The 55,932-nt window shown below is 72.5% G+C and carries 49 protein-coding genes, 1 other RNA gene, 1 pseudogene and 1 riboswitch (2 of these 52 running past the window's edge); of the genes and pseudogenes, 26 read left to right on the forward strand and 25 right to left on the reverse strand.

All coding sequences use genetic code 11. The features are described from left to right. A protein-coding gene (locus ACFVGW_RS17760; protein WP_385852621.1) for a cytochrome P450 crosses the window boundary here: on the reverse strand, nt 1–200 show its 5' portion. Its footprint begins 1,048 nt before the window's first position; 200 of the gene's 1,248 nt are visible here — the first part of the coding sequence; the start codon lies at nt 198–200; its stop codon lies beyond the left edge, outside the window. A 349-nt stretch (nt 201–549) separates the two neighbouring features. Here ACFVGW_RS17760 and ACFVGW_RS17765 point away from each other — a divergent pair, with 349 nt between their 5' ends. Beyond that, the gene (locus tag ACFVGW_RS17765) at nt 550–1,728 is read left to right on the forward strand and encodes a steroid 3-ketoacyl-CoA thiolase (RefSeq protein WP_385852622.1); all 1,179 of its coding nucleotides are present in this window, start codon (nt 550–552) and stop codon (nt 1,726–1,728) included. Nucleotides 1,729–1,897: 169 nt separating this feature from the next. On the opposite strand, the gene ACFVGW_RS17770 is transcribed toward ACFVGW_RS17765, so the two are convergent. The 7 genes from ACFVGW_RS17770 to ACFVGW_RS17800 all read right to left on the reverse strand — a co-directional run bounded on the left by ACFVGW_RS17770 (nt 1,898) and on the right by ACFVGW_RS17800 (nt 9,659). Then, on the reverse strand, nt 1,898–2,305 hold the full coding sequence (locus ACFVGW_RS17770; protein WP_352188225.1) for a transglycosylase SLT domain-containing protein: 408 nt from the start codon (nt 2,303–2,305) through the stop codon (nt 1,898–1,900). A 307-nt stretch (nt 2,306–2,612) separates the two neighbouring features. Then, the gene (locus ACFVGW_RS17775) at nt 2,613–3,455 is read right to left on the reverse strand and encodes an ECF transporter S component (protein ID WP_385852623.1); all 843 of its coding nucleotides are present in this window, start codon (nt 3,453–3,455) and stop codon (nt 2,613–2,615) included. Continuing rightward, a complete protein-coding gene (locus tag ACFVGW_RS17780; protein ID WP_385852624.1) occupies nt 3,452–5,218 on the reverse strand; it encodes an ABC transporter ATP-binding protein in 1,767 nt (588 codons plus the stop codon). The genes ACFVGW_RS17775 and ACFVGW_RS17780 overlap by 4 nt, the downstream gene beginning before the upstream one ends. Continuing rightward, nucleotides 5,215–6,399: an energy-coupling factor transporter transmembrane component T gene (locus ACFVGW_RS17785; RefSeq protein ID WP_385852625.1), complete on the reverse strand. Its 1,185-nt coding sequence runs from the start codon at nt 6,397–6,399 to the stop codon at nt 5,215–5,217. Before ACFVGW_RS17785 ends, ACFVGW_RS17780 begins: the two co-directional genes overlap by 4 nt. After that, on the reverse strand, nt 6,396–7,079 hold the full coding sequence (locus ACFVGW_RS17790) for an SCO2322 family protein (RefSeq protein WP_385852626.1): 684 nt from the start codon (nt 7,077–7,079) through the stop codon (nt 6,396–6,398). Before ACFVGW_RS17790 ends, ACFVGW_RS17785 begins: the two co-directional genes overlap by 4 nt. Next, entirely contained in the window at nt 7,076–8,326 is a 1,251-nt protein-coding gene (locus ACFVGW_RS17795; protein ID WP_385852627.1) for a prenyltransferase/squalene oxidase repeat-containing protein, read from the reverse strand. Before ACFVGW_RS17795 ends, ACFVGW_RS17790 begins: the two co-directional genes overlap by 4 nt. A gap of 98 nt (nt 8,327–8,424) precedes the next feature. Continuing rightward, nucleotides 8,425–8,502: riboswitch (cobalamin riboswitch) on the reverse strand. A gap of 116 nt (nt 8,503–8,618) precedes the next feature. After that, complete coding sequence (locus ACFVGW_RS17800; protein WP_385852628.1) at nt 8,619–9,659, reverse strand: MBL fold metallo-hydrolase; 1,041 nt, start codon at nt 9,657–9,659, stop codon at nt 8,619–8,621. Between the two features lie 210 nt (nt 9,660–9,869). Here ACFVGW_RS17800 and ACFVGW_RS17805 point away from each other — a divergent pair, with 210 nt between their 5' ends. The 6 genes and pseudogenes from ACFVGW_RS17805 to ACFVGW_RS17830 all read left to right on the forward strand — a co-directional run bounded on the left by ACFVGW_RS17805 (nt 9,870) and on the right by ACFVGW_RS17830 (nt 16,169). Then, nucleotides 9,870–10,304: a hypothetical protein gene (locus ACFVGW_RS17805; RefSeq protein ID WP_385852629.1), complete on the forward strand. Its 435-nt coding sequence runs from the start codon at nt 9,870–9,872 to the stop codon at nt 10,302–10,304. A 17-nt stretch (nt 10,305–10,321) separates the two neighbouring features. Further along, entirely contained in the window at nt 10,322–13,345 is a 3,024-nt protein-coding gene (locus tag ACFVGW_RS17810) for a tetratricopeptide repeat protein (RefSeq protein WP_385852630.1), read from the forward strand. A 130-nt stretch (nt 13,346–13,475) separates the two neighbouring features. After that, a pseudogene (locus ACFVGW_RS17815) lies at nt 13,476–13,778 on the forward strand (DUF664 domain-containing protein); the annotation flags it as partial. A gap of 64 nt (nt 13,779–13,842) precedes the next feature. Further along, complete coding sequence (locus ACFVGW_RS17820) at nt 13,843–15,312, forward strand: aldehyde dehydrogenase (protein ID WP_385852631.1); 1,470 nt, start codon at nt 13,843–13,845, stop codon at nt 15,310–15,312. Further along, on the forward strand, nt 15,312–15,545 hold the full coding sequence (locus ACFVGW_RS17825) for a ferredoxin (RefSeq protein WP_352188236.1): 234 nt from the start codon (nt 15,312–15,314) through the stop codon (nt 15,543–15,545). The genes ACFVGW_RS17820 and ACFVGW_RS17825 overlap by 1 nt, the downstream gene beginning before the upstream one ends. Before the next feature lie 84 nt (nt 15,546–15,629). After that, complete coding sequence (locus tag ACFVGW_RS17830) at nt 15,630–16,169, forward strand: hypothetical protein (RefSeq protein ID WP_383227317.1); 540 nt, start codon at nt 15,630–15,632, stop codon at nt 16,167–16,169. Nucleotides 16,170–16,186: 17 nt separating this feature from the next. Here ACFVGW_RS17830 and ACFVGW_RS17835 read toward each other — a convergent pair whose 3' ends face one another. Next, nucleotides 16,187–16,840 (reverse strand): TetR family transcriptional regulator, encoded by a 654-nt coding sequence (locus tag ACFVGW_RS17835; RefSeq protein ID WP_383292484.1) that lies wholly within the window; start codon nt 16,838–16,840, stop codon nt 16,187–16,189. A 218-nt stretch (nt 16,841–17,058) separates the two neighbouring features. Here ACFVGW_RS17835 and ACFVGW_RS17840 point away from each other — a divergent pair, with 218 nt between their 5' ends. The 3 genes from ACFVGW_RS17840 to ACFVGW_RS17850 all read left to right on the forward strand — a co-directional run bounded on the left by ACFVGW_RS17840 (nt 17,059) and on the right by ACFVGW_RS17850 (nt 20,337). Continuing rightward, a complete protein-coding gene (locus ACFVGW_RS17840; RefSeq protein ID WP_385852632.1) occupies nt 17,059–18,414 on the forward strand; it encodes a glycosyltransferase family 4 protein in 1,356 nt (451 codons plus the stop codon). 112 nt (nt 18,415–18,526) lie between these two features. After that, a complete protein-coding gene (locus ACFVGW_RS17845) occupies nt 18,527–19,261 on the forward strand; it encodes a class I SAM-dependent methyltransferase (protein WP_352188240.1) in 735 nt (244 codons plus the stop codon). After that, nucleotides 19,258–20,337, forward strand: a complete 1,080-nt coding sequence (locus ACFVGW_RS17850) for a prenyltransferase/squalene oxidase repeat-containing protein (protein ID WP_385852633.1) — start codon at nt 19,258–19,260, stop codon at nt 20,335–20,337. Before ACFVGW_RS17845 ends, ACFVGW_RS17850 begins: the two co-directional genes overlap by 4 nt. A gap of 192 nt (nt 20,338–20,529) precedes the next feature. On the opposite strand, the gene ACFVGW_RS17855 is transcribed toward ACFVGW_RS17850, so the two are convergent. Continuing rightward, nucleotides 20,530–20,817 (reverse strand): hypothetical protein, encoded by a 288-nt coding sequence (locus tag ACFVGW_RS17855; protein WP_352188242.1) that lies wholly within the window; start codon nt 20,815–20,817, stop codon nt 20,530–20,532. Nucleotides 20,818–20,928: 111 nt separating this feature from the next. Here ACFVGW_RS17855 and ACFVGW_RS17860 point away from each other — a divergent pair, with 111 nt between their 5' ends. Then, nucleotides 20,929–21,483 (forward strand): hypothetical protein, encoded by a 555-nt coding sequence (locus ACFVGW_RS17860; RefSeq protein WP_383227325.1) that lies wholly within the window; start codon nt 20,929–20,931, stop codon nt 21,481–21,483. An 11-nt stretch (nt 21,484–21,494) separates the two neighbouring features. On the opposite strand, the gene ACFVGW_RS17865 is transcribed toward ACFVGW_RS17860, so the two are convergent. The 3 genes from ACFVGW_RS17865 to ACFVGW_RS17875 form a co-directional block, all read right to left on the reverse strand. Then, nucleotides 21,495–22,505 carry an LLM class F420-dependent oxidoreductase gene (locus ACFVGW_RS17865; RefSeq protein ID WP_385852634.1) on the reverse strand — a complete coding sequence of 337 codons (1,011 nt, stop codon included), beginning with the start codon at nt 22,503–22,505 and terminating at the stop codon, nt 21,495–21,497. A 175-nt stretch (nt 22,506–22,680) separates the two neighbouring features. Next, nucleotides 22,681–23,526, reverse strand: a complete 846-nt coding sequence (locus tag ACFVGW_RS17870) for a DUF5336 domain-containing protein (protein WP_352188245.1) — start codon at nt 23,524–23,526, stop codon at nt 22,681–22,683. Between the two features lie 92 nt (nt 23,527–23,618). Then, nucleotides 23,619–24,497: an N-acetylmuramoyl-L-alanine amidase gene (locus ACFVGW_RS17875; protein WP_385852635.1), complete on the reverse strand. Its 879-nt coding sequence runs from the start codon at nt 24,495–24,497 to the stop codon at nt 23,619–23,621. 419 nt (nt 24,498–24,916) lie between these two features. On the opposite strand from ACFVGW_RS17875, the gene ACFVGW_RS17880 reads away from it, so the two are divergent. Beyond that, nucleotides 24,917–26,497: a hypothetical protein gene (locus ACFVGW_RS17880; RefSeq protein WP_385852636.1), complete on the forward strand. Its 1,581-nt coding sequence runs from the start codon at nt 24,917–24,919 to the stop codon at nt 26,495–26,497. Between the two features lie 54 nt (nt 26,498–26,551). Here ACFVGW_RS17880 and ACFVGW_RS17885 read toward each other — a convergent pair whose 3' ends face one another. Further along, on the reverse strand, nt 26,552–27,175 hold the full coding sequence (locus tag ACFVGW_RS17885; RefSeq protein WP_352188247.1) for a class I SAM-dependent methyltransferase: 624 nt from the start codon (nt 27,173–27,175) through the stop codon (nt 26,552–26,554). Between the two features lie 249 nt (nt 27,176–27,424). Between ACFVGW_RS17885 and ACFVGW_RS17890 the strand changes: the two genes are divergently transcribed. The 4 genes from ACFVGW_RS17890 to ACFVGW_RS17905 all read left to right on the forward strand — a co-directional run bounded on the left by ACFVGW_RS17890 (nt 27,425) and on the right by ACFVGW_RS17905 (nt 36,430). Then, nucleotides 27,425–29,587 carry an acyl-CoA dehydrogenase gene (locus ACFVGW_RS17890; protein WP_385852637.1) on the forward strand — a complete coding sequence of 721 codons (2,163 nt, stop codon included), beginning with the start codon at nt 27,425–27,427 and terminating at the stop codon, nt 29,585–29,587. Between the two features lie 12 nt (nt 29,588–29,599). Beyond that, nucleotides 29,600–30,793: a lipid-transfer protein gene (locus tag ACFVGW_RS17895; protein ID WP_385852638.1), complete on the forward strand. Its 1,194-nt coding sequence runs from the start codon at nt 29,600–29,602 to the stop codon at nt 30,791–30,793. A gap of 79 nt (nt 30,794–30,872) precedes the next feature. Beyond that, nucleotides 30,873–32,318, forward strand: a complete 1,446-nt coding sequence (locus tag ACFVGW_RS17900; RefSeq protein ID WP_385852639.1) for an MFS transporter — start codon at nt 30,873–30,875, stop codon at nt 32,316–32,318. A gap of 365 nt (nt 32,319–32,683) precedes the next feature. Continuing rightward, nucleotides 32,684–36,430 carry a LamG-like jellyroll fold domain-containing protein gene (locus ACFVGW_RS17905; protein ID WP_385852640.1) on the forward strand — a complete coding sequence of 1,249 codons (3,747 nt, stop codon included), beginning with the start codon at nt 32,684–32,686 and terminating at the stop codon, nt 36,428–36,430. Nucleotides 36,431–36,475: 45 nt separating this feature from the next. Here the strand turns inward: ACFVGW_RS17905 and ACFVGW_RS17910 are convergent, their stop codons facing one another. The 4 genes from ACFVGW_RS17910 to ACFVGW_RS17925 form a co-directional block, all read right to left on the reverse strand. Then, nucleotides 36,476–37,108 carry a response regulator gene (locus ACFVGW_RS17910; RefSeq protein ID WP_385852700.1) on the reverse strand — a complete coding sequence of 211 codons (633 nt, stop codon included), beginning with the start codon at nt 37,106–37,108 and terminating at the stop codon, nt 36,476–36,478. 79 nt (nt 37,109–37,187) lie between these two features. Then, nucleotides 37,188–38,330, reverse strand: coding sequence for a histidine kinase (locus ACFVGW_RS17915; protein WP_385852641.1), 1,143 nt, complete (start codon nt 38,328–38,330; stop codon nt 37,188–37,190). An 11-nt stretch (nt 38,331–38,341) separates the two neighbouring features. Beyond that, the gene (locus ACFVGW_RS17920) at nt 38,342–39,064 is read right to left on the reverse strand and encodes an ABC transporter permease (protein ID WP_385852642.1); all 723 of its coding nucleotides are present in this window, start codon (nt 39,062–39,064) and stop codon (nt 38,342–38,344) included. Then, nucleotides 39,061–39,963: an ATP-binding cassette domain-containing protein gene (locus ACFVGW_RS17925; protein ID WP_385852643.1), complete on the reverse strand. Its 903-nt coding sequence runs from the start codon at nt 39,961–39,963 to the stop codon at nt 39,061–39,063. Before ACFVGW_RS17925 ends, ACFVGW_RS17920 begins: the two co-directional genes overlap by 4 nt. Before the next feature lie 378 nt (nt 39,964–40,341). On the opposite strand from ACFVGW_RS17925, the gene ACFVGW_RS17930 reads away from it, so the two are divergent. The 3 genes from ACFVGW_RS17930 to ACFVGW_RS17940 are packed head-to-tail and all read left to right on the forward strand — an operon-like array spanning nt 40,342 to nt 43,243. Continuing rightward, the gene (locus ACFVGW_RS17930) at nt 40,342–41,196 is read left to right on the forward strand and encodes a MaoC/PaaZ C-terminal domain-containing protein (RefSeq protein ID WP_385852644.1); all 855 of its coding nucleotides are present in this window, start codon (nt 40,342–40,344) and stop codon (nt 41,194–41,196) included. A 14-nt stretch (nt 41,197–41,210) separates the two neighbouring features. Further along, entirely contained in the window at nt 41,211–42,287 is a 1,077-nt protein-coding gene (locus ACFVGW_RS17935; RefSeq protein WP_385852645.1) for a Zn-dependent alcohol dehydrogenase, read from the forward strand. 14 nt (nt 42,288–42,301) lie between these two features. Next, nucleotides 42,302–43,243 carry a 3-oxoacyl-ACP reductase gene (locus tag ACFVGW_RS17940; RefSeq protein WP_383294154.1) on the forward strand — a complete coding sequence of 314 codons (942 nt, stop codon included), beginning with the start codon at nt 42,302–42,304 and terminating at the stop codon, nt 43,241–43,243. Nucleotides 43,244–43,493: 250 nt separating this feature from the next. Here the strand turns inward: ACFVGW_RS17940 and ACFVGW_RS17945 are convergent, their stop codons facing one another. Continuing rightward, nucleotides 43,494–43,631, reverse strand: a complete 138-nt coding sequence (locus ACFVGW_RS17945) for a hypothetical protein (RefSeq protein ID WP_352188321.1) — start codon at nt 43,629–43,631, stop codon at nt 43,494–43,496. A gap of 35 nt (nt 43,632–43,666) precedes the next feature. Beyond that, entirely contained in the window at nt 43,667–44,782 is a 1,116-nt protein-coding gene (locus ACFVGW_RS17950; protein WP_385852646.1) for a hypothetical protein, read from the reverse strand. 335 nt (nt 44,783–45,117) lie between these two features. On the opposite strand from ACFVGW_RS17950, the gene ACFVGW_RS17955 reads away from it, so the two are divergent. The 5 genes from ACFVGW_RS17955 to ACFVGW_RS17975 all read left to right on the forward strand — a co-directional run bounded on the left by ACFVGW_RS17955 (nt 45,118) and on the right by ACFVGW_RS17975 (nt 50,311). Next, nucleotides 45,118–46,158: an ABC transporter substrate-binding protein gene (locus ACFVGW_RS17955; protein WP_385852647.1), complete on the forward strand. Its 1,041-nt coding sequence runs from the start codon at nt 45,118–45,120 to the stop codon at nt 46,156–46,158. 220 nt (nt 46,159–46,378) lie between these two features. After that, complete coding sequence (locus ACFVGW_RS17960; protein WP_352188255.1) at nt 46,379–47,197, forward strand: Nif3-like dinuclear metal center hexameric protein; 819 nt, start codon at nt 46,379–46,381, stop codon at nt 47,195–47,197. Beyond that, nucleotides 47,194–47,937 (forward strand): zinc ribbon domain-containing protein, encoded by a 744-nt coding sequence (locus ACFVGW_RS17965; protein ID WP_385852701.1) that lies wholly within the window; start codon nt 47,194–47,196, stop codon nt 47,935–47,937. The genes ACFVGW_RS17960 and ACFVGW_RS17965 overlap by 4 nt, the downstream gene beginning before the upstream one ends. Beyond that, on the forward strand, nt 47,937–49,382 hold the full coding sequence (locus ACFVGW_RS17970) for a bifunctional RNase H/acid phosphatase (protein WP_385852648.1): 1,446 nt from the start codon (nt 47,937–47,939) through the stop codon (nt 49,380–49,382). The genes ACFVGW_RS17965 and ACFVGW_RS17970 overlap by 1 nt, the downstream gene beginning before the upstream one ends. A 92-nt stretch (nt 49,383–49,474) precedes the next feature. Next, a complete protein-coding gene (locus ACFVGW_RS17975; protein WP_385852649.1) occupies nt 49,475–50,311 on the forward strand; it encodes a GNAT family N-acetyltransferase in 837 nt (278 codons plus the stop codon). Nucleotides 50,312–50,357: 46 nt separating this feature from the next. On the opposite strand, the gene ACFVGW_RS17980 is transcribed toward ACFVGW_RS17975, so the two are convergent. Both ACFVGW_RS17980 and yaaA read right to left on the reverse strand, forming a co-directional pair. Further along, nucleotides 50,358–50,990 (reverse strand): bifunctional 4-hydroxy-2-oxoglutarate aldolase/2-dehydro-3-deoxy-phosphogluconate aldolase, encoded by a 633-nt coding sequence (locus ACFVGW_RS17980; protein ID WP_383294168.1) that lies wholly within the window; start codon nt 50,988–50,990, stop codon nt 50,358–50,360. A 97-nt stretch (nt 50,991–51,087) separates the two neighbouring features. Continuing rightward, nucleotides 51,088–51,852, reverse strand: coding sequence for a peroxide stress protein YaaA (gene yaaA / locus ACFVGW_RS17985; protein WP_385852650.1), 765 nt, complete (start codon nt 51,850–51,852; stop codon nt 51,088–51,090). A gap of 97 nt (nt 51,853–51,949) precedes the next feature. Between yaaA and ACFVGW_RS17990 the strand changes: the two genes are divergently transcribed. Then, nucleotides 51,950–53,392, forward strand: a complete 1,443-nt coding sequence (locus tag ACFVGW_RS17990) for an RNB domain-containing ribonuclease (RefSeq protein ID WP_385852651.1) — start codon at nt 51,950–51,952, stop codon at nt 53,390–53,392. Here the strand turns inward: ACFVGW_RS17990 and ACFVGW_RS17995 are convergent. Next, entirely contained in the window at nt 53,343–54,350 is a 1,008-nt protein-coding gene (locus ACFVGW_RS17995; protein WP_385852652.1) for a hypothetical protein, read from the reverse strand. The two genes, ACFVGW_RS17990 and ACFVGW_RS17995, sit on opposite strands and share 50 nt — an antisense overlap. After that, entirely contained in the window at nt 54,347–55,114 is a 768-nt protein-coding gene (locus ACFVGW_RS18000; protein WP_385852653.1) for a MerR family transcriptional regulator, read from the reverse strand. The genes ACFVGW_RS17995 and ACFVGW_RS18000 overlap by 4 nt, the downstream gene beginning before the upstream one ends. A 77-nt stretch (nt 55,115–55,191) precedes the next feature. Here ACFVGW_RS18000 and rnpB point away from each other — a divergent pair. After that, an RNA gene (gene rnpB, locus ACFVGW_RS18005) (RNase P RNA component class A) lies at nt 55,192–55,592 on the forward strand. A 28-nt stretch (nt 55,593–55,620) separates the two neighbouring features. On the opposite strand, the gene ACFVGW_RS18010 is transcribed toward rnpB, so the two are convergent. Beyond that, on the reverse strand, nt 55,621–55,932 hold the 3' portion of the coding sequence (locus ACFVGW_RS18010) for a MazG-like family protein (RefSeq protein WP_383227381.1). 3 nt of this gene lie beyond the right edge of the window; only the last 312 of its 315 coding nucleotides appear in the window; the start codon falls outside the window, past its right edge; it ends in the stop codon at nt 55,621–55,623.

Consider the following 55,932-nt stretch of genomic DNA (forward strand, 5'->3'; position numbering starts at 1 on the left):
GTGGAGACGTACTTGACGTCGGCGTGCCGGGTGACGGCCCAGTAGCCCTCGTCGTCGAAGCCCGTGATGCCGCGCGGCTGGGGGCACCACCACACGGGTGCCGTCTGCCGCAGCGATGCGAACTCCGGGAAGGGGATGCGGCTCTGGAGCAGATCGGGATCGGTGGCGTCGAACCCTTCGGGGAGGTGAGGGCAGGGCATCGGCAACACACTCCATGTCTGGGACACGCCTGCCGGGCGGCGTGTCCGGCAGGCGCACGGCCGGCGGCATGTCCGGCGGCATGCCTGACGGGACGGCTGGATTCCGACGGTCCAATTCTGACGGTCCATCAGAAGCTGTCCGCAAGGTAGTAACGGGTTCTACAAGTCGCAAGGCATGCGACGGGAACTGTTGCCGGTGATCGGCGCACGCGGGTGCGTGCACAACCCTTGCGTACCGGCGGTAGCAGTCATAAGACTTCACTCAGAACTAGAACGCGTACTAGTTCCCCGTACCGCCCCCGTCGCGGAGTGCCGGGACACCCCGCCCGGGCGAGGAGAGGACGAGCTCATGGCCGCGGAACCCGTCATCGTCGAAGCAGTACGCACCCCCATCGGCAAGCGTGGAGGCGCGCTCGCCAATCTCCACCCCGCCTACCTCCTGGGCGAGACCTACCGTGAACTCCTCGGCCGCACCGGCATCCACGCCGACTGCGTCGAGCAGATCGTCGGCGGCACCGTCACCCACGCCGGCGAGCAGTCCATGAACCCCGCGCGCAACGCCTGGCTCACCATGGGCCTTCCCTACGAGACCGCCGCCACCACCGTCGACTGTCAGTGCGGCTCCTCGCAGCAGGCGAGCCACATGGTCGCCAACATGATCGCCTCAGGCGTCATCGACATCGGCATCAGCTGTGGTGTCGAGGCCATGTCGCGCGTCCCGCTCGGCTCGGGGTCCAAGCACGGACCCGGAAAGCCCTGGCCGGACGAGTGGAACGTCGACCTGCCCAACCAGTTCGAGGCCGCCGAGCGGATCGCCCGGCACCGCGGCCTGACCCGCGAGCGGGTCGACTCCCTCGGTCTGCTCTCCCAGGAACGGGCCGCGATCGCCTGGTCCGAGGAGCGGTTCAAGCGCGAGACCTTCGCCGTCCAGGTCCCGACCACCGAGGAGGAGCAGGCCGCGGGTCAGGGCATGTGGCGGCTGGTCGACCGGGACGAGGGGCTCCGCGACACCAGCATGGAGGCGCTCGCCCGGCTCAAGCCCGTCATGCCGACCGCCGTCCACACCGCCGGGAACTCCTCCCAGATCTCCGACGGGGCGTGCGCGCTGATGTGGGCGTCCAAGCGGATGGCCCGGGCGCTCAAGCTCAGGCCCCGCGCCCGGATCGTCGCCCAGGCCCTCGTCGGCTCCGACCCCCATTTCCACCTCGACGGGCCGATCGACGCGACGCGCGCCGTGCTCGGCAAGGCGGGGATGTCGCTGAAGGACATCGACGTCGTCGAGATCAACGAGGCCTTCGCCTCGGTCGTCCTGAGCTGGGCCCAGGAATTCGACCGGGACCTGGACGGGCTGGCCAAGGTCAACGTCAACGGCGGCGCCATCGCGCTCGGGCATCCGGTGGGTGCGACCGGGGCGCGTCTGATCACCACGGCCCTGCACGAGCTGGAGCGTACGGACAGGGAATTCGCGCTGATCACGATGTGCGCCGGCGGCGCGCTGGCGACCGGCACGATCATCCAGCGGCTGTAGGGCGTCTCGGCGGCTGCGGCTGCGGGCGCGTCGGGGGTTGCGGCCGGGTCGGGGGTTGCAACCGCGTCGGGGGGTTGCCGCGCCCGGAAACGCCGCAGGCCCCGCCCCTCCGTGAGGAGGGCGGGGCCTTGCGGGTGTGCGCGCGGCTGCGGGGGGCTGGGGGTGACTCTTAGTACCAGCCGTTGGCCTGCCAGAACGCCCAGGCGCCGTTCGGGCTGCCGTAGCGGTCGTTCATGTAGTCCAGGCCCCACTTGATCTGGGTGGCCGGGTTGGTCTTCCAGTCGGAACCGGCCGAGGACATCTTCGAGGCCGGCAGGGCCTGGACCAGGCCGTAGGCGCCGCTGGACGAGTTGGTGGCGGAGGGGTTCCAGCCGGACTCGTGCTCCACGATCTTACTGAACGACGCGAACTGCGAAGCCGGGACGATCTGCTTGGCGATCGCCTTGGCGTCGCTGGGAGCGGCCGAGGCCGAGGCCGTCGTGCCCAGGACCGCACCCGAGGCGCCCAGCAGCACCGCTGCGGACACGGCGAGGGTCTTCTTGCGGGAGTTGGCACGGGTGGCGATGGAGCGGAACAAAACGCGACCTAACGTCGGGGACATGGGGCGCGCCGGGCGTTTTCGGCAAGCCGGAACCAGAGCCCGGGGAACCCGGATCCTGCGGGGAATCGGCCTGTCCGAGGGGCTGCGCTGAACGCTGCCTGCCTGGCGACGTCCACCAGACAAGCAGTCCTGCGGAGGCGTCGCAATGCCCCCCGGTACGAAGCGGAGTCGGACCCGCGCCGAACGACCGGGGGTGGGTACCCGGGTGTTGTTGCAGGTCAAGGTGGTCTATGGGGGGATTTAGGGGGGTCTGGGCCCTCTCCTATTCCACGTCGTACGTGACCTAGGTCCTGTGGGGCGCCTCACCCCGGTGCGGCCTCTCAGCGCCCTCGAATGTGACCTGGGTCTCGAAGTTCGCGCGCCGCGTGGCCCGCCGCAGCGCCTTCAGGAGCGTCCCGCCGACGGTCATCGTGAGCACGACGGTGAGGGCCGCCCGGCCGAGGTCCCAGCCGAGGGAGGTGGCGAGGACGTACGCGAGGAAGCGGACCAGGTTCTCCTGCGCCGGTTCCCCGGGCTGGAACGAGATCCCGGTGCCCAGGCCGCCCACCGTGACCCAGCCGTAGAGATTGGTGACGGTGCCGTACGCGAACGCCGCCACGAACCCGTACGCCGACAGCATCAGCAGCTCACCCCGGCCGCGAAGCCGCTCAGGGCCCGGCAGCAGGCCCGCGCCCATCGTGAACCAGCCCATGGCCAGCATCTGCACCGGCATCCAGGGGCCGACACCGCCCGTGAGCAGGGCGGACGCGAACATCGTCACCGCGCCGAGGACGAAGCCGAACCCCGGCCCGAGGACCCGGCCGCTCAGCACCATGAGGAAGAACATCGGCTCCAGGCCCGCCGTCCCCGCCCCCAGCGGCCGCAGCGCAGCCCCCACGGCGGCGAGCACGCCCAGCATCGCCACCGCCTTCGCGTCCATCCCGCAGTCGGCGATCGTCGCCACCACGACCGCGATCAGCAGCGGCAGCAGCGCGGCGAAGAACCAGGGGGCGTCGGCGGCGTGATCGGTGACGGCGGCACCACCGTCCGCGAAGAGCGGCCAGGCGACGGCCATCGCTCCGACGAGGGAGACGAGGACGAGCGCCGCGACCGAGCGTGGTCCGAGCCGTACGGGTCCTCTGCTCACCACGCCTCCCTCACCTGCTCGACCGTGAGCCAGGGCTGCGGGGCGAGGATCTTGGCCACCTGCGGGGAGAAGGCGGGGGAGGAGACGACGACCTCGGCCGTCGGGCCGTCCGCGACGACCTCGCCGCCCGCCAGGATCACCACCCGGTGCGCCAGCTCGGCGGCCAGCTCCACGTCATGGGTGGCGAGCACGATGGCGTGGCCCGCGCCGGCGAGCTCGCGCAGACGGGCGACGAGGCGGGCCTTGGCCGCGTAGTCGAGACCGCGGGTCGGCTCGTCGAGGAGCAGGAGCGGGGGCCGGCCGGTGAGGACGACCGCGAGGGCGAGCGCCAGGCGCTGGCCCTCGGACAGGTCACGGGGGTGGGTGTCGTCCGCCACGCCGGGCAGCAGCTCGGACACCAGCGCCCGGCAGGTCCCGGGGGCGGCGCCGGTGTCGGCGTCGGCGGCCGAGCACTCGGCGCCGACGGTGTCCGCGTACAGCAGGTCGCGGGGCTCCTGCGGTACGAGACCGACGTGGCGGATCATCTCGCGGGGGTCGGTGTGGTGCGGGGCGCGGCCCGCGACGAGGGCGGTGCCGGAGGTGGGCGGGACGATGCCGACGAGCGCGTTGAGGAGCGTGGACTTGCCGGCGCCGTTGCGTCCCATGAGCGCGACGGTCTCGCCCGCGGTGACCTGGAGGTCCACGCGCCGCAGCGCCTCGACCCGGCCGCGGCGGACACCGAGGGAGCGGACGTCGACGAGGAGACGGTGGGCTTCGGGGGCGGGGCCGGAGGGCCGGGGGCGTCGCCGGAACAGGGAGATGCCCCGGCCCTTGCCCGGGGCCCGCCGGGCCGGGGTCTCCAGCGCGTTCGGCGCGTCCGGCTGGTCCGGCTGGTTCGGCCCGTCCGGCGCGCCCGGCGCGTCCGGGGTCGTCGGCGCGTGGGGCACGGGGGGTTCGGGGCGGAGGTCCGCGGTCGGGACCCGCGCCTCCAGACGGTCCCGGACCGGGCCCGCCGCACGGCGGGCGTCCCGGACCGTCAAGGGGAGCGGGCTCCAGCCCGCCAGGCGGCCGAGCGCCACCACCGGAGGGTGGACGGGGGAGACCGACATGATCTCGGCGGGCGGGCCCATGATGCCCTCCGGCAGCAGCAGCACCTGGTCCGCGTACTGCACCACCCGCTCCAGGCGGTGCTCCGCCATCAGGACCGTCGTGCCGAGGTCGTGGACCAGGCGCTGCAGAACTGCGAGGACGTCCTCCGCCGCGGCCGGGTCCAGCGCGGACGTCGGCTCGTCGAGGACGAGGACCTCGGGGTGCGGCGTCAGCACCGAACCGATCGCCACCCGCTGCTGCTGCCCGCCCGAGAGGGTCGCGATCGGACGGTCGCGCAGCTCCGCGAGTCCGAGCAGGTCCAGGGTCTCCTCGACCCGCCGCCGCATCACCGCCGGAGCCAGGCCCAGCGACTCCATCCCGTACGCCAGCTCGTCCTCGACCGTGTCCGTGACGAAGTGCGCGAGCGGGTCCTGGCCGACCGTGCCGACCACGTCCGCCAGCTCACGCGGCATGTGCGTACGGGTGTCCCGGCCCGCCACGGTCACGCGGCCCTTCAGCGTGCCACCGGTGAAGTGCGGTACGAGCCCCGAGACCGTGCCGAGCAGGGTCGACTTGCCCACGCCCGACGGGCCCACCAGCAGGACCAGTTCGCCCTCCGGGACCGTCAGGTCGAGGTCCCGCAGTGTGGGCTCGCCCGCGCCGTACGTCACCGAGACGTTCTCGAACCGGATCACGAAGTCTCCCTGGAGGCGGACGCGGAGGCGGAGGCAGAGGCAGAGTCAGAAGCAGAGGTGGAAGAGGAAGGGGAGGCGGACCGGACGGGAACAGGAACGGACGCGGGAACCGGCGCCACGAACGCGGGTACCAGGCCCACCAGGATCGAGAGCGCGGGCCACACCGGAAGCTCCGGCGCGACCAGGGGCACGACGCCCGGGTGCAGAGCCTCGTAGGCGTAGGTGTTCGCCCAGATCATCAGCGCCGCCACCGCGATGCCCGAGCCGGCGACCAGCCAGGCCCGCACCCCCCAGGTGTCCGGCCGGTACCGGGTACGGGCCGCCCGGCGCCCGCCCAGCCGGAGCCCGGCCAGCGCCGCGCACAACCCCGCGACGAGCAGCGGCAGCCCGTACCCCGCGCCCTCGGCGGCCAGCAGACCGTACGAGCCCGCGCACACCCCGAGCAGTCCGCCCAGCGTCAGCACGTTCGTCGTCCGCCGCACGGCCGGCTCGACCTGCGCCGTACGTCCGTAGCCGCGCGCGTCCATCGAGGCCGCCACGGCGATCGACCGCTCCAGCGCGCCCTCGAGGACCGGCAGCCCGATCTGGAGCACCGCCCGCACCCCGCCCGTCGGGCGCCCCCGCAGCCGCCGGGCCGTCCGCAGCCGCATCACGTCGGCCACCATGTTCGGCGCGAAGGTCATCGCCACGACGACGGCGACCCCCACCTCGTACAGCGCGCCCGGCAGCGACTTCAGCAGCCGCGCCGGATTGGCGAGCGCGTTCGCCGCGCCCACGCAGATCAGCAGCGTCGCCAGCTTGGCGCCGTCGTACACGGCGAAGACCACCTGCTCGGCCGTCACCCGGCCCCCGATCCGCACCCCCTGCGCCCAGTCGGGAACCGGCACCTCGGGCAGCGTGAACAGCTCGTACGTCCCCGGGATCGCCGAACCCAGCACGACCGAGAACACCACCCGCAGCGCCACCACGAAGAGACCCAGCTTCACGAACGCCCCGTACGAACGGGCCCACGGGGCGTCCGTGCGGCGGGCCGCGACGACATAGCCCGCGACCGCGACGATCAGGCCGAGGAGCAGGGGGTTGGTGGTACGGGAGGCGGCGACGGCGAGGCCGAGCGCCCAGAGCCACCAGGCGCCCGCGTGCAGGGCGTTGGAGCGGCTCGCCTCGGGGGCACGGATCATGCGCGTCGGCGGGCCTTCCAGACCGCGGCGCCCCCGAGCACGAGCACGGCGGCTCCGCCCACCACGATCCCGACGGCGGGTCCGCCCCCGTCGCCGCCCTTGTCCCCCGACGCCTGGGAGGCCGTCACGGTGGGGTCGCCCCCGGGCCCGGTCTCGTCGGCCGGGGACTCGGTCTCCGCGACCTGCTCGCCGCAGCCCTTCGCCGGATAGCCGGCGATCCCGCACAGCAGCGCCGCGCTGTCGTACCGCAGTGGCTTCGCCACCGCGGCCAGCGCGTCGGCGCTCGTCGCGTCCGCGCGGACCTGGGCGCAGCCGGTCTTCACCTGCGGCCGGGGCGGAGTCTCTCCCGGCGGGGCGTCCTGCGGGGTGCCGAAGTCCACGACGACCGCCACCCGCTTGGTGCCGGCCTTCTCCTCCGTACCGCCGCAGACGCCCGCGAAGTCGGGGGCCGCGGTGGGCTTGGCGGCGTCTGCGCTGTCCTTGCTGACCGCGAAGCGGAAGCCGATGGTGTCGCCGTCGGAGGGCCGGGCCGTCGCCGGGCCCTGTGTCGCGTACGCCCACGAGCTGCCGCCGTCGCTCTCCCACGACGACCAGTAGCGGTAGCCGGCGGCCTCGGCGGGAGCGGCGGCGGCCAGGATCAGAGCGGCGCCGGCCGCGGCGCCGAGCAGCCCGGCCCTCACTTCCTGCGCCCGCTCACCAGGAAGCCGATGCCGACACCGACGACCATGCCGATGCCGATGATCCACCACACGTCGAACGAGCCGGAGTCGTCGTCGCTCGCCCCGGGCGCGGCGGACGGCGAGGCCTTCGGCGCGGGCCCGGAGGCGGCCAGCTCCTTGAGGAGGTCGGTCGAGCCGAAGGCGCGCGGGTCGACGTGCATCGCCTTCGCGGCGAGGATCAGCTGCGCGTACGCGGCGGGGCCGCTCTCCTTCGCCCAGGCGGCGGAGTTCTCCTTGAGCCAGGTCAGTGCGCCGGACGCCTCCTTCGTGGCACCGGTCGCGGCGAGCGCGACGACGGCGTCGGCGGTGTTGCCGTGGTCGGGCTGCTCGGTCGGGTCGGTGGCGCCGGGCATCGGCGGGGTGTTCAGGTGCCCGGTCTTCGCCAGCGCGGCGGCCAGGTAGGAGGCGCCGTTGAGCGCGGCCCGGTCCATCGTGGGCGTGGCCAGGTCCGTGCAGACCGGACTCTGCTGGGGCTCCACGCCCCGCGCGGTGATGCCCTTGCCGAGGCCGGCGAGCGTCGCGGCGGCGGTCGCGTCGGCGTTCGCGAGGAGCTTGCCGTCCTTGTCGGGCTGGTACGCGAAGGCGCCCGCCCCCTCCTTGGCCGAGCAGGGAAGGGCGAGTCCGAGCAGCGCGTCGTACGGGGTCATGCCCTCGGTGGACTTCACCTGGCCGGGCTTCTCGCCGAGCGCGGTGAGCGCGCTGATGACGATGGAGGTGGAGTTGGCGTCGCTGGGGCCGCCGGCGTTGTACCCCCAGCCGCCGTCCTTGTTCTGCACGCCCTTCAGCCAGGCCGCGCCGGCCTCGGCCGCCTTGGCCAGGGGCTCGGGGTCGGTGCTCTGGCGCTTGGCGCCGGTGAGCGCCTGGACGGCGACGGCGGTGGCGTTGGTGTCCAGCATGGTCGACGCGTCGCACGGCTTGGCCGGGTCCGGCCGGTACGACGCGAAGGCGCCGGTGGCGCACTGCTGCTTCACCAGCCACGACACGGCCTCGTCGGCGGGCTGCACACCGCTGGTGGTCTGGGCGATGAAGGCGAGCGACTGGCGCCACACACCGTCGTACGTCGGGTCCTTCGTGCCGTACAGCCCGGCGGGGATCACGGGCGCGGGGGTCGCCGAAGGCGAGGGGGCGGCGGATGCGACGGGGGCGACGCCGGTGCAGAGCACCGCTGCGGCGGCGAACGCGGCGGCGCCGCGGCGGACGGTGATCATGCGAGCTGTGGCCTCTCCTGCGGCCGGGCACCGGCACGCTTGAGGCACCAGGCTCGGCTCCGTATTCCTCGACGGTGCCGGCGGTCACGTCCCGGGCGGGGCATTCCGACTTCCGTCCACGACGGGCGCGGGCGGTCACGGTTGCGGGTCAGCGCCGGATTTGCACCGGCTTCCCCCCGTACGGGTGTGATGACGACTCGCCCACTCTACCGGCCCGTACACGGCCCGACCGGCGGGTGCGAGGCGCCTCACACTCCCCTCGGAGCGAGGGCCTGCCTGGGGGGCGGGGGTGTCACACCGCCACGTACGCGACGGGGTCGGTGCCCGGTGCGGCCTCCGCGCGGCCCAGCTTCACGAGGCGGCGCAGGTGCGCCTCCGCCTCGCTGACCGCGATGGTCCGGGAGCCGTACGGGATCTGTTCCCAGGGGCGGTTCCACTCCATGCGCTCGGCGAGCTGCCAGGGGGTGAGGGGGGTCGCGAGGAGGCGCAGGAGGCCGGTCAGCCGGTCCTCGTGGTGGTCGAGCAGCTCCCGTACGCGGCCGGCGGCGTCGGCGAAGGCGTACTGGTGGGCGGGGAGCACCTCGGCGACGCCGAGCCGCCCGATCCGCTCCAGCGAGTCCAGGTAGTCGCCCAGGGGATCGGTGGTCGTCGCGTCGTCGGGGTCCTCGTAGAGGCCGATGTGCGGGGAGATCCCGGGGAGCAGGTGGTCGCCGGAGAAGAGCCGGCCGTGGCCGGGGAGCCCGGCGGGGTGCTCCTCCTCCAGGTGGAGGCAGACGTGGCCGGGGGTGTGACCGGGCGTCCAGATCGCGCGCAGCCGGCGGCCCGCGAGGCCGAGCAGCTCGCCGGGGACGATCTCCCGGTCGGGCAGGGCCGAGCGCAGCCCGGGCAGGGTGCTCGCGCGGCGCCCGGAGGCGCGGGCGGCGAGGAGGGGCGCGGTGTGCTCCTCGGGGGCGCCGACGGCGGCCAGTTTCCGCGCGAGGTAGTCGAGCCAGGTGCCGGGTTCGGAATCGCGCGTGCGGCGGACGACGGCGGTGTCGGCGGCGTGCATCGCGATCCACGCACCGGACGCCTCGCGGACCTGGCCCGAGAGCCCGTGGTGGTCGGGGTGGTGATGGGTGATGACGACCCCGTGCACCTCCCGTACGGAGGTCCCCAACGCGGCCAGCCCGTCGGACAGTTCGTTCCAGGACGCCGGATCGTCCCAGCCGGTGTCGATCAGCACGGGTCCGCGGTCGGTGTCGAGGACGTGGACGAGGGTGTGCCCGAGGGGGTTGTCCGGAATCGGCACCCGAAGCGACCAGACCCCTCCGCCGTGCTCGGTCACCTGGCTCATGGGCCCTCATCTCTCCGCGACGGCACGGCGCTTGCTCGACCCTTGCCACTATAACCAGAACTGATGGACCGTCAGAATCGGCTGGACCGAATCGTCCTCGGACGTCCGGTGCCCCGCGACACGGGCGTCATGGTTGCCGGTTCGGCTGATCGGGTGAGGGGTCTCGTCCTAGGCTGGGGTTCTTGTCCGTTGACGTGTGGGGGTGTTGCCGTGTTGGTCGAGGGTTTGATCGCGGTGGCCGGGGCCGGTGGCGCAGCGATCGTGCAGGCGGCGGCGACAGACGCGTGGGCCGGGATGCGCAGTGGTGTGGCGCGGATCCTCGGCCGGGGCGACGCGGACCGGGAGCGGGCGGAGCTGGAGCGGCTGGACCAGACCCGTGCCGAACTGGAGTCGGCCGGTGACGGCGACGGCGCGGAACGCTTGCAGACCCTCGTGGCGACGCGCTGGCAGACCCGTCTGGAAGTACTTCTCGAACAGCTCCCGGACGGCGAGCGGGAGCAGGTGGTCGCCGAACTGCAGGCCCTGGTCGCGCAGGCGCGGTCCCAGGCTCCGGCGCGGAGCACGCACAACGACTTCGGCAATGCGACGTTCACCGACAGCCAGGTTCTCGGCAGCGGCACGCAGAACAACACGATCAACCGGTAGCGGAGCGAGTGGCGGGCATGGGGGCCAAGAAGAAGTCCGGCAAGGGCAGGAGCGGCCCGGCGAAGGACAAGCGTTCCTGGCAGGGGCAGCGGACCGCGAACAGTTTCGCGGGGGCGTCGTTCGAGCGCAGCCAGGTGCTCGGTAGCGGCACGCAGAGCACGAGGATCAACGTACAGGCGTACGCGGCGGTGCCGACCGCACTGAACGCTCTGCCGGGGCTGCCGCAGGAGTTCACCGGCCGCGAGGACGAGATCTCCAAGGTTCTCGCCCTGCTGGACCCCGCGACCGGTGCGAGTGCGGCGGTCGGATCGGTCGCGGGGCTGCCGGGAGTGGGCAAGACGACGCTCGCCCACGCAGTCGGCCATGCCGCGCTCGACAGGGGCTGGTTCACGGGTGTGCAGCTGGTGAACCTGCGCGGCTACGACCCCACCCCCGTTCCGCCGCAGGACGCGCTGGAAGCGCTGCTGCGGGCGCTGGGTGTCGGGGCGGACCACATCCCGCCCACCCTCGACGAGCGCGCGGGTCTGTACCGTTCTCAGCTCGACGCGCTGGCGAGGGACGGCCGGCGGGTGCTGATCCTGGCCGACAACGCCTCGACCTCGGACCAGATCCGGCCACTTCTTCCGGCTCGTCACCACGCGGTGCTCGTGACCTCCCGCCACACGCTGCCCGGACTCGGCGCGCGGCTGTTCAATCTCCATCCCCTGCAGCCTGAGGCCGCTGTCGACCTCCTGCGCCAGCGACTGGAGGTCGCCGATCCCGACGACCGGCGCGTGGAGGACGAGCCCACGGCCGCGGAGGAACTCGCCGCGCTCTGCGGCTACCTGCCCCTGGCGCTTCAGATCGCCGCCGCACTCCTCGCCGACGACCCCGCCCAGCCGCTGTCCGAGCGGGTGCGGATGCTGACCGATGCCGGCAGCCGCCTCGGCGGCCTGGACGACGGCGAGCGCAACCTGCGCGCCGTCTTCGACGAATGCCTCACCCGGCTCACCCACCAGCAGGCCGACCTCTACCGTCTCCTCGGCCTCCACCCCGGCCCCGACATCTCCACCGCCGCCGTCGCGGCCCTCACCGACCAGCCCGCGGACAGGATCACCCCCTTGCTGCGGCAGCTCGTCCAGGCACGTCTCCTCACCCAGAGCAGCCAGGCACGCGACCGTTGGTCCATGCACGACCTGCTGCGCGTCCACGCCCAGGAAGAGGCGCGGACCACCATGGACAGCGGCCGCGTCTCCCGTAGACGCTTCGAGCAGGCCCGCACCCGGCTCACCGATCACTACATCCACCACGCCCGAGCGGGCGACACTCACTTCCGCCCCCCGGGTGAGGCCGTGACGACGCTGTTCGCCGGCCGGGAGCAGGCGCTGGCGTGGTTCGACGACGAACGCGAGAATCTGCTCGCCACCTGCTACGCGCAGACCGGGGACCACGCGCGCAAAGCCCGGCTCGGGTTCGCCCTCGGCAGCTATCTGGAATGGCGACGGCGGCTTCAGGATCTGCTCTCCGTCCGAGCCCATGCTCTGGAGGCCTGCCAGGCACTCGGCGGCACACACAACCAGGCCGGCGCCTGGAACAACCTCGGCAGCACGCTTGGAGAGCTCCGGCGTTACGACGAAGCGCTCGATGCTCATCAGACCGCCCTCAGCCTTTATCAGGAAAGCGGCAATATCCACGGTGAAGCCGGCGCCTGGAACAACCTCGGCAACGCACTTGGGGAGCTCAAGCGTTACGACGAAGCCGTCGACGCTCATCAGACCGCCCTGCGGCTCTACCAGGAGACCGGCACCATCCATGGCCAGGCCGGTGCCTGGAACAACCTCGGCAGCTCACTCAAGCACCTGCGGCGTTACGACGAAGCCGTCGACGCTCATCAGACCGCCCTGCGGCTCTACCAGGAGACAGACAACATCCGCGGCCAGGCCGGCACCTGGAACAACCTCGGCAGCACGCTCAAGCACCTGCGGCGTTACGACGAAGCCGCCGACGCTCATCAGACCGCTCTCCAGCTCTACCTGGAGACCGGTGACACCTACGGCCGAGCCGGCGCCTGGAACAACCTCGGCAACGCACTCGGAAAGCTCAAGCGTCACTCCGAAGCAATCGACTCCCATCAGACCGCTCTCCAGCTCTACCTGGAGACCGGTGACACCTACGGCCGAGCCGACGTCTGGAACAACCTCGGCAATTCGCTCGGAAGTCTGAAGCGTTACGACGAAGCGGTCGATGCTCATCACACCGCCGTTCAGATGCACCAGGAGACCGGTGACGTCTCCGGTCAAGCCGGGGCCTGGAACAACCTCGGCAACTCCCTGGGAAGTCTCAGGCGTTACGACGAAGCGGTCGATGCTCATCAGACCGCTCTCCAGCTCTACCAGGAGACCGGTGACGTCCCCGGTCAAGCCGGTGCCTTGAGTAACCTCGGCAACGCATTCGGAGAGCTCAAGCGTCACGACGAAGCAGCCGATGCTCACCGAACCGCCCTCCAGCTCTGTCGGGAGACCGGTGACGTCACCAGCCAGGCCGGCGCCTGGAACAACCTCGGCAACGCACTCGGAGACCTCAAGCGTCACGACGAAGCACTGGACGCCTATCGAACGGCCCTCCGGCTCTGCGAGGAGACCGGTGACATCCCCGGCCAGGCCGGTGCGTGGAACAACCTCGGCAGCGGACTCGTAGAGCTGGGGCGCCACGACGAAGCGCTCGACGCCGTCCAGACCGCCCTGCAGATGCACCAGGAGACCGGTGACATCCCCGGCCAGGCTGTCGCATGGAACAACATCGGGACCGCCGCCCGCGGTCTGGGGCGCTACGCGGACGCCATCTCAGCCGCCGAGAAGGCGGTCGCGATGCTGACCGAGGAAGCGGACTGGAAGCGTGTCGGGGAGGCCTGGGGCGAGCTGGCCACCACTCTGGCGGCATCCGGGGCCGAACCGTCCCGAATCCGGGAGGCATGGGAACAGTCAGCCACCGCCTACACCCGCGACGGCGATCACGAGGCGGCAGCCGCATCCCGCGCAAGCGCCGAGACCTGCCTCACGTGACGCGCACGGGTCCAGCCGCCGCCGGAGGTCACGTATCCGCCCACCCGCGTACGGGATCTTGAGGCCGTGAGCAGCCCGTGGAAGGCTCCTGCCGCATGATCGATGAGTTCGCGATCCCGCGATCAGATTCGGGTTCTACCGGCGCACGTGGGAACACACGGACGCGACGATCGAGGAGCTTCCCCTCGACGCCCCCGGCCGCGTGCCGTGGTGGCCGGAGCCGCACACCGGCACGAACCTGTTCGCCGTCATGGTGCATGTCCTCGGCGAGTCCGTCCGGCATGCCGGGCACGCCGACATCCTGCGCGAGGGCCTCGACGGCAGGACCGGGTTGCGCGCCGAACACGAGAAGCAGATCGACGAGGAAGCCCGCGCGGCCTACTGCGCGAAGATCGAGCAGGCCGCAAGGTCGACCGGCCATTGCCCACGATAACTAGAACTGATATCAGTTCTGATACACAGTCAGAAACAGTGCGGGTTCCGGGAGGCAGTCGGCCATGACCGAGCTTGTGGAGCACGGAAAGCTGTACATCGGCGGGGAGTTGGCCGATCCGGCCGGCGGGGACGTCATCGAGGTGATCTCGCCGCACACCGAGGAGGTCATCGGCCGTGTGCCACACGCCTCCCGGGCCGATGTCGACCGGGCCGTCGCCGCCGCGCGCGACGCCTTCGACCACGGGCCCTGGCCTCGGATGACGGTCGAGGAGCGGATCGCGGTCGTCGGCCGGATCAAGGACGCCATCGCCGTGCGCCACGAGGAGATCGCCCGCTCGATCAGCTCCCAGAACGGCTCCCCGTACTCCTGGAGCGTCCTCGCCCAGGCCCTCGGCGCCATGATGGTCTGGGACGCGGCGATCACCATCGCCCGCGACTTCCCGTACGAGGGGCGGCGTGCCGGCGTGCTCGGGCCGATCCTGGTACGGCGCGAGCCGGTCGGGGTCGTCGCGGCGGTCGTGCCGTGGAACGTCCCGCAGTTCACCGCCGCCGCCAAGCTGGGGCCGGCGCTCCTCGCCGGCTGCACGGTGGTCCTCAAGCCCTCGCCCGAGTCCCCCCTCGACTCGTACATCCTCGCCGAGATCGCCACCGAGGCGGGGCTGCCCGAGGGGGTCCTGTCCATCCTGCCCGCCGACCGCGAGGTCAGCGAGTACCTGGTCGGTCACCCGGGCGTCGACAAGGTCTCGTTCACCGGATCCGTCGCGGCCGGCAAGCGCGTGATGGAGGTCGCCTCCCGCAACCTCACGCGCGTCACCCTCGAACTCGGCGGCAAGTCCGCGGCCGTGATCCTGCCCGACGCCGACGTGGCGACGGCGGTCGCCGGGATCGTTCCCGCGGCCTGGATGAACAACGGCCAGGCGTGCGTCGCCCAGACCCGCATCCTCGCCCCGCGCAGCCGGTACGACGAGATCGCCGAGGCGTTCGCCGCCGCCGCGGGCGCGCTGGTGGTCGGAGACCCGCTCGACCCGGCCACGCAGGTCGGCCCGCTCGTCGCCCAGAGGCAGCGGCAGCGTTCCCTCGACTACATCAGGATCGGGCAGGACGAGGGCGCCAAGGTCCTCAGCGGCGGTGGCCGGCCCGCCGGGCTCGACCGCGGCTGGTACGTCGAGCCGACCCTGTTCGGGGCCGTCGACAACTCCATGCGGATCGCCCGCGAGGAGATCTTCGGTCCGGTCATCTGCCTCCTTCCGTACGGGGACGAAGGCGAGGCCCTCCGCATCGCCGACGACTCGGAGTTCGGGCTCAGCGGCAGTGTCTGGACCGGGGACGTCGAGCACGGCATCGACTTCGCCCGCCAGGTCCGCACGGGCACGTTCAACGTGAACACCTTCAGCCTCGACATGCTCGGCCCCTTCGGCGGCTACAAGAACTCCGGCCTGGGGCGGGAGTTCGGCCCCGAGGGCTTCGGCGAGTACCTGGAGCACAAGATGATCCACCTGCCGGCCGGGTACGAGGGGCCGGGTGGTGTCTGATGGGCGACCGCTGGCACGTGGAGGTCGACCGGGGGGTGTGCATCGGCTCCGGCATGTGCGTCAACCACGCCCCGGACGGCTTCCGGCTCGACACGGCCCGTCAGTCCCACCCGCGCGAACCGGAGTCGGACGCGAACGAGGCCGTGCTGGCCGCGGCCGAGGGCTGCCCTGTGGAGGCCATCCTGATCACTCTGCTCGACGGCGGGGAGCCGGTCTTCCCGCCGGAGGAGTAGCCACGAGCACTCGTTCACGCGTGCAAAAATCTTCCTCTGATCACGGGGGCGACAGGCCCACGTGCGCCCAGGATGGGGAGAGTTGTGCGCAAGGCGATGATGGTGGCCGCGGCTGCCGGTGCGGTGCTGCTGGTGGCGGGTTGCGGCAGCGACGGCGGCGGCTCGGGCAAGAACAAGGGCGGCTCGTCCTCCTCCTCCACGGGCTCCACGACCGGGGGTTCGGAGGCGGGCGGCGGCGACAGCCCGGACGCGGCCACGGTGGAGAAGGAGATCGGGACCGCGGCCACGGCCGCCGGTTTCACCGAGGACCCCTCCGGCGACGCGGTCCCGGCCGAGCTCAAGAGCTGCATGGTGTCCTGGACGGCCGACGCCGCGAAGGCGGCCGACCCGAAGAAGTCCTTCGACGCCACGGTGACGGCGCTGACCGGCGGCGGCTGGAAGGAGGGCCAGGCCACCGAGCAGTCCGGGTCCACCATCAAGACGCTGAACAAGGGCACCTGGTCGGTCAAGGCCAGCAACCACGGCGCCGCCGGCTTCGCCATCGTCATGTTCATCGGCACGGACAACACCCCCCAGTGCGAGGCCCTGTTCAAGGCCGACCTGGAGAAGAACAAGAAGTCGTAAGGCTGCTTGAGGCGCCGTCAGGCCGCCCCGCGGTCCTCACCGGCCGCGGTCGCGGCCTGGCCGCCCGTGCCGCCCGGCGCGGTCAGGTCGATCAGCCGGCAGACCGTCTCGATGTCGATCTTCACCTGGGCGATCGAGGCGCGCCCCGACAGCCAGGTGATCAGCGCCGAGTGCCAGGTGTGCTCGATGACCCGTACCGCCGACAGCTGCTGCGGCGTCGGGTGTTCCAGCCCCATCGAGTCCAGGATGATCGCCGTCGTCAGCCGGGAGACGGTGTCCACCTCGGGGCTCACGCTCCGGTCCGCGAACGTCAGCGCCCGCACCATCGCGTCCGCGAGCTGCGGCTCGCGCTGGAGCGCGCGGAACGCCCTCATCAGGGTCTCCGCGACCCGCTCGGCCGAGGTGTCGCCGGCCGGCGGCCGCTTCCGCAGCGTCGTGTGCATGTGCTGGAGCTGGTCCTGCATCGTCGCGACCAGCAGATGGATCTTGGAGGGGAAGTAGCGGTACAGCGTGCCCAGGGCCACTCCGGCCGCGTCGGCGACCTCACGCATCTGTACGGCGTCGAAGCCGCCCCGCCCGGCGAGCTGCGCGCTGGCGTGCAGGATGCGACGGCGTCGCGCCTCCTGGCGCTCTGTCAGGGGCGGCGAGGCCGGTCTTTCTTCCGCGGTCATGAAGTCCCGTTCCGTGCGGTGGGGGAGCGACAGTACGGCCGGAGTATGGCGGGGCTTCCGCCGTGGCGCGAATCACCTGATCCGGCTCTTACGACGGGGCTACCTGCCGGTAGATTCTGTGCTCCTTGAACGATCAAGAACGATCAAGTCTGAAACTTGTTCTAGATTAGCGCGAGCGGTTACGCTCCCGCGAAACGCAAGCTCGAAGGGGGCAGCGAGTGACCGCTGAGGCCATAGAGGCAGGCCCCCGCCAGGGCGTCACGGAGGGTGACAGCCCTCGCGCTCTCGGCTCGGCCCGAGCAGGGGAGCCCGCCATGCTGCGGATCGCTCTCCTCACGTACAAGGGAAATCCCTTCTGCGGTGGTCAGGGTGTCTATGTCCGCCACCTCTCCCGTGAACTCGCCCGCCTCGGCCACCATGTCGAGGTCTTCGGGTCCCAGCCGTACCCGACGCTCGACGAGGGCGTCCCGCTCACCGAGATCGCCAGCCTCGACCTCTACCGCTCGCCCGACCCCTTCCGTACGCCGAAGCGGGACGAGTACCGCGACTGGATCGACGCGGTCGAGGTCGGCACCATGTGGACCGGCGGCTTCCCCGAGCCCCTCACCTTCTCCCTGCGGGCCCGGCGCATGCTCGCCGCCCGCCGCGGCGACTTCGACGTCGTCCACGACAACCAGACGCTCGGCTACGGACTCCTCGGCGGCACCCGGGCGCTCGGCGCCCCGCTCGTCACCACGATCCACCACCCCATCACCGTCGACCGGCAGCTGGAGCTCGACGCCGCCGCCGACTGGAAGCGCCGCGCCTCCGTCCGCCGCTGGTACGCCTTCACCCGGATGCAGAAGCGCGTCGCCCGCCGCCTGCCGTCCGTCCTCACCGTCTCACGCACCTCACGCCAGGAGATCGTCGAGCACCTCGGCGTACGGGACGACCGCATCCGGGTCGTCCACATCGGCGCCGACACCGACCTCTGGTCCCCGGACCCGTCGATCGCCGAGGTCCCCGGCCGGATCGTCACCACCTCCAGCGCCGACGTCCCGCTCAAGGGTCTGATCCACCTCGTCGAGGCCCTCGCCAAGCTCCGCACCGAGAACCCGGCCGCCCACCTCGTCGTCGTCGGCAAGCGCGCCGAGGACGGACCCGTCGCGCAGGCCATCGAGCGGTACGGGCTCGAGGGCGCCGTCCAGTTCGTCAAGGGGATCTCGGACGCCGAGCTGGTCGACCTCGTGCGGTCGGCACAGGTCGCCTGCGTGCCGTCGCTGTACGAGGGGTTCTCGCTGCCGGCCGCGGAGGCGATGGCGACGGGGACGGCGCTCGTCGCCACCACCGGCGGGGCGATTCCGGAGGTCGCCGGTCCCGACGGCGAGACGTGTCTGGCCGTGCCGCCCGGCGACGCGGGGGCGCTCGCGGCAGGGCTCGGGCGGGTGCTCGGTGACGCGGAGCTGCGCAGCCGCCTCGGCGCGGCCGGGCGCGCGCGGGTGCTCGAGCGGTTCACGTGGGCGCGGGCCGCACAGGGCACCGCCGAGCTGTACCGCGAGGCGATCGCCCGGCGAGGCGCCGGAGTCCGTCGGTGACGCCCCGCCCCGTCTCCCGGGTGCGGCCCGGTGGTCCGGTTGTGCCCACAGGTTCCGCCCCGGCGGAACGACTGCCCGCAACCTCCGTAACCAGTGAAAGCAGGACGACCCCGTGCTGACCGTCGACTTCACCCGCTTCCCGCTCGCCCCCGGCGACCGTGTGCTCGACCTGGGCTGCGGTGCGGGCCGGCACGCCTTCGAGTGCTACCGGCGCGGCGCCCAGGTCGTGGCCCTCGACCAGAACGGCGAGGAGATCCGCGAGGTCGCCAAGTGGTTCGCGGCGATGAAGGAGGCCGGCGAGGCCCCGGCCGGCGCGACCGCCACCGCGATGGAGGGCGACGCGCTCAACCTCCCCTTCCCCGACGAGTCCTTCGACGTCGTGATCATCTCCGAGGTCATGGAGCACATCCCGGACGACAAGGGCGTCCTCGCCGAGATGGTCCGGGTGCTCAAGCCCGGCGGCCGGATCGCCGTCACGGTCCCGCGCTACGGCCCCGAGAAGGTCTGCTGGGCGCTCTCCGACGCGTACCACGAGGTCGAGGGCGGCCACATCCGCATCTACAAGGCGGACGAGCTGCTCGCCAAGATGCGCCAGGCGGGCCTCAAGCCGTACGGCACCCACCACGCGCACGCGCTGCACTCCCCGTACTGGTGGCTCAAGTGCGCCTTCGGGGTGGACAACGACAAGGCGCTCCCGGTGCGGGCGTACCACAAACTCCTGGTCTGGGACATCATGAAGAAGCCGGCCCTGACCCGGGTCGCCGAGCAGCTGCTCAACCCGGTGGTCGGCAAGAGCTTCGTGGCGTACGCGACCAAGCCCCACCTTCCCGCGGATGCCGCGAAGTGACCTCTCCCGAGCAGATCGCCGAGCACCTGCTCCTGCCCGGCGTCCTCACCGCCGAGCAGGCCGCCGAGACCGTCGCCGGAGTCCTCGCCGCGCAGCGCGAGGACGGGGCGATCCCCTGGTTCCGCGGCCACCACCTGGACCCGTGGGACCACACCGAGGCCGCCATGGCCCTGGACACCGCCGGCGAGCACACGGCGGCGGCCCGGGCGTACGAGTGGTTGGCCCGGCACCAGAACGCCGACGGTTCCTGGTACGCGGCGTACCACGACGGCGATCCGGACGACGTCACCGACCGGAGCCGGGAGTCCAACTTCGTCGCGTACGTCGCCGTCGGCGTCTGGCACCACTACCTGGCGACCGGCGACGACGCCTTCCTCGACCGCATGTGGCCGGTCGTCTACGGAGCGGTCGAGTTCGTCCTCGCCCTCCAGCGGCCCGGCGGGCAGATCGGCTGGAAGCGGGAGGCGGACGGCACGGCCGTCGACGACGCGCTCCTCACCGGCAGCTCCTCCATCTATCAGGCCCTGCGCTGCGCGCTCGCCATCGCCGAGGCCCGCGAGGAGCCCCAGCCCGACTGGGAGCTGGCGACGGGCGCGCTCGGCCACGCGATCCGCACCCACCCCGAGCGCTTCCTCGACAAGTCCCGCTACTCGATGGACTGGTACTACCCGGTCCTCGCCGGCGCCGTCAGGGGCCCCGCGGCCACGGCCCGGATCGACGCCTCCTGGGACGACTTCGTCGTCCCCGGTCTCGGCGTGCGGTGCGTCCTGCCCAACCCGTGGGTGACCGGCGGCGAGAGCTGCGAACTCGCCCTCGCCCTGTGGGCGATGGGCGAGTCCGACCGGGCCCTTGAGATCCTCCAGTCCGTCCAGCACCTGCGCGCCGAGGGCGGAATGTACTGGACGGGGTACGTCTTCGAGGGGGACAAGGCCGTCTGGCCCGAGGAGCTCACGACCTGGACGGCCGGCTCGCTGCTCCTGGCCGTGGCCGCGCTCGGCGGAGACGAGGCGACGGTGGCGGTCTTCGGCGGGGAACGGCTGCCGGCGGGACTGGAGCCGGACTGCTGCGGTTCCTGACCGCGGCTCCGGGGTGCCCGCGGCGGCGCAGGCACCCCGCGACCGGCCGGTGTCAGCCCGGCGCAGGCACCCCGCGTCCCGCCGGTGTCAGCCCGGCACAGGCACCCCGCGTCCGGCCGATGTCAGCCCGGCGCAGGCACCCCGCGACCGGCCGGTGTCAGCCTGGCGCAGGCACCCCGCGTCCCGCCGGTGTCAGCGGCGGCGCAGGCTGCCCGCGACCGCGTGGCCGATGGCGAGGTACACCACGGCGGCGAGGCCGTAGCCCGTCACGACGCGCGCCCATGCCTCGTCGAAGGTGAACAGGTCGTAGGACCATGCCGCCAGCCAGCGGGCGGAGTCCTGCACGAAGCCGACCAGGGCGTTGGCCCGGTTGGCCTCCAGCAGGTACATGAGGATCCAGAGGATGATCAGGCCGGCCATGATGTCGGCGACCACGGCGATGACTCTCGCCGTCTGCGTCGTGCCGCTGCGTGAAGTCATGACGTTCGGTTTGCCGCGATCCGGTGGCCGAAACCCGTTCGGCATCGCCCGGGTGGCGCAGTCCCAGGGGCGGGGCGAGGCTGTGGCCAAAGCCCTCAGGGAGGTTCCGCCGTGCCCCGTTCCGCACCCTCCGGACCGATACGCCGCGGTCTCGTGGCGCTCCTCCTCGCCTGCGCCCTGCTCCTGACGACCGGCGCCTGCGGCGGGGACGACGGCGCGAGCGCGAGCGGCAGCGCGAGCCCGACGGGCACGGTCGAGCAGCAGCGGCTCGCCAAGACCCGGTTCGTGGCCAACGCGGGCCTGGCGGCGGGCGCGACGTACCAGTGGATCGTCAAGCCGTACCGCGACGGCAAGTTCAAGAAGGGCGCGGAGGGCCGGACCTTCGCCCTGGTCAAGGCGGGACTCGCGGGAGCCTTCGCGTACAACCGGCTCAAGGCCGCGACGGAGAACGCCAAGGGCGACCCGCTCCTGTCGAAGGCGGTCGCACCGCTCACGGCGGGCATCGACCGGCTCAAGGATCTCGGCACCAAGCTCCGCAAGGGCGAGGCGAGCGAGGCGGACGTCGGGGCGTTCGAGGACGTCATCACCGATGTGAAGGACGCCGGCAGGAGCGCGGGCGCGGTGGTGACCGACAAGGTGCCCAGCACCTCGCAACTGGGCGGATGAGGCGAAGAGCCTCAGGTGTTGAGCTCCGCGAGGAGCCGTAGCGTGGCCGGGTCGGGCGCCGTGACCAGCAGGTCGGTGACCGGGCCCTTGCGCCACCGGTCGAGCCGTTCGGCGATCCGCTCCCTCGGCCCGACGAGCGAGATCTCGTCCGCGAAGGCGTCCGGCACGGCGAGTACGGCCTCCTCGCGGCGTCCGGCGGCGAACAGCTCCTGGATGTGCCGGGCCTCGGACTCGTACCCCATGCGCCCCATCAGGTCGGCGTGGAAGTTCCGGGCGACGTGCCCCATGCCGCCGATGTAGAAGCCGAGCATCGCCTTGACGGGCAGCAGTCCCTCGGCCGGGTCGTCGCAGAGCTGCGCGCGGACCATGGGCGCGACGCGGAAGCCCTCGGGCAGCCGGTCGGGGAGGGCGTAGACCTCCGCGTACCGCGAGGGCGACCAGTAGAGCGGCAGCCAGCCGTCGGCGATCCGCAGGGTCTGCGCGATGTTCTTGGGGCCCTCCGCCCCGAGCAGCACCGGCAGATCGGCCCGCAGGGGGTGGGTGATCGGCTTGAGCGCCTTGCCGAGCCCGGTGCCGTCGTCCCCGGAGTACGGGTGGGAGTGGAACCGCCCGTCGAGCGCGACGGGCCCCTCGCGGCGCAGGACCTGCCGGATCACGTCCACGTACTCGCGGGTCGCCGTCAGCGGGGAGCGTGGGAAGGGCCGGCCGTACCAGCCCTCGACGACCTGCGGCCCGGACAGCCCGAGTCCGAGCATCATCCGTCCGCCGGAGAGGTGGTCGAGTGTCAGGGCGTGCATGGCGGTGGCGGTCGGTGTCCGCGCGGCCATCTGTGCGACGGCGGTCCCGAGCCCGATACGGGACGTGTGTGCCGCGATCCAGGTCAGTGCGGTGAACGCGTCGGAGCCCCAGGCCTCGGCGGTCCACACCGAGTCGTACCCGAGCCGCTCCGCCTCACGGGCGAGTTCCAGGTGGGCGGGGGAGGGGCCGCGCCCCCAGTAGCCGAGAGCGAGTCCGAGACGCATGACGTCCAGCCTTCCTGACGGTCCGTCAGATCACTTCTCGGGGACTGTACGACAACGGCCCCTCGCCCGGAAGGGATTCCGGGCGAGGGGCCGTCGGAGCGGGCGCGCGGGCGCGCGGGTGCGGGATGCGCGGGTGCGCGTGGGTGCGCGCGCGGGTGCGCGTGCGGAGGTGTGGTCAGCCGCGCTGGATGCCGGTGGTGTCCTGGAGGACACCGCGGCGGCCGTCCTGGGTCTGGGCGATCAGGCCCGGACCGCGCTGCTCGACCGCCAGGTACCAGGTACCGGGCGCCAGTTCGGCGATCGGGGTGGGCGAGCCGTCCTCGGCGTACAGCGGACGGGCGACCGGGACCGCGAACCAGAACGGCGCGAAGTCGCCGGACTGACCCTGGCCCTGCGCCGGGCCCGGCTGCGCGGCGGTGGGCTGCGGGGCGTGCTGGGCCTGCGCGTCGGGCTGCGGCTGGCCCGGGTAGGGCTGGGGCTGACCGCCGTAGGGCGGCTGCTGGGCGCCCGGGTAGCCGTATCCGCCGGGGACGCCCTGCTGGCCGGGCTGGCCCGGCTGCATGCCGTACGGCTGCTGGGTCTGCGGCTTCGGCGCGCTGAGCAGCGGGCCCTTGAGGGCGGGGACCAGGGGGGCGGCGACGGCCGCGCCGGCCAGGATCAGGGAGGCGATCAGGCCGAGGATGAGGCCCGCGCCGGCGTTGTCCGACTCGAAGATCCACATCAGCAGGTTCCAGGCCGCGGCCACGGTGAACGCGACGCCGACCTGCCCCAGCTCCAGGCCCGCGACCTTGCGGGGCTGCGGGAGCGCGCGCGAGACGACGACCAGGGCGGCACCCGCGATGCCGAGAAGGAAGGCGCCCCAGCCGAGGGGCGAGATCTCCCAGGAGTTCGGCGTGTCGATCGAGTCGCAGATGGCGTCGCTGGCGTCACAGCCGCTGATGCCGAGGAATGAGGCGATGAACAGCACCACCGCTGCACCGATCAGAACGCCATCGCCTCGAGTGAGGGAGCGGATATTCACGTAAGAGTCCTTCGTCGGGTCGTCTCGTCGGGGTGGCGCGAAAGCACGGGGGCGGCCCCCATCGTACGGAGGGAATCTATCGCCCGTCGGTACTACCCCTTGAGGTAGGTCCCGATGCCGTCCGCGATCCCCTGCGCCGCTTTCTGACGCCATGCCGCGTTCGTGAGGAGTGCGGCGTCCTTCGAGTCACGCATATTGCCGCATTCGACGAACACCTTGGGCACGGTCGAGAGATTGAGTCCCCCGAGATCGTCCCGGACGTCCAATCCCGTTCCCTCGCCCAGGTAGTTGGAGGGCGCGGTGCCGGTCGTGCGGGCGAAGTGCCGGGCGATCTCCTCACCGAGGTCGCGGGAAGGGCCGACGATCTTCGTGGTGTCGGCCGCGCCGGAGCTGACCTGGGCGGGCACGATCACATGGAATCCGCGGTTCCCGGTGGCGGATCCGTCGGCGTGCACGGAGACGACGGCGTCGGCGCGCGCGGAGTTGCCGATCCGGGCGCGTTCGTCGATGCAGGGGCCGAAGGGGCGGTCGGCGTCGTGGGTGAGGATCACCTTCGCGCCCTGGGCCTTGAGGAGATCGCGCAGGCGGTGTGAAACATCGAGGGTGAATGCGGCTTCGGTGTAATCGGTGGCGGTGGAGGTGCCGGTGGTGTCGCATTCCTTGCGGTGCGTGCCGATATCGACCTTCTGATTGATTTCCCGGGAATGCTGGAAATTGCCGGGGTTGTGGCCGGGGTCGACGACGATCGTGCGCCCGGCGAGGGGGAGGGCCCCGGCGGGGGGCGGGGTGCCCGGGGCGGATGCCGTCGCCGGCGACGAGGACCGGCTCGTCTTGGCGTCCGGGGACCCCGGGGCGGCGGCCTGCGAACCGCCGCCGCAGCCGGCGAGGGCGGCGCAGGCGGTGAGGGCTCCGGCGAGGGCGACGGCGCGGGCTCCGGGGCGGGTGGGGATCGTGTGGTGGTCGTACGGCACCTTGCGACTCTAGTGGGAGAGTCGGCCGGGCGATCCGTCGACGCGACGAGACTGTGAAGGGCCTGTGATGGGTAGGGAGAGGTGAGGCACGGACCACGGGGGGAACTGTGGCGGGGGAAGAGCCGAACGACGCACGTCCATCGACCGGACCGACCGGACCGACCGGACCGACCGGATCGACCGGACCGACCGGACCGACCGGACCGACCGGAGCGAACGGACCGAGCGAAGCTAACGGGCCGACCGAAGCGAACGGGCCGGTGGAGCCGGCGGAGCCGAGCGACGCGGTGGTCGCCGAGAGGCCCTGGATCTACGGGGCGCCGGGGGTGCCTGGAGCTGCGGGGCCCGGGGGGACACCTGGGGCTCCTGCGGAGCCTTCCGACGCGTGGTTTCCGCCGCCGCCCGCGGCGCCGCCCGGAATGCCGCCGTCACCGCCGCCCGCACCACCGGAGTCCAACCCGGCGCAGGCCGTGCTCGTCGGTCTGCTGAACCTCTCCTGCCTCGGGCTCGGCTACGTCCTGCTCAGGCAGTGGATACCGGCCGCCGTCTGCTGGCTGGCGACCGCCCTGCTGCTGTTCGTGGCGCTGCCCGCCGACGTGGACGGAGTCCCCGGCGGCCTCCTCGCCGGTTACGGCGCCGTCCTGCTGGCAGCGGCCGCCGACGGGGCCCGGCGCGGGCTGCGCGCCCCGCTCGTGCTCGGCGGCGCATCGGGCGCGGGGGCGGGTGCCGGGGTGGGCGCCGGCTCGGGCGCCGCCACGCGTCGTCTCGCGCTTCCGCTGGCCCTCGCGCTGCTCCTCCTCGCGGTGCCGGTCGGCGGCTCGGTCGCCTACGGCGCGGCGCGGGACGAGGCGGTCGAGCAGTCGCTCCTGGCCCGCCTCGCCGAGGCGGACCAGCAGGTGAAGTCGGTCGAGGGCCAGAGCTTCGGTGGCGCCGAGCACACGTACCGGAAGGCGCTGGCCGTCTACCAGGAGCTCGGTACGAAGCACGCGGGCTCGCGGGCGGGCAGGCTCGTCCCCGACCGGCTCACGGAGTACTACGCGTCCGTCTCCGCCCCGTACGCGCAGAAGAAGTACTGCGAGGCCGTCCCGGGCCTGCAGCATCTGCGGGCCCTGCCGGGGACGGTGGACCGGGGGCTGCTCGCCGGGCTGACGGGGAAGGCGGACGACCCGCTGGCCCACTCCTGGTACGAGTGCGGGGTCGCCGGACTCGGCGGCGCGGGCACCGAGGCGGCGGCCGCGGAACACCTGAACGCACTGCTGTCGACGTTCCCGCAGTCCCCCTACACGGGGAGGGTCGAGCCCGCGGTCCGCGAGAGCCTCAGGACCAAGGCCGCTGCGACGTCCACCGGCGCCTGCGAGGCCGTCGTCGGACTGCGGCGCTTCGACACCTCCGTCGACGCACTCCGGCCGGAGGCCACCTTCGCCGCCGTCGCGCGCGACACCGGCAAGGAGATGGAGAAGGGCGACTTCGCCTGCGGGGTCGAGCAGTTCAAGGACAAGGAGTTCGGCGACGCCCTCCGTACGATGACGGAGTACACCGAGCAGTACCCGGGCAGCCCGCAGGCCGCCCACGCCAGGTCCATCGCGATCGCCGCCGAGATAGCCGGAGAGACGCCGGCGGCGGGCGACCGGCTGCCGTCCGCCACGGCCCCGGGCGGGTCACGGATGGTCATGGTGGTGTCCAACGACGGCCCGGGTGAGGTCGAGCTGCTCTACACCGGGCCGGTGACCGGCCGGGTCACACTGAAGGCTTGCGAGAGCTGTACGGCGTACGGAAGCAGCCTCCGGCTGGGCGCGCCGAAGCCCAAGGTGTGCAGCGGGCCGTCCTCGAAGTACCCGAAGGCGACACTGACGCTGCCCGCCGGCTCGTACCACTTCCTGCAGAAGAGGTCGGAGACGGCGGGCACGCTCTCGGCGGCGGACAAGTCGAGCACGGCGAAGATCGAGCCGGGGTACAGCTACACGAACTGCCTGTACGTCACGTCGGGGTTCGGGTTCTGACGTCCTGCGTCCTGCGCACTGCCGTCGCTTCGGCGGACGCGCCCTGAGGCCGCCCTAGCGGCGCCGCAGGACGCGCATCGAGTCCGTGACCGAGATCTCCTCGAAGTCGCCGGACTCCAGGGCGCGGAGGTAGATGCGGTACGGGGCCTGGCCGCCGTCCTCCGGGTTCGGGAAGACGTCGTGGATGACGAGCAGGCCGCCGGCGGCGACCTTGGGCGCCCAGCCCTCGTAGTCGTTGGTGGCGTGCTCGTCCGTGTGCCCGCCGTCGATGAAGACGAGCGCCAGCTCGCCCGCCCAGACCTTGGCGACCTGCGGCGAGCGGCCGACGACGGCGATGACGTGCTCCTCCAGGCCCGCCTTGCGCAGGGTCCGGCGGAAGGTGGGCAGGGTGTCCATCAGGCCGACCTCGGGGTCCACGACCGTCGGGTCGTGGTACTCCCACCCCGGCTGCTGCTCCTCGCTGCCCCGGTGGTGGTCCACGGTCACCGCGACGGTCCCGGCCTCCCGGGCCACGTCGGCCAGCAGGATCGTGGAGCGCCCGCAGTAGGTCCCGACCTCCAGGAGCGGCAGCCCGAGCTTGGCGGCCTCGGTGGCGGCGGCGTGCAGCGCGAGCCCCTCGTCGACGGGCATGAAGCCCTTGGCGGCCTCGAAGGCGGCGAGGATCTCGGGGGCGGGCATGGGTCCTCCTACTGGCGGGTACGCAGGTGCGAGCGCCCATCGTGCCCTACGCGCCGCACACGGACCACACCGTCGCGCCCCGGACGCCCCTCGGCCGCCCGCCTCCGCCCGCCTCCGCCCGGTCGGCGGTCGGCTGACTTCCGTCACGGCACATGGGTGGCCATGTCGGCGACGGGCTCGGTGATCTCTCTCCACAACCGACCCATTTCTGACCTTCCGTCAGATTGGAACGTGTTCTAGTCTGCGCGCATGGGCATCGGAATCACGCAGGAACAGCGGGAGTTGGCCCGGGCCGTGCGCGGGTGGTTCGCTCGGGCCGTGCCGTCCGAGGATGTGCGGAAGCTTCTCGACGCGCCCGCCGGGAGCGTCGTCGGGCGGCCCGCGTACTGGGACGCACTCGCCGAGCAGGGGCTCCTCGGGATTCATCTGGGTGAGGCGTACGGGGGTGGGGGCGGCGGGCTCGTCGATCTGGCCGTCGTGCTGGAGGAGGCCGCGCGGGCACTGTTGCCGGGGCCGTACCTTCCCACCGTGCTCGCCGGTGAGGTCCTGCGCCGCGCGGGCGCGGACGGTCTCGTCGCCGAGCTCGCGAGCGGTGCCCGGGTCGGGGCGGTCGCCCTCGGGGCCGGTGGGCTGACCGCCGTCGAGACCGAGGGCGGACTGCTCCTCGACGGCGCGGCCCCGCCCGTCCTCGGCGGCGCCCAGGCCGATCTGCTGATCCTGGCCGCGAGCACCGCACGCGGTGTCGTCTGGGCCGCCGTGGACGCCGGCACCCTCTCCGTCCGCCCGCACGAAAGCGCCGATCCCACCCGGCCGACCGCCCGGGTCACCGCCGACGGGACGCACGTGCCCGCCCGCCGGATCCTGGACGTCGACCCCACCCTCGTACCGGACCTCGCCTCCGTGCTGTACGCCGCGGACGCCTGCGGGAACGCCGCCCGGGCGCTGGAGACGGCGAGTGGGCACGCGAAGACGCGCGAGCAGTTCGGGCGGCCCATCGGACAGTTCCAGGGGGTCAAGCACCTCTGCGCCGACATGCTCGTACGGGTCGAACAGGCCCGCGCGCTCACCTGGGACGCGGCCCGGTCCACCGAGGACGAGGCGCGCTCCCTGACCGCCGCCCTCGCCGCCGCCACCGCCCTCGACGCCGCCTACAGCTGCGCCAAGGACTCCATCCAGATCCTCGGCGGCATCGGCTTCACCTGGGAGCACGACGCCCATCTCTCGTTGCGCCGCGCCCTCGTCGCCCGTCAGCTCCTCGGCGCGGGCGACACCCATCGCGCGCACGCCGTGCGGCTCGCGGCGGAAGGCGTGCGGCGCGAGCTGAGGCTCGAACTGCCTCCGGAGGCCGACGCCTTCCGCGCCGCCGCGCGCGAGGCGATCGCCCCCGCCACCGGGCTCGCCCCGGGGGCCGCCCGCCGCGCCCTCGCCGCCACCGGATACGCCGCCCCGCACCTGCCCGCACCGTACGGGCTCGACGCCGGACCGCTCCAACAGCTGGCAGTGCAGCGTGAGTTGGATGCGGCCGGGATCGCGCTCAGCGGGCTCGGGATCGCCACCTGGGTCGTCCCCTCCCTCCTCGCGTACGGAACGGCCGAGCAGCAGGAGCGCCACCTCGCCGCCACCCTCCGCGGCGAACTGCTCTGGTGCCAGCTCTTCTCCGAGCCCGGGGCCGGATCCGACCTCGCGTCCCTGCGCACCAGAGCGGAACGCACCGAGGACGGCCGCTGGCGGATCAACGGACAGAAGGTGTGGACGAGCGCCGCCCAGTGGGCCGACCACGGCATCCTGCTCGCCCGTACCGACCCCGACGCCCCCAAACACCAGGGACTCACGTACTTCCTCGTCGACATGAAGAACACACCGGGGATCGACATCCGCCCGCTCAAGGAGATCACCGGCGAGTCGCTCTTCAACGAGGTGTTCTTCGACGACGTGCTTCTGCCGGCCGACTCCGTCGTCGGCGAGGTGAACGACGGCTGGCGCGTCGCCCGCAACACCCTCGGCAACGAACGCGTCCACATGGCCGACCAGGTCGCCTTCGACTCCGGCCTCGAAGCGCTGATCGAGCGTGCGGACGGCGCCGACAGCTCCGTACGCGTACGGATCGGGGCCCTGGCGGCCGAGGCGCACGCGCTCGCCTGCATCGGCCTGCGGACCACGATGCTCCAGGTCTCGGGCCTGGAACCGGGCGCCGGGGCCAGCGTCCGCAAGCTCGTCCAGACCGTCCATCAGCAGAAGCTCGCCGAGCTCACGCTCGAACTGCTCGGCCCCGAGGGCGCGGTACGGGAGGGGCCGGGGGAGCGGGCGGTCCACGGACTGCTGATGTCCCGCTGCCTCACCATCGCGGGCGGCACCACACAGGTCCAGCTCAATGTCGTCGCCGAGCGCCTGCTCGGCCTGCCGAGAGACTGAGGGGCAACGAAGATGGGGAAGGCGTACATCGTCGGCGTCGGGATGACGAAGTTCGAGAAGCCCGAGACGCGCGACTGGCAGTACTGGGACATGGCGCGCGAGGCCGGGACGGCGGCGCTCGCCGACGCCGGAGTCTCCTACGGCCAGGTCGAGCAGGTCCCCGTCGGCTACTGCTTCCAGGCCTCGACGGCCGGGCAGCGCGCCGCGTACGAACTCGGCCTGACCGGCGTGCCCGTCTACAACGTCAACAACAACTGCGCGACGGCCTCGACGGCTCTGATGATGGCCCGGCAGTTCGTCGCGGGCGGGGCGGGCGACTGCGTCCTCGCGCTCGGCTTCGAGAAGATGACGCGCGGGGCGCTGGGCGGGGGCTCGGACGGCGGGGACTTCAAGTCGTCCCCGGTCGCCCGGCACTACGGGATCATGGCCGCCGGTCACGGCTTCGAGATGAGCCCGCCGACCGCGCAGATCTTCGGCAACGCGGCCCGCGAACACATGGAGCGGTACGGGACGACGGAGGTCCAGCTCGCGGCTGTCGGCGCCAAGAACCACCGCCACTCGGCGAACAACCCCAACGCCCAGTTCCAGGACGTCTACTCGGTCGACGAGATCCTCGCCGCCAAGACGATCCACCGGCCCCTCACCAAGCTGCAGTGCTCGCCCACCTCCGACGGCTCGGCGGCGGCGGTCGTGGTCTCGGAGCGGTTCGTCGTCGAGCACGGTCTGCACGACAAGGCGGTCGAGATCGTGGCCCAGGCGATGACCACGGACACGGAGGAGTCCTTCGCCTCCGGCTCGTGCATCGACGCGGTCGGCCGGCCGATGTCGCGCGCCGCGGCCCGGCAGGTGTACGAGGCGTCGGGCCTCGGCATCGAGGACGTCGACGTCGTCGAGCTGCACGACTGCTTCTCCATCAACGAGCTGCTCACCTACGAGGCGCTCGGCATGTGCGAGGAGGGCGCCTCGGGCAAGCTCGTCGAGTCGGGCGCGACGACGTACGGCGGGCGATGGGTCGTGAACCCGTCCGGCGGACTCATCTCGAAGGGGCATCCGCTGGGTGCCACCGGCCTCGCACAGGCCGCCGAACTGGTCTGGCAGCTCCGTGGCGAGGCGGGTCCCCGCCAGGTCGAGGGGGCCCGCGTCGGCCTCGCGCACAACGTCGGGCTCGGCGGGGCGGCGGTCGTCACCATGCTCCGGAGGCCGTAGCCGGTCCCGCCCATGCTCCGGAGGTCGTAGGACTCATTCCCCATGTACGGGGTGCAGAGCGTCTGCGACCATCACACGCATGGTCCACACCGAGCCCGCCACGTCCGGCGCCACAGAGTCCACCCCGATACGCCCCACCCCGCGCGCCTGGCTCGTCGTGCTCGCCGCGTGCGCGGGGCAGTTCCTCGTGGTCCTCGACGTGTCGGTGGTGAACGTCGCGCTGCCCTCGATGCGGACCGACCTCGGCCTCTCGGCCACCGGCCTGCAGTGGGTGCTCAACGCGTACTCCATCGCGTTCGCCGGGTTCATGCTGCTCGGCGGGCGGGCGGCCGATCTCTTCGGCCGTAAGCGGATGTTCCTGCTCGGACTCGGCCTCTTCACCGCGGCCTCCGTCGCGGGCGGGCTCGCCCAGGAGGGCTGGCAGCTGGTCGCCGCGCGCGCCGTGCAGGGCCTCGGGGCCGCCGTCCTCGCGCCCGCGACGCTCACCATCGTGACCGCCGCCGTCCCCGCCGGTCCCGCACGGACCCGGGCGATCGGCACGTGGACGGCCGTCGGAGCCGCCGGAGGCGCGGCGGGCGGCTTCGTCGGCGGAGTGCTCGTGGACCTCCTCTCCTGGCGCTGGGTGCTCCTGATCAACGTCCCCGTCGGGGTCCTGGTCCTGATCGGCGCCGCGCTGTGGCTGAGCGAGAGCCGCACCGGCGCCCGCCGACGGCTCGACCTGCCGGGCGCCGTCCTCGTCACGGGCGGCCTCGCCTCCGTGGCGTACGGCATCGTGCAGACGGAGGAGGTGGGCTGGGGCGACCCGGCCACCCTCCTCCCGCTGCTCGGGGGCCTCGCGCTCCTCGCGGTGTTCGTCGCCGTCGAGGCGCGGACGGCGGCCCCGCTGATGCCGCTGAAGCTCTTCCGCGCGCGGGCGGTCTCGGCCGCCAACGTGGCCATGCTGCTGGCGGGTTCGACCTCGTTCGCCATGTGGTTCTTCATGACCGTGTACGCCCAGAACGTCCTCGGCTACACCCCGCTCCAGGCCGGTCTTGCCCTGATCCCCAGCTCGGTCAGCGTCATCGTGGGATCCAAGCTGGCCCCCCGCCTGATGCCCACGACGGGCGCCCGCAACCTCGCGGTCATCGGCGCCCTCGTCGCCGCGACCGGCTTCGGCTGGCAGTCGACGATGACCGCCGACGGCACCTTCCTGACGACGATCCTGGGCCCCGGCATCCTGATGATGGCCGGCATCGGCCTGCTCACCACCCCGCTCGCGACCCTCGCCACCTCCGGCGCCGCGCCCGCCGACGCCGGCCTCGTCTCCGGCCTGGTCAACACCTCCCGCACGATGGGCGGCGCCCTGGGGCTTGCGGTCCTCTCCACCGTGGCCGCCGCCCGCACGGCGGGCGCCACGAGCCCCGCCGCCCTGACGGAGGGTTACGCCCTGGCGTTCCGCACGGCGACGGGCGTCCTGCTCGCCGCGGCGGTCCTGATGCTGCTCTGGCTGCCGAACAGCGGAAGGACACGCCCCGCGGAGGCGTGATCTTGCCCACACGGCGATCCGGCCGATCGGTGGTCACGCTCGGTGCCCCATTCGGATTGCGGGGATCCGGTTGAGGATGTGTTCACGGATGCGGTGCGGTGAACGGCGGACGCACGACTGGCATATTCCGGGAGTCCGTCGGAGGTGTGAGTCCTCCCCTTCCGAGGGTGCCGGGCCGTCGTCCCTCACTCTCCGTGACGGTGGTTCCTTTCGGTGAGCGGTGCCGCGCTTCGGCATGTGCGCGTTTCGCTGCTCATGGGCGGTTCTGGGCCGATCACCGTGTCGATCAACAGCCTTGACTGCGCGAAGCGCGATGCCGTTGGGTGACCCACCTGCTGAGTTCTTTTGCGTAACTAGGGGTGGGGATGGTGAAGAGGCAGTGGGCGCGTCAGCGCGCCCGCAGCTCGACGATTGCCTTGTCGGCACTCGTCATGGCGCTGGGTCTTCCAGCGCCGGCGGTACTGGCGAACGGGCCGTCGGCGCAGGCGCCGTCGGCACAGAACACCAAGCTCGACGAAGGCCACCGCGCGCTCGCGGAAGCCAAGGAGTCGGGCAAGCGCGTGGAGGTCCGGGGAGAACGCACCGAGCGGGGAACGGTGTTCGCCAACCCCGACGGCTCCACCTTCACGCTCGAACAGTCCACGGTCCCGGTCCGGGTCGCCAAGCCCGGCGGAGGCTGGCAGACGCCGGACCCGACGCTCGTCCGCCGCTCCGACGGCTCGATCGGTCCCAAGGCGGCCTCGGCCGTCATGACCTTCTCGGGCGGCGGCTCCGCGGACCCGCTCGTCAGCATCGAGGAGCAGGGGCGCTCGCTGGAACTCGGCTGGCAGCAGGGCAAGCTGCCCGCACCCGTCATCGACGGAAGCAGCGCCCTCTACCGCGAGGTTCTTCCGGACGTCGATCTGAAGGTCACCGCCACGGTCGAGAGCTTCCAGCACGTCCTGGTGGTCAAGACGCCGAAGGCGGCCGCCAATCCGAAGCTGAAGGAACTCACCTTCGGCCTCAAGGCCAAGGGCCTGGCCGTTCGCAAGGGCGCCGCCGGCAACCTCAGCGCCGTCGACGGCACCGGGCAGACGATCTTCCGCGCGCCGCCGGCGCAGATGTGGAACTCGGCGGGTTCGTCCGCCGAGGCACCGGCCGCGCCGAAGCGTTCCGCCGGGAGTGCCGCGTCGGCGGGTTCGTCCGTCGAGGCACCGGCCGCGCCGAAGCGTTCCGCCGGGACCGCGGCGACGCAGGAGTCCGCGCCGGCCGACCCGTCCGAGACGAGGCCGTCCGGCAAGGGCCTCGCCCCCGGTCAGGGCGACAAGGTCAAGAGGATGCAGGTCAAGCTGGCCAAGGGCACGCTGTCCGTCGTACCGGACGCCGCCATGCTCGCCACGACCGACATCTCGGCCTACCCGCTCTTCATCGACCCGACAGTGACGTGGGGCGAGTCGGAGCGGACGCAGCTGCGCAGCGACGGCTACGAGTCGTACGGCTGGGGCAACGGCGACAAGGACCAGGGCCAGGGTGTCGGCAAGTGCGGCAGCTGGAACGGCTACTACTGCGGCCCCGGCTATGTGCAGCGCCTCTACTTCGAGTTCGCGCCCGACCAGCTCAAGGGTAAGCGCGTCCTCGACGCCACCTTCGCGGTGACCGAGCCGTGGGCGTTCCAGTGCGAGGACCGGCTGGTCGACGTCGTCCGCACCGACAACATCTCCTCCGCCACGACCTGGGCCTCCCGGCCCAAGGAGCTGGACTGGATGGTCGACCGATGGGTCTCGGCAGGACGCGGCTCCCTCTGCGACCCCGACTCCCCCGACGCGCCGATCGAGTTCAACGACAACCCGGAGGAGCCCAACGAGAACCTCACGCCGACCGTACGCGACTTCGCGGCCGGCAAGTTCTCCCGGCTCACGCTGCAGATCCGCGCCAACGACGAGTCCGACACGTCGGCCTGGAAGCGGTTCAAGAACGACGCCGTGCTCCGGGTCGACTACGTCGCCCTTCCGGCGTCGCCGACCGGCGTCGGCATCGTCGGCGGATCCGGCACGGTCTGCAGCACCAACGCCGCCGACCCGACGATCGTCTCCGACCCGACCCCCACGCTGACCTCGACGCCCCAGACCGCCGCCGGCGGTGAATCGGGCGCCAAGCTGAAGGCGTGGTTCCGTGTCGAGAAGCAGGCCGCGGACGGCACCTGGACACAGTCCGGGGTCCCCATCCCCAGCGGCGCCAACTTCGTCGGTGACAACGTCAAGGTCACGCACTCCTGGGGCACCACTCTCGCCGAGGGTCCGCTCCACCGGTACACCACGCTGACCCAGGTGTTCTACGACAGCGGTTCCCACGCGGGGTCCTCGGCCTACATGCCCCACTGCTACTTCAAGGTCGACGCGACCGCTCCCAAGGCCCCCACGGTGGCCTTCAACGGTCCGTACCTCGAATGCCTGCCCAACAACTGCACGGCCGCCGGGGCTCCCGGCGTGGCCGGTGACTTCACCTTCGGCCCCGCCGCCGGTGACACCAACAAGCAGTACGAGTACCGGCTGGCCCCCACCACCACGTGGACGACGCTCGCCGACGGGGTCCTGAAGGCGACCGTCAAGCCGCCGTCCTCGGGGACCTACGTCCTGGAGGTGCGCGCCAAGGACGGCCTGGGCCGCGCCGGCTCCACCAAGGCGGTCTCGTTCAAGGTCGCCACCGGCGCCGACCCCGTCGGCCGCTGGAACTTCGCCGAGAGCTCCGGTGCGGCCGTGGACAGCGCCCCGACGGGCGGCACCTCCAACGCCACGCTGACCGGCGGGGTGAACAGGGACGACCGTGGCCGCCGCGGCCTGATCACCCACGACGACCAGGGCGTGCCGCTGGCAACCCCGGTCACGGACAAGGGGCTCGGCTTCGACGGCACCAACGGCTACGCGGCCACCGACGGCCCCGTCGTCGGCACCGGTTCGTCGTACACCGTCTCCACCTGGGTGCGTCTGGAGGACGGCACTCGCACCAACACGGCCCTGAGCCAGGACGGAAGCATGACGCCCGCCTGGTACAGCGCCTTCTACCTCGGCTACCGGTCGGACTCGAAGAAGTGGGAGCTGCGCACCTCGCCGAAGGACGCGACGGACGGTGACATCAGCAACCAGATCGTTCAGTCCAAGCGCCCGGCGGCGCTCGGCGTCTGGACGCACCTGGCCGCCGTCTACGACAACGACGCCAAGGTGATCAAGCTCTACGTCAACGGTGAGCTCCAGGGCACGGACACCGTCGCCCAGTCGTGGGTGTCGACCGGCCGGCTCCAGGTCGGGCGCGTCTGGTGGCGCGGCGCGTACTACGACTACTGGAAGGGCTCGGTCGACGAGGTCGCTGCGTGGCAGCGCACCCTCAACGACTCCGAGATCGCCGAGGAGGCCCGGCTCACGCTGCCGGGCGGCATGACGGGCGTGGAGCTCGTCGCCGGCTGGTCCGCGACCGGCGCCTCCGGTGCCACCGTCGCCGACTCCACGTCGGGCTACGGCCGGGCGCTGACCCTGGCGGGCGGCGCGGCCGTCTCCGGCGAGGAGATCGTCCTCGACGGCGTGGACGACGCGGCGACCGCCGCGGGCCCGATCGTCGACGACATGGGTTCGTTCACGGTGTCGACGCAGGTCGCGGTCGACCGCGACAAGGCGCTGGGGAAGGCTGACGGCTACGTCGGCCAGGTGGTCGGCCAGCGCACGGCCGACGGCTCCGCCTGGGGTCTCTGGTTCAAGAAGACCGGCAGCAAGACGGTCCTCAACGAGGACACCATGGAGGAGGAGACCGTCCCGGTCGGCTACTGGTTCTTCGGCCGGCTGAACACCGACGGCACCTTCTCGGCGGTGCAGTCGGACTCCGAGGCGGTCCTCGGGGCCACCGTCCGTCTGACGGGCATCTTCGACGCCCAGAGCGGTGAGATCGCGCTCCGCGTCGGCAGCTCGCAGAACGGCGCCTGGAAGGCGTACACCGCCCAGGCCGGCACCGGCGAACTCGCCGTAGGCAAGGGCATGACCGGCGCGGCGTGGAAGCACTTCCTGCCGGCAAAGGTCGCCGACGTACGGATCTGGGTCGGCGCGATGAACAACGAGAACCAGATCGAGGCTCAGATCGGCTCCTGACCGGAACCGGCCCGACCCATGTCACGCCTCGAGCGTCCTACGGACCTACAGCCACCCCTGCCGACGGGCCGCCCGGACCGCCTCCATGCGGTTGCGGGTGCCTGTCTTGCCGATCGCCGAGGAGAGGTAGTTGCGGACGGTCGACTCCGAGAGGTGGAGGGTCGTCGCGATGTCCGCGATCGTCGCGCCGTCCACCGAGGCCGCCAGGGCGTCCCGTTCGCGCGCCGTCAGAGGGTTCGGGCCCGCGCTGAGGGCGGCCGCGGCGAGGGCCGGGTCGATGACCGTCTCGCCGCGGAGGACCTGGCGGATCGCGTTCGCCAGGTCCTCGACGGGACCGTCCTTCACCAGGAAGCCCGCCGCGCCCGCCTCCATCGCGCGACGGAGGTAACCGGGGCGGCCGAAGGTCGTGAGGATGAGGACCCGGCAGTCGGGGACCTCGTCGCGCAGGTCCGCGGCGGCGTCGAGGCCCGAGCGCCCGGGCATCTCGATGTCCAGGAGCGCGACCTCCGGCCGGCTCTCCAGCGCCGCGTCCACGATCTCGTCGCCCCGGCCCACCTGGGCGACGACCTCGATGTCGGGCTCCATGCCCAGCAGCAGCGCGAGCGCGCCCCGCATCATGCCCTGGTCCTCGGCGAGAAGGACTCTCACGGACTTCGCCGGGCGGTGGTCCTGCGGCATCTCGTTCACGAGGAACAGCGTAGGTCGGCCGCCCCGTTGAGGCGCGTCCGGCGGGCGGGCCGGCAGCCGGCCTCGCACGTCAGCACGGCTGCACCGCTTCCCGCGATGCCCGAGGCTCCACAGGGAGCTCGGCGGTGATGCGGAACCCTCCGCGCGGCGCCGGTCCCGAGTCGAGGGTGCCGCCGGCGGTCGCGAGGCGCTCGCGCAGGCCCTTCAGACCGCTGCCCGTGCTGCCGGCCGAGGCGCCGTGGCCGTTGTCGGTGACGGTCAGGCGCACCCGGTCCGGGGCGCCGCCGACGTCGATCGTGCAGCGGGTCGCGCCGCTGTGGCGCAGCGCGTTGGTGACCGACTCCCGTACGACCCAGCTCAGCAGCGCCTCCGTCGCGCTCTCCAGGGGTGGGCCCGACTGGCGGACCACCGGCTCTATCCCGGCCGACGACAGGGCGTCGCGGGCCCGGTCCAGCTCGGTGGCGAGGCTGCCCTCGCGGTAGCCCGTGACGGCCTCCCGGATCTCCGTGAGGGCCTGGCGTCCCACGGACTCGATGTCGGCGACCTGCGCGAGCGCGGCGTCGATGTCGCGCGGGGCGAGCCTGCGGGCCGCCTCCGACTTCACCACGATCACCGAGAGTGTGTGGCCGAGCAGGTCGTGCAGGTCCCGGGAGAACCTCAGCCGTTCCTTCTCGACGGCCGTCCTGGCCAGCTCCTGCCGCGTCGCGCGCAGTTCCCGGACCGTCTCCGACAGGGCGAGGATGGCGGCCGTCACCATCGCCGAGATGAACGTGCCGTACGCCACGTTGATCGCGCCCCAGCCGTCCCGTATCCCTGCGACCACGGCCGCCGTCACGCAGAGCGGGAAGACCACCTGCGGCAGTCGCCGGCCGCGGGTGACCGACCCGGCGGCCAGGCCGAGCAGCGGGAAGTAGAGGAGATACGGACCACCGTAGGCGATGCCCAGCCCGAGGGTGATGGCCGCCATCGCGGCCAGCAGCCACCATGTGGTGGCGGATTCGCGCTTCCTGCGGTCGAAGGCCCGGAAGACGACCGCGATGTAGAGCGAGTTGAAGGCGAGCAGCCCCAGGCCGGTGATCAAGGGGTTGGACGACTTGCCCTGGATCAGGTGGGACACCGCGCCCATGCCCATCAGCAGCCAGGGCACCATCGACAGTCCGTTGGGCGGACCCATCCCCTCGGGTCCCCACTCCCTCTTCCCCTTCTTGCGCATGGTCCCCCTCCTCACGCCGTCCTGGCCGAGCGACGGTACGAGACCGTCGCGTACACGCCGAACAGCATGGCCCACGTCCCGATCACGGCGATCACCGCGAGGCCCGGGGCCGTGCCCTCAGTCAGCGCCCGGCCGAGCTCGGCGAAGCGGTTCGTCGGGGTGTAGGAGGAGATCTCGCGCAGCCAGCCCGGGAACAGCTCCGTCGGGAACCAGAGCCCGCCGACGACCGCCAGGCCGAGGTTGCAGCCGACGTTCACGACGCCGGTGGTCTGGGCGGAGAGCCGGTAGCCGTTGCCTATGCCCAGCAGGGTGAAGGGGAGCGAGCCGAGCCAGAGGGCGACGGCGACCGCGGCCCACTGCCAGGTGGCCTCCAGCCGCACCCCGTTGACCAGTGCCCCGGCGAGCAGGACGGCGGTGATGGCGGGCAGCACGATCACCGAACCGGTCAGCGCACGGCCGGTGACCACCTGGCGCGGGGTCATCGGAGTGACGCGCAACTGGCGCAGCCAGCCGAGGGACTTGTCCTCGGCGACACCTGTGCCGACCGAGAGGGCCGCGCCCAGGGCTCCGTACGCCGCCATGCCGACCATGGAGGCGGTCTTCCACTCGGCCTCGTCCGTGCCGAGGTTGGTGAAGAGGAGGTACATCAGCACCGGCATCCCGATCCCGAAGATCACGAACCCGGGGTCGCGCAGGGTGCGGCGGACTTCCAGCCGTACGTACTCGGTGATCATCGGGCCGTCTCCAGGGTCGGTCGGGTGAGGGTCAGGAAGGCGTCGTCGAGGGAGACCGGGGCGACCTCCAGGCGCCGTATCGCGTCCTTCGCGGCCAGTGCGCGGACGGTGGCGTCGGAGTCGGCGGTGTGCAGCCGGGCGCGGTCGCCGCGTATCTCCACGGAGGTGACGCCGGGGAGGAGCGTCAGCCCGTCCGTGGGCCCGCCGGCCAGGTCGAAGGAGACCAGGCTGCCGCCTGCGGCCCGCTTCAGCTCCTCGCTCGTGCCGTCCGCGAGGACCCGGCCCCGGTCGATCACGACGATCCGGTCGGCGTGGGCGTCGGCCTCCTCCAGATAGTGCGTGGAGAACAGGACCGTGTTCCCGCGGCGCGCGGAGCCGCGCATCGAGTCCCAGAACGCCTGCCGGGCCTCGACGTCGAGCGCGGCCGTCGGCTCGTCGAGCACGATCAGCTCCGGGTTGCCGGCCAGCGCCACGGCGAACCGCACGCGCTGCACCTGGCCGCCGGAGAGCCGGTCCACACGCCGGCCCGCCAGCTCGGTCAGTCCGGCGAGCCCGAGGGCCTCGGCCACGGGCAGCGGGGACGGGTACGTCCGCGCGACGAACGAGACGAGCTCGCGGACGGTGACCCGGGGGACCGGCCGGCTCTCCTGGAGCATCGCGCCGACCCGGCCGGCCTCGACCGCCCGGGCGGGAGCGGCCCCGAAGAGGGAGACCCGGCCGCCGTCGGGGTCGTCGAGTCCGAGCAGCAAGCCGATCGTGGTGGACTTGCCGGCGCCGTTGCGCCCCAGCAGCGCGACGGTCTCGCCGCGCCGGACGGTCAGGTCGATGCCGTCCACGGCGCGCACGCCGCCGTACGTCTTGGTCGTGGCCTCGAAGACCACCGCGGGCTCGTTCGTCATGCCATCGAAACTACGGACCGCCACCCCTCCCGCGGCAGGAGTGAATGTACGGACCTCGTAGGGACAAATGTCCTGCCCCCGCCTCAGGCCCGTGACCGCCCCCTTCGCCCGGCCCGTCACCCCGTCCTTCGCCCGGCCCTCGTCCGCCCCCTCGCCCCTGCACCGTAACTGACATACCGTCAGGAGTGCCCGTCCCGAGGGCTTCTCAACTCTCCCCCGCTCGGCTATACATGAGGATCACCGACCTAGAACGCGTTCTAGAACGGGCGCGTACGGGACGGTCCCGCACGGCCTCGGTGCGGCCGACGGTGCGGACGGCCGCACCGAGGTCTTCCACTCGTCGAGGATCCTCACGGATCTCCAAGGAGCAGCATCCCCATGCCCATTGATGCCGCCAAGGCCGTCGCCGCCGAGCCCCGCAGCGCCGAGATCACCTGGGGCCACAAGGACGTCCAGCTCTACCACCTGGGACTGGGCGCCGGCACCCCGGCGACCGACCCCGACGAGCTCCGCTACACCCTCGAATCCAGGCTCCACGTCCTGCCCAGCTTCGCCACCGTCGCCAGCGCCGGCATGGGGGTCGTCGGCGGGCTCTCCGCGCCCGGCGTCGAGGTGAACCTCGCCGCCGTCCTCCACGGCGGGCAGGCGATCACCCTGCACCGGCCGCTGCCCGCGCAGGGCAGGGCCGTCACCACCTCCCGCGTCGCCGCCGTCCACGACAAGGGCAAGGCGGCCGTCCTCGTGCTGCGCTCCGAGGTCGCCGACGACGACGGCCCGCTCTGGACCAGCGACGCGCAGATCTTCGTACGGGGAGAGGGCGGCTGGGGCGGCGACCGCGGCCCCTCCGAGCGCCTCGAACTCCCCGACCGCGACCCCGACAAGACCGTCGAGCGGCCCGTACGCGAGGACCAGGCGCTGCTCTACCGGCTCTCCGGCGACTGGAACCCGCTCCACGCCGACCCCGAGTTCGCCGAGCTCGCCGGCTTCGACCGGCCGATCCTCCACGGACTCTGCACGTACGGCATGACCCTCAAAGCGGTGGTGGACACGGTGCTCGGCGGCGACGTCGCCCGCGTCCGTTCGTACCGCACCCGATTCGCCGGGATCGTCTTCCCCGGCGAGACCCTGCGTATCCGGATGTGGACCGGGGACGGCCGCGTCCAGGTGTCGGTCACCGCCGTGGAGCGCGAGGACGCTCCCGTGCTCGCCGACACCCTCGTCGAACATTCGTGATTGGAGCCCGCACCATGCGCGCAGCCGTACTGCACGAGATCGGCCAGGACAAACTGGAGGTCCTCGACGACGTCGAGGCGGTGGGCTTCGGCCCCGGCAAGGTGAAGATACGGGTCAGGGCGACCGGACTGTGCCACTCCGACGTCTCCGCGATGAGCGGCGTACTGCCGCAGCCCGCCCCCTTCATCCCCGGCCACGAGGGCGCGGGCGAGATCATCGACGTCGGCGACGGCGTCACCGGGCTGAGCGAAGGGCAGCGGGTGCTGCTCTGCTGGCTGCCCGCCTGCGGGGTGTGTCCCGCCTGCAAGCGCGGCCAGACCCAGCTCTGTCTGGCCGGGTTCATGAACGCCGGTACCCCCAACTTCCGCAGGCCCGGAGGGGAGGTCTTCGGTTTCGCGGGGACCGGCACGTTCACCGAGGAGGTCGTCGTCGACGCCGGCTGCGCCGTCCCGATCCCCGACGACGTGCCCTTCGACATCGCCGCCCTCATCGGCTGCGGCGTCACCACCGGGCTCGGCGCGGCCATCAACACGGCGAAGGTGGAGGCCGGTTCCTCGGTCGCCGTCATCGGCTGCGGCGGCGTCGGCATCTCCGCGATCCAGGGCGCCAAGCTCCAGGGGGCCGCCCAGATCGTCGCCGTCGACCCGGTCGAGTCCCGGCGCGAGGCAGCCCTGCGCTTCGGCGCGACGGAGGCCGTCGCCCCCGACGCGCTCGGCGACGCCAAGCAGCGAGTCACCGCCGGAGAGGGCTTCGACTACGTCTTCGAGGTCGTCGGCAGGTCCTCGACCGCCCGGACCGCGTACGAGACGACCCGGCGCGGCGGCACGCTCTGCGTCGTCGGCGCGGGCGCGCTCGACGACTTCCTGCAGCTCAACATGTTCGAGCTGTTCTTCGACGAGAAGCGGATCCTGCCGTCGATGTACGGGGGCGGTGACGTGCTGCGCTCGTACGAGCGGGCCATCGCGCTCTGGCGGGCCGGCCGGATCGACCTGGAGTCCCTGATCACCCACCGGGTGCCGCTCTCCGGGATCAACGAGGCGCTGGAGCAGATGCGTACGGGTGTCGCGCTGCGCACCTGCATCGAGATCTGAGAGGACGCGAACCGATGTCACTCCCTCTTGAGGGACTGTCCGCGATCGTCACCGGCGCCGGCCGGGGTCTGGGCCGGGCCGAGGCGCTGGAGCTCGCCCGGCTGGGCGCGGCCGTCGTCGTCAACGACTACGGGCAGCCGGGGCGCGACGGCTCCGGCGAGGCCTCCGCCACCCCCGCCGAGGAGGTCGCCGCGGAGATCCGCGCGGCGGGCGGACGGGCGGTCGCGCACCTGGGCGACGTCGCCGACTTCGACGCGGCGCGGGGCCTTGTGGACCTGGCGGTGGGCGAGTTCGGGAAGCTGGACATCCTGGTCAACAACGCGGGCATCCTGCGGGACCGGATGGTCTTCTCGATGAGCGAGGACGAGTGGGACTCGGTGATCCGGGTCCATCTGAAGGGCCACTTCAACACCACGCACTTCGCGGCGGTGCACTGGAGGGGCCGGGCGAAGGCGGGGGAGTCCGGCGTGTACGGCCGGATCGTCAACACCTCGTCGGAGGCGTTCCTCGCCGGTTCCGCGGGTCAGCCGAACTACGCGGCGGCCAAGGGCGGGATCGTGGGGCTCACGACGTCGACGGCGCTCGCGCTCGCGAAGTACGGCGTCACGGCCAACGCGATCTGCCCGCGGGCGCGGACCCGGATGACGGAGGACGTCTTCGCGGGATTCGCGGAGCCGACGGAGGGTGAGCTGGACGCGCTGGCGCCGGAACACGTCGCACCGGTCGTGGGCTACCTGGCGTCCCCGGCCGCAGCGGCCGTCAACGGCCAGCTGCTCGTCGTGCACGGCGGGATGGTCGCGATCGTGGAACGCCCGAGGGTGGCGGCGAAGTTCGACACCGCGAAGGACGCGTTCACGTACGAGGAACTGGACGGGCTGCTGTCCCCGCACTACGCGTCCCGCCCGGCGGGCGAGACGTTCGCGGCGGCGGAGGTGCTGGGCCTGAAGCGGGGCTGAGGCGAGGCTGAGGCAGGCCTGAAGCGGGGCTGAGGCGAGGCTGAGGCGGGCCTGAAGCGAGGCTGAGGCGGGCCTGACGAGGCTGAGGCGCGCCCGAAGCGGGGCTGAGGTACGCGAAACGCCGAACAGCCCCGGGGAATCCCCGGGGCTGTTCGGCGTGGCAGCGATGACTGCTCCGCGCTCACCGCTTCGCGTGTACCCGCCTGTGCTGCTCTGCGTGTACCGCTCCTTGATGACTGCTCCGCGTCGGCTAATGCTCGCCGTCGCGGCGGTGGCGGCCGTGAGGGGAGGACGTGGAGTCCTCCGACGGCGCCGCCTCGCCCCGGTGCTTTCCGGAGCCCTGCGGCTCCGTGCCGTCCGTACGCGCTTCCGACATGGTGGAACTCACCCCGTAATGATTGCTGTTGTCGTGCGGCCGAGAGTCTAACCAGCGGCCTTACGGTCTGCGAGGGGTGCCTGCTGGAGCGGGACCGGGCGGCATACCTGCGGCTCGACGCCGATCGTGACCTCGGCCGGCTCCGGGTCCGGCGGGACGTCCAGACCGACGATTCCGCAGGGCGTCTCGGAGGTCGTGTACGGAAGCCTCAGCACGCCCTCCGCGGTCCACACCCCCGACCCTGCCAGCCAGCCCACCGGAGCCGCAAGCTGGTGCATCCGGCGCTCCGCGGGGCGCCACATCCCCACCCAGCTCCCTGCCGCCGCGTCGATCCGCAGCGCGACCGCGCAGCTCTCCGGCACCAGCACCTGTCCCGGCTGTACCGCGAAGGGGGTCACCGCCGCGTCGTCGAGCCGCAGGCACTCGGGGAACCGGACCGGCAGCAGACTGCCGAGCACGCCCCAGCCGAGCCGCTCGTGACCGGGGGAGGGGGCGTCGGAGCGGATGAGGAGCAGTCCGCTGTCCGGATCGGCCGTCAGCAGCCGGTCGTTGCTCTCCTCGGTGATCTGGAGCAGCGGCGTCACCTCGCCCCCGCGCTCCAGGTCGACCGCCACCGCCTTCACCGGTCCGTCGTCGAGGCTGCGGTCGAGGGCGAGCATCCGCCCCGTACGGTCCAGCCAGACGCCGCCCGTGCAGCGGCCCTTGACCTCCGCGACCTGCTCGGGGCCGAACGCCCCGCCCGCCACCAGCCAGATCGTGGTGGTGTCCGCGCCGACGCACATGGCGTACCCGCAGATGCCGTCCGGGGAGGGCGGCAGAAGGACCAGTTCGTCGGACTCGACGGCGCCCAGGGACAGTTGGCCCGTCCCGGGGCCCGTCGGGTAGAGCAGGGAGAACGTGTGGCGGCGGCCGTCCACGCGGCGGCCGATCAACACCCGTCCGTCCGCGAGCGGAAGCAGCTGGGTGTGGGACTCCTCGGGCTGGTCGAGCGGCAGCGGTACGGCGTACGGCTCCGGTCCGTCGAGCGTCCAGCGCTCCGCGTACAGGGCGTCCCCCGTGCCGGCGAGCCGCGCCGCGTACGCCCCGTTCGCCGTGATCGTGAACCGCGCCGGCCGCACCGCGCCGCCGCCGTTCGTCGTCTCCTCGATGGCACAGGCTGTCATCGACTCGTCACCTCCGGCCACCGAAGCTAGTTTTCGCACTTCCTGCCGAACAACACGAGCCCGGTCACTTCACACATAAGGGTGGCCGTGAATCGATTCTGCTGAGGGCAGGGGGCCGGTTGTGCTGGAGAGATGAGTGGTGCATAAGGTAAGGCGATCCTAAGTGGAGCCTGGGACTCCGGCTGTGGGGCCCGTTCCGCGCAGCTCCCGGACCGGTCGCGTCGCTGTCCGGGACCGGCCCGAGAGCCGGCCGTGGACCGGTTCACCCGTCGCTCGCGCGCCGGTTCCACCGCGGGTCCGAGCCGCCGTCCCCGTACCCGTACAGGAGAAGCCCCATGTCCCTCCGCCGTCGCGGCACCGCCGCCGCCGTCGCACTCGCCGCCGCTCTCTCCCTCGCGGCCTGCGGAAACGGTGACGACACCTCGGGCGCCGCCTCCGGGAAGAAGGAGGGCGCCGCCAAGAAGGACGTCGCCACGGGCGGCAAGGACTTCGGCGACGCGGCCGCCAAGACCGCGGCCATGGGTACGGACGCCCGGCCCGGCCAGTTCCCGCGCACCCTCACCCACGCGCTCGGCACGACCGAGATCACCGCCGCCCCGAAGCGGGTCGTCGTCCTCGACGTCGGCGAGCTCGACAACGTCGTCTCGCTCGGCATCAAGCCCGTCGGATACGCCCCTTCCGAAGGGGACGATGGCATCCCCACGTATCTGAAGAAGGACGCCGGAGCCTCCAAGTCCGTCGGCACCATCAACAACCTCAACCTCGAGGCGATCGCCAACCTGGAGCCCGACCTGATCCTCGGCAGCCAGCTTCGCGCCGCGGACAAGTACGACGAGCTGTCGAAGATCGCCCCCACCGTCTTCTCCATCCGCCCCGGCTTCACCTGGAAGGAGAACTACCTCCTGAACGCCGCGGCCCTGGACAGGACCGCCGACGCGAAGGCGAAGCTCGCCGCGTACGAGACCAGGGCGAAGCAGCTGGGCACGGACATCGGCCCGGACAAGCCGTCCGTCTCGATGGTCCGTTACCTCCCGGGCAAGATCCGCCTCTACGCCAAGGCGTCCTTCATCGGCACCATCCTCGAGGACGCGGGCCTGCCCCGGCCCGCGAACCAGCGGATCGACGACCTCGCCGCCGAGATCAGCCCGGAGAAGATCGACCAGGCCGACGCCGACTGGATCTTCACCGGTGTGTACGGCGACCCGAAGGCCACCAGGCGCGACACGGCCCAGGCCAACCCGCTGTGGAAGAACCTGACGGCGGTCAAGGCCGGCCGAGCCAAGGACGTCCCGGACGAGACCTGGTACCTGGGCCTCGGCGTGACGGCGGCGAACAGCGTCCTCGACGACCTGCGCGCCGACCTCGTCAAGAAGTAGCGACGCGACCTCGCGCGGATGCGAGGACGCGACCTCTCGCGCAGGCGACGACCCGAACGCGCAAACGCACGCGGACGCGACGACGCGACGACGCGACGACGGGAACGCCCGACGGCGCGAACGCCCGACGGCGCGAACGCGCGACGACGGGGCGCGGTGGCCCGTCGTGGTTGTCCACAGGCAGGACGGCGCGGCACGCAGGCCAGGTAGCCTTGCCTCCGTGCCCCGTCTGTCTGAAGTCATCGCCGCGCTCGACGCTCTCTGGCCGCCCGAGCGGGCGGAGCAGTGGGACGCCGTCGGCACGGTCTGCGGCGACCCCGACGCCGAGGTCACCCGCGTCCTCTTCGCGGTCGACCCCGTCCAGGAGATCGCCGACGAGGCGATCGCGCTCGGGGCCGATCTGATCGTCACCCACCACCCCCTCTATCTGCGGGGTACGACGACGGTCGCGGCCTCGCACTTCAAGGGCCGCGTCGTGCACACGCTGATCAAGCACGACATCGCCCTGCACGTGGCGCACACCAACGCCGACACCGCCGACCCCGGAGTCTCGGACGCCCTCGCAGGCGCCCTCGACCTGCGGATCACCGGCCCCCTGGTCCCCGAGAACAACCTCGGCCGGATCTGCGAGCTGGACCACCCCGAGACGCTGGGCGAGTTCGCGGCCCGTGCCGCCAAGCGGCTCCCCGCCACCGCGCAGGGCATCCGGGTCGCCGGAGACCCGGGGATGACCGTCCGCCGGGTCGCGGTCAGCGGCGGTTCGGGCGACAGCCTCTTCGACGCCGTACGGGCCGCGGGCGTGGACGCCTTCCTCACCGCCGACCTGCGCCACCACCCGGTGTCCGAGGCCACCCAGCACGCGCCGATCGGCCTGGTCGACGCCGCGCACTGGGCCACCGAATGGCCCTGGTGCGAGCAGGCCGCCGCCCAGCTCGACGAGATTTCCGACCGCCACGGCTGGGACCTGCGTGTCCACGTCTCGAAGACGGTCACCGACCCCTGGTCCTCCCATCACACCTCCCCTGGAGCCCCCAACTGAACGCCGCGCCCGCCGACCAGATCCGACTCCTCGACGTCCAGGCCCTGGACGTCCGTCTCCAGCAGCTCGCCCACAAGCGCAGGTCGCTGCCCGAGCACGCCGAGATCGAGTCGCTGAACAAGGACCTCACGCAGCTGCGCGACCTGCTCGTCGCCGCGCAGACCGAGGAGAGCGACTGCGCCCGCGAGCAGACCAAGGCCGAGCAGGACGTCGACCAGGTCCGCCAGCGCGCCGCGCGGGACCAACAGCGCCTGGACTCCGGAGCGGTCTCCTCCCCGAAGGACCTGGAGAACCTCCAGCGCGAGATCACCTCGCTCGCCAAGCGCCAGGGCGACCTGGAGGACATCGTCCTCGAGGTCATGGAGCGCCGTGAGTCGGCGACCGAGCGGGTCGCCGAGCTGACCGAGCGGTCCTCCGCCGTCCAGGCCAAGGCCGACGACGCGACCGCCCGCCGCGACGCGGCGCAGGGCGAGCTGGACACCGAGGCGGCGTCGGTCGGCAAGGAGCGCGAGCTCGTGGCCGGTTCCGTCCCCGCCGACCTGCTGAAGCTCTACGAGAAGCTGCGCGAGCAGCAGGGCGGCGTGGGCGCGGCGCGGCTGTACCAGCGCAAGTGCGAGGGCTGCCACATCGAGCTGAACATCACCGAGCTGAACGAGGTCCGGGCCGCCGCCGCGGACACGGTCGTACGGTGCGAGAACTGCCGTCGGATCCTGGTTCGCACGTCGGAGTCCGGCCTGTAATGACGGCCGTCAGGGAAGTCGTCGTCGAGGCCGACGGGGGCTCCCGGGGGAACCCGGGGCCCGCCGGATACGGCGCGGTCGTCCTGGACCCGGTGACCGGCGAGACGCTCGCGGAGCGCGCCGAGTACATCGGGGTCGCCACGAACAACGTCGCCGAGTACAAGGGCCTGGTGGCCGGGCTCAAGGCGGCGCGTGAGCTGTTCCCCGACGCCGCGGTACACGTCCGGATGGACTCCAAGCTGGTCGTCGAGCAGATGTCCGGCCGCTGGAAGATCAAGCACCCGGACATGAAGCCGCTCGCGGCCGAGGCGGCCCGGGTCTTCCCCGCGAGCCAGGTCCGTTACGAGTGGATCCCGCGCGAGAAGAACAAGCACGCGGACCGGCTCGCGAACGAGGCGATGGACGCGGGCAAGCGCGGCAGGCAGTGGGAGCCTTCCGCGTCCTCGGCGGCCCTGGACGCCTCGGCGGCGCGCAGCGCGTCGGCGGCGCCCTCGGGCCCTCCCGGCGACGCGACGGCGGGCGCGGCCCGCGCGAGGGCGGCACTCGCAGGCACGGGTACGGGTACGTCCTCCGGTGCGCGTGCGGGCTCCGGCACGGGTGCGTCCTCCGGCACGCGTACGGGCTCCTCCGGCGCGGGTGCCCCGGCGGCCGACGGTCTGTTCGCCGCCGACGAGGCGATCGCGGCACAGGCGCGCGCCTCCCTCGCGGCGGCCGCCACGGCCGAGCGCGAGTCCGCCGCGAGCGGCGACTTCGAGGCCGAGGCCGGTGTCCGCGGCCACGAGCCCGCACCGGCCGCGCCCGGATGGGGGGCGCCCGACATGGGAGCGCCGGCCACGTTCGTCCTGCTCCGGCACGGCGAGACCGCACTCACGCCCGAGAAGCGGTTCTCCGGGAGCGGGGGCTCCGACCCGGAACTGTCCGCCGCCGGGCTGCGTCAGGCCGACGCCGTCGCCGCGGCGCTCGCCGCGCGCGGGACGGTCCAGGACATCGTCAGCTCGCCGCTCAAGCGGTGCCGGCAGACGGCCGAGGCCGTGGCCGCCCGGCTCGGACTCGACGTACGGATCGAGGACGGCTTGCGCGAGACCGACTTCGGCGCCTGGGAAGGACTGACCTTCGCCGAGGTGCGGGAGCGGTACGCCGACGACCTGGATGCCTGGCTCGCCTCGCCCAAGGCCGCCCCGACCGGCGGCGGCGAGAGCTTCGCGACCGTCGCGCGGCGCGTCTCGGCGACCCGGGACCGGCTCACCACCGCGTACGCGGGCCGGACCGTTCTCCTCGTCACGCACGTCACGCCCGTGAAGACGCTGGTGCGGCTGGCCCTCGGTGCCCCGCCGGAGTCGCTGTTCCGGATGGAGCTCTCGGCGGCCTCGCTGTCGGCCGTGGCGTACTACGCGGACGGCAACGCCTCCGTACGGCTCCTGAACGACACCTCGCACCTGAGGTGACCGAAGCGCCCGGGGCGACCTGACCGGACCGAGAGGTGCGGGGCCGCGGAATTCCGTGGCCCCGCACCCGCGTCCGTAGCAGCATCGTCGCCATGACATGGCACATCACCGAGGACGCCGACGCCTTCCGGGCCGAGGCCGCCGGCTACTTCGCCGCCGACCCCGCGCGCGCCACCATGCTGCTCACCATCAGCGAGGGCGCCCGCAGGCGGCCCCACGCTTCCGCGCGGTACGGCTGGTGGACCGAGCCGGACGGCGGCCGGGTCACCGGCGCCTTTCTTCTCACGCTGCGCGACGAGCCGGCCCTCGGCCCGATGCCGGACGTGGCTGCCCGGGCTCTGGCGCATGTCCTCCCGGAAGTGGCCGAGGTGAGGACCGTGCGCGGCGAGGAGGAGACGGCGGAGGCGTTCGCCGGTGAGCTGTGCCGGGGGTCCGGCCGGTCCTGGACGACCACGCGCCGGATGAGGCTCCACCGGCTCGGCGACCTCACGCCACCGCACCCCGCGCCGCCGGGCCGGGCGCGGAGGGCGGGCGTCGCGGACATCCCGCTCGCGGTGGAGTGGATGCGGCACTACGCCCGTGACATCGGCGAGGACGACGACGTCGACTTCACCCCGAACGTCGAGCCCCGGGTCGCCGAGGGCAGGCTCCACCTCTGGGAGACCGACGACGCCGGACCGGTGTCGATGGCGGGCGTCACGCCGGTCGTCGCGGGCCAGGCCCGGATCTCAGCCGTGTTCACGCCCGCCGGCCGTCGCGGCCGGGGATACGCCGCCGCCGTCACCACCGCGGTCAGCCGGACGGCCCTGGACGAGGGCGCCGAGCAGGTGCTGCTCTTCACCGACGTCGCCAACCCCACGAGCAACGCGCTGTACCGGCGGCTCGGGTACCGCCCCGTCATCGACCACGTGGGCCTGACGATCTCGTGAGCCCAGGATCCTGAAGCCCCGTCAGCGCCCCCGCAGCTCCGCCCCGTCAGCGCGCCCGCAGCTGCGCCGCCTCGCGTGCCAGGGACTCCACGCGCGCCCAGTCGCGGGCGGCGAGGGCGTCGGCGGGCAGCATCCACGTACCGCCGACACACCCCACGTTGGGAAGCGACAGGTACGTCGGTGCCGAGCCCGGGGAGATGCCGCCGGTCGGGCAGAACCGGGCCTGGGGGAGCGGGCCGGAGAGCGACTTCAGGTACGGGACGCCGCCCGCCGCCTCCGCCGGGAAGAACTTCATCTCGCGCACCCCGCGCTCCAGGAGCGCCACGACCTCCGAGGTGGTCGAGACGCCCGGCAGGAACGGCACGCCCGAGGACCGCATCGCGTCCAGCAGGCTCTCCGTCCAGCCGGGGCTCACCAGGAAGCGCGCCCCCGCGCCGACCGCGTCCGCGACGCCGGCCGGGGAGATGACGGTGCCCGCGCCGACGACGGCGTCCGGGACCTCGGCCGCGATCGCGCGGACCGCGTCCAGCGCCGCGGGGGTCCGCAGGGTCACCTCGATCGCCGGCAGGCCACCGGCGACCAGGGCACGGGCCAGCGGTACGGCGTCGGCGGCGTCCTCGATCACCACCACCGGGACGACGGGGGCGAGGTCGAGGACGGAGGGCAGCGCGGAGGTCATGGACGCCATCCTGCCCGTGCGCGACAACCTGCGCAACGACCGTTGCGCAGAGCGCAACGGCTCGGGTTCGACCCCCGTCACGGCCTCCGCGTCGCCCCTAGTGGATCTCGTCCACCAGCACGTCCAGCACCCCCGCCTTTCCCTCCTCCACCACGTACTTCAGGTCCCGCAGCGCCTTCACCAGCTCCGCCGGGTCCTTCGGCGCCGCGCCCGCCTCCAGCAGGCTGCGCACGATCCGTCCCTTGGTCGCCTTGTTGAAGTGGCTGACCACCTTCCGTGTCGGCGCGTGCAGCACCCGGACCGTCGCCGTCCGTGCCGCCACCTCGCCCTTCGGCCGCCACGCCGACGTGTACGCCGAGGACCGCAGGTCCAGGACGAGGCCGTCCCCCGCCGCCTCCGGCATGACCGTCGCCATGGCGCCCCGCCAGTGCGTGCCGAGCGCCCCGAGCCCCGGCAGCTTCACACCCATCGAGCAGCGGTACGACGGAATCCGGTCGTCCACCCGCACCGCGCCCCACAGCCCCGAGAACACCAGGAGCGACGCCCGCGCCCGCTTCCGCGCCGCCGCGTCCAGCGTGGCCAGGCCCAGAGCGTCGTACAGCACCCCGGTGTAGATCTCGCCGGCCGGCCGGGCGCCCGCCGTGCGCAGCTCCACGTTCTTGGCGATCTCGCCGCGCAGCCCCTCGCTCAGCCCGAGCACCTCGCGCGCCTTCTCCTCGTCGGCGGCGCACAGCTCGACCAGCTCGTCCAGGACAGCCGCCCGTGCCCCGGCCAGGCCCGGCAGCGACAGGGACTCCGGCTTGAGCGGCGCCCCGCGCCCCGACGCGGCCTTACCCTCCGACGGCGGCAACAGCACGAGCACGGTGGTTCTCCTTCGTACGTTCAGGGGCTGGGGGTGCGGCCCCAGAGCGTTCAGCGTACAAAGTGCCGGGCCCCGCCCCCCGCCATACGCTCGGTCCATGCCCCGCCGCCACATCCACGTGACCGGCGCAGCCGAGGCTCCGCTGCGGGCCGCGCTGCGCGCACTCCGTACCGAGCCGGCGATCCCCGACGCGTTCCCACCGGACGTCCTCGCCGAGGCGGAGGTGGTGGCCAAGGCGCCCCGCCTCCCCGGCCACGACGCCACCGACATCCCGTTCTTCACGATCGACCCGCCGGCCTCCACCGACCTCGACCAGGCCATGCACCTGGCCCGCCGCGCCGACGGCGGCTACCGCGTGCACTACGCGATCGCCGACGTGGCCGCCTTCGTCGCCCCCGGTTCCGCGCTCGACGCCGAGGCCCACCGCCGGGTCCTCACCCTCTACTTCCCCGACGGCAAGGTCCCTCTCCACCCCGCCGTCCTCTCCGAGGGCGCCGCGAGCCTGCTGCCCGGCCAACCGCGCCCCGCGCTGCTGTGGCGGATCGACCTCGACGCCGAGGGCCGCCGGGTCGCCACCGATGTGCGCCGCGCTCTCGTCCGCAGCCGCGCCAGACTCGACTACGCCGGCGTGCAGGCGCAGATCGACGCCGGCACCGCCGAGGAACCGCTCGCCCTGCTCGAGGTCGTCGGCAGGCTCCGTGAGGCCCTCGAGGCGGAACGCGGCGGGATCTCCCTCAACGTGCCCGAGCAGGAGATCGTCGCGCAGGACCACACATACGCCCTGGCCTACCGCGCCCCGCTGCCCGCCGACGGCTGGAACGCCCAGATCTCGCTCCTGACCGGCATGGCCGCCGCCGACCTGATGACCGCCGCCGGCACCGGGATCCTGCGGACGCTCCCCACCGCGCCCGTCGGCGAGGTCGCCCGGCTGCGCCGCTCCGCGCACGCACTGGGCGTCGACTGGCCGCACCACGTCTCGTACGCGGACGTCGTCCGTCACACCGACCCCACCAACCCCCGCCACGCCGCCTTCCTGCAGGAGTGCACGACCCTGCTCCGCGGCGCGGGCTACAGCGTCTTCACCGACGGCGGCATCCCGACGCCCGCCGTCCACGCCGCCGTGGCCGACGAGTACACCCACTGCACCGCGCCGCTGCGCCGGCTGGTCGACCGGTACGCGGGCGAGCTGTGCCTCGCGGCCGTCGCGGGCGAGGAGCCGCCGGAGTGGGTACGGGCCGCGCTTCCCACCCTCCCCGACGAGATGGCGACCGGCTCGCGGCGCGCCAACACCATCGAGCGCGAGGCCGTCGACATCGTCGAGGCGGCGCTGCTCGCCGGGCGGATCGGCGAGACCTTCGACGCGTACGTGATCGATGTGAGGGAGCACGAACCGGCCGTCGGGACCGTCCACCTCGACGACCCCGCGGTCGTCGCCCGGATCGAGGGGGGCACCGCGCCGCTGCCGCTGGGGGAGTGGCTGCGGGTCCGGCTCACGCAGGCGGACCCGCTGTCGGCGAAGGTGCGGTTCGCCCCGGCGTGAGCGTCTGCGCGGTCACCGGCACCGTGCCGGGCGCCGTGACCGGCACCGTGCCGGGAGCCGTGCCCTGCGCCCTCACGTCGTCCTGCGCCGGGACCGCCTGCGCCGTGCCGACGTGCGCCGTGCCGGCCTGCGTCGCGTCGTCCTGCGCCGTGGCCGCCCCCGCCGGGACCGCGCGGGTGAGGGCCCGGTAGAAGGCGCGGGCGTCGTCCGCGTGGCAGCGCACGATCCGCACGGCCCGGGGGCCGCCCAGGAACCGGGGTGCGTCGACCGGCTCGGTCAGCTCGATGGTGACGGAGGTCTGCGAGGCGACGGCGAGGTTCAGCTCCCCTTCCGTCTTCTCATGGGTGAACCGCAGCTCGTGCCGGACGGCGGCGATCAGGCCGAGCGGGATGTGCAGGTCGATGTGCGCGGCCTGCCGGAGGCGGAGCGTGTCGGCGGTGAGGATGTGCGGCCGGGTCACGGAGGCCGCGTGGATCCCGAGGACGAACAGGATCCCCGAGTACACGTCCAGGACCAGCACGATCGCGTGGGCGACGGGCCGGTCGGCGAGCAGGTACGACATGCCGACGGTCTCGACGAGGCAGACGAACGCGAAGCCGTACATCAGGGCGGCCTGGTCGCGGGCGTGCGGGAACACCTGGTCCCCGGGGCGCACGCCGGCCCGGTGCCGGGCCACCCACAGGCCGAGGCTCGCCAGCAGCCGCAGCTCGTGCCCGATGAGCCGGAGCACGGGTACGGGTACCAGTTCGCGCAGGGCCTGCCGCGTGGAGAGCCCGCGACGCCGGAGGCCGGCGTACGCCACGAGACCGGCGAGGGCGAACAGAACGGTGAGGGCCTCGGCGGCGGCGAGGACGGGCATCGGTATCCGCACACCGGCGACGAGACAGACCGCGAGGACGAGCTCGGCGGGCAGGGCGGTGTACGCGACGCCGCGCAGGAGCCGGATCAGGGCGGTCACGGGGCACGCTCAGCGACCAGCCGGAGGGCGTGGAGGACGGCGGCCGACTGGGCGGGGGAGAAGTCGCCGAAGAAGGCCTCGGCGAGCTGTCCCGGCGGTACGCCACCCTGCTCGCCGAGCTGGGCGGCGACGGAGTCCGGCAGCAGGTCGGCGAGGGCCTGTCCCGTCTCGGCCACGCGCGGGTCGTCCCGGTCCGTGTCTGCGAGGGCGTCGAGGCGGGCGTACACGTCGTGGGCGCGGGCGACGGCCTCCGGGTCCGTGGTCATGGCGCGCATCGTGGCGAGGAGCCGTGTCCGCTCCTCGTCCGGTGCGACGGTGTCGAGGAGGGCGAGGATCTCGCGGTCCATGACGGCCATGGGCGACTCCGGGACCTCTCCCAGGCCCGCGAACAGCTCGGCCAGTTCGGGCGAGACGGGGCCCTCGGCGGTCAGCCGTCCGGCCCGCGCCTCCCCGAGCAGCTCGGCGAGGCGCTCGCGCCGCTCACGGATCACGGCCTCCTGCCGGGCGAGGTCGGCGTCCAGCTCGCCGAGCACCTCCACCAGCTCCCGCCCCTCGTCGTCGGCGAGCACGTCCCGCACCTCGTCGAGCCCGAGGCCGAGCTCGGTCAGCCGCCGGATCCGGGCGAGCTGGACGGCGTCCCGGATGCCGTACTCGCGGTAGCCGTTGGGCAGCCGTACGGGCTCGGGAAGCAGCCCGAGATGGTGGTAGTGCCGCACCGCCCGCGGGGTGACCCCGACGAGCGCGGCGATCTCGCCGATTCGCATGAGGCCAGTAGAAACCCTGACGCTGCGACAAGGTCAAGCAGGCGCCGGGCGGCGGGTAGCATGGTCGGCACGGCAGACGAGCCGGGCGGGCGGCCGCGTGGGGATCCTCGGATCCTCCCGAGGAACGTCCGGGCTCCACAGGGCAGGGTGGTGGCTAACGGCCACCCGGGGTGACCCGCGGGACAGTGCCACAGAAAACAGACCGCCGGGGACCTCGGTCCTCGGTAAGGGTGAAACGGTGGTGTAAGAGACCACCAGCGCCTGAGGTGACTCAGGCGGCTAGGTAAACCCCACCCGGAGCAAGGTCAAGAGGGGTCGTCCTCGGACGATTCTGCGCGAACGATCGAGGGCTGCCCGCCCGAGTTCGCGGGTAGACCGCACGAGGCCGGCGGCAACGCCGGCCCTAGATGGATGGCCGTCACCCCGACGACCGCGAGGTCCCGGGGTACAGAACCCGGCGTACAGCCCAGCTCGTCTGCCCCCACCCCCTGAACCGGGCCGCGCCGTCAGTCCGTCAGGGAGCGCTCCGCCACCCGTCGCAGGTGGCCCGCGAAGACCTCGGCGGCGTCGGGGGTCAGCGTCCGCAGCGCCACCATCGCGGTGATGATCACGTCGCACAGCTCGGACTCGACGTCCTGCCAGGTGTGCGAGGAACCCTTGCGCGGGTTCTGCCCCATGGTGCCGATCACGGCCTCCGCGACCTCACCGACCTCCTCCGAGAGCTTCAGGACACGCAGCAGGACGTCCTGCTCCGGCGGGAGCGTGTGGTGCGCGGAGATCCAGGAGGCGAGGCGGTCGACGGTGTTCCACGGCTCGGT

The organism is Streptomyces sp. NPDC127129, assembly GCF_042671585.1.
In the GTDB taxonomy this organism is placed as follows: Bacteria; Actinomycetota; Actinomycetes; order Streptomycetales; family Streptomycetaceae; genus Streptomyces.

Excerpts from the sequence above, each read along its gene's own strand:
- ACFVGW_RS17930 (WP_385852644.1), top strand. The coding sequence starts at position 40,342 with ATGCCCATTGATGCCGCCAAGGCCGTCGCCGCCGAGCCCCGCAGCGCC.
- ACFVGW_RS17910 (WP_385852700.1), bottom strand. The coding sequence starts at position 37,108 with ATGCCGCAGGACCACCGCCCGGCGAAGTCCGTGAGAGTCCTTCTCGCC.
- ACFVGW_RS17970 (WP_385852648.1), top strand. The coding sequence starts at position 47,937 with ATGACGGCCGTCAGGGAAGTCGTCGTCGAGGCCGACGGGGGCTCCCGG.
- ACFVGW_RS17975 (WP_385852649.1), top strand. The coding sequence starts at position 49,475 with ATGACATGGCACATCACCGAGGACGCCGACGCCTTCCGGGCCGAGGCC.
- ACFVGW_RS17855 (WP_352188242.1), bottom strand. The coding sequence starts at position 20,817 with ATGACTTCACGCAGCGGCACGACGCAGACGGCGAGAGTCATCGCCGTG.
- ACFVGW_RS17810 (WP_385852630.1), top strand. The coding sequence starts at position 10,322 with ATGGGGGCCAAGAAGAAGTCCGGCAAGGGCAGGAGCGGCCCGGCGAAG.
- ACFVGW_RS17950 (WP_385852646.1), bottom strand. The coding sequence starts at position 44,782 with ATGACAGCCTGTGCCATCGAGGAGACGACGAACGGCGGCGGCGCGGTG.
- ACFVGW_RS17980 (WP_383294168.1), bottom strand. The coding sequence starts at position 50,990 with ATGACCTCCGCGCTGCCCTCCGTCCTCGACCTCGCCCCCGTCGTCCCG.
- ACFVGW_RS17865 (WP_385852634.1), bottom strand. The coding sequence starts at position 22,505 with ATGCGTCTCGGACTCGCTCTCGGCTACTGGGGGCGCGGCCCCTCCCCC.
- ACFVGW_RS17795 (WP_385852627.1), bottom strand. The coding sequence starts at position 8,326 with ATGATCACCGTCCGCCGCGGCGCCGCCGCGTTCGCCGCCGCAGCGGTG.
- ACFVGW_RS17920 (WP_385852642.1), bottom strand. The coding sequence starts at position 39,064 with ATGATCACCGAGTACGTACGGCTGGAAGTCCGCCGCACCCTGCGCGAC.
- ACFVGW_RS17935 (WP_385852645.1), top strand. The coding sequence starts at position 41,211 with ATGCGCGCAGCCGTACTGCACGAGATCGGCCAGGACAAACTGGAGGTC.
- ACFVGW_RS17905 (WP_385852640.1), top strand. The coding sequence starts at position 32,684 with ATGGTGAAGAGGCAGTGGGCGCGTCAGCGCGCCCGCAGCTCGACGATT.
- ACFVGW_RS17880 (WP_385852636.1), top strand. The coding sequence starts at position 24,917 with ATGCCGCCGTCACCGCCGCCCGCACCACCGGAGTCCAACCCGGCGCAG.
- ACFVGW_RS17915 (WP_385852641.1), bottom strand. The coding sequence starts at position 38,330 with ATGCGCAAGAAGGGGAAGAGGGAGTGGGGACCCGAGGGGATGGGTCCG.
- ACFVGW_RS17820 (WP_385852631.1), top strand. The coding sequence starts at position 13,843 with ATGACCGAGCTTGTGGAGCACGGAAAGCTGTACATCGGCGGGGAGTTG.
- ACFVGW_RS17895 (WP_385852638.1), top strand. The coding sequence starts at position 29,600 with ATGGGGAAGGCGTACATCGTCGGCGTCGGGATGACGAAGTTCGAGAAG.
- ACFVGW_RS17890 (WP_385852637.1), top strand. The coding sequence starts at position 27,425 with ATGGGCATCGGAATCACGCAGGAACAGCGGGAGTTGGCCCGGGCCGTG.
- ACFVGW_RS17825 (WP_352188236.1), top strand. The coding sequence starts at position 15,312 with ATGGGCGACCGCTGGCACGTGGAGGTCGACCGGGGGGTGTGCATCGGC.
- ACFVGW_RS17835 (WP_383292484.1), bottom strand. The coding sequence starts at position 16,840 with ATGACCGCGGAAGAAAGACCGGCCTCGCCGCCCCTGACAGAGCGCCAG.
- ACFVGW_RS17885 (WP_352188247.1), bottom strand. The coding sequence starts at position 27,175 with ATGCCCGCCCCCGAGATCCTCGCCGCCTTCGAGGCCGCCAAGGGCTTC.
- ACFVGW_RS18000 (WP_385852653.1), bottom strand. The coding sequence starts at position 55,114 with ATGCGAATCGGCGAGATCGCCGCGCTCGTCGGGGTCACCCCGCGGGCG.
- ACFVGW_RS17990 (WP_385852651.1), top strand. The coding sequence starts at position 51,950 with ATGCCCCGCCGCCACATCCACGTGACCGGCGCAGCCGAGGCTCCGCTG.
- ACFVGW_RS17925 (WP_385852643.1), bottom strand. The coding sequence starts at position 39,963 with ATGACGAACGAGCCCGCGGTGGTCTTCGAGGCCACGACCAAGACGTAC.
- ACFVGW_RS17800 (WP_385852628.1), bottom strand. The coding sequence starts at position 9,659 with ATGAGCCAGGTGACCGAGCACGGCGGAGGGGTCTGGTCGCTTCGGGTG.
- ACFVGW_RS17955 (WP_385852647.1), top strand. The coding sequence starts at position 45,118 with ATGTCCCTCCGCCGTCGCGGCACCGCCGCCGCCGTCGCACTCGCCGCC.
- ACFVGW_RS17900 (WP_385852639.1), top strand. The coding sequence starts at position 30,873 with ATGGTCCACACCGAGCCCGCCACGTCCGGCGCCACAGAGTCCACCCCG.
- ACFVGW_RS17785 (WP_385852625.1), bottom strand. The coding sequence starts at position 6,399 with ATGATCCGTGCCCCCGAGGCGAGCCGCTCCAACGCCCTGCACGCGGGC.
- ACFVGW_RS17940 (WP_383294154.1), top strand. The coding sequence starts at position 42,302 with ATGTCACTCCCTCTTGAGGGACTGTCCGCGATCGTCACCGGCGCCGGC.
- ACFVGW_RS17765 (WP_385852622.1), top strand. The coding sequence starts at position 550 with ATGGCCGCGGAACCCGTCATCGTCGAAGCAGTACGCACCCCCATCGGC.